We start from the raw sequence: 44,829 nt of genomic DNA on the forward strand, positions 1-44,829 counted from the left end.
ATATGTTATATTTGTTGTATCCCTTTGCCTTGCGTGCCAGTGCTTTGAGTTGACGTATTCGCTCGTAGTGCTTGGCATGGTATTGTGCTTTGTTCTTCACCATGTTGTCAAGCGTGAGCAGCAACTTTTGTGTAGGCTCATTCAGCACCAGAGGCTTGCTTTGCGCTGAGGTGGATATTGATATTGAGGCGAAAAGGCTCACAAGTAGGGTAATCAGCAAGAATTGCTTCATGATAATGCGTCTGTAAAAGTGCATAAATGGGATTGGTTGTCGCTTCAAAGTTAATTTCTTTTTCGAAAACAGGGGTTATGCGGTGTAAGAAAAATAAATAACTATTTATATTTTTATCGTAGCTTGTGTTCGTTAAGTGATTGACTTTCAACGAATAACGCTTTTCTGACGTTTATATTTTAATTATAAGCTCTTGCAAACAGAGCAATGTGATTGTAATTTTGCCCAAGTGATAACACGGCAAACACACAAAAACATTTTTACATACGCTTGGAGGCTGAAGGTGATAAGGGCAATAATGTGAATGGTGCCCTTACATCTTCAAAGTCCGAGGCCTTAATACCATCAAATTGCCAAAGGCTGGCAATATGCCAAAGGCAGAGCCTATTCATGCAACTCCTTAAATGTAACACCATTAACCCCATTATAAAGAATGAGCAAGCTATATACTCTCTTATTTGTATTGTTCACCCTGCTGCCTTTAAGTGCAAAGGGGCGTACACAGTCGTCGGTGCAAGTGCAGCCCGCCTTTTGGTGGAGCGGTATGGTTAATCCCACCCTGCAATTAGTGTTGCACGGACACAATATAGGACATAGCCAGGTAACGCTCAGCACTACTGACGTTAGCATTGACAGCATTGTGCGCCCGGTTAACAGCAACTATTTGTTAGTATATCTCAACATAGGCAGGGCACGTGCTCAGCGCTTCAACTTGCAGTTGCAATCGGGACACACACGTCAGCGCATAGCTTATGAACTCAAGGTACGCGATGCAGCCCCTAAAGCACAAGGCTTTGATGCCGCAGATGTGCTTTACTTGCTCATGCCCGACAGGTTTGCCAATGGAGATGTGCGCAACGATGTGGTGAAAGGATTGCGCGAGAGCACAGCAAGTCAGGCTCCTGATGCACGTCATGGGGGCGACCTGGCAGGTATGACCCGTCATCTTGACTACTTGGATAGCTTGGGCGTGATCACTATATGGCCCACACCACTACTGCTAAACGATATGCCTGCTGGTTCGTATCATGGTTATGCCATTACTAATTACTATGAGGTAGACCCCCGTTTTGGCTCAAATGCCGATTATCGTGATTTTGTGTCACAAGCCCATAAGCGCGGCATGAAGGTGGTGCAGGACATGGTGTTCAACCATTGTGGCAGCATGAACCCTTTGTTTGTTGACAGGCCCGACAGCACTTGGTTTAACAATAATAGCCATTATGTGCAGACCAGCTACAAAATAGCAGCCGTGACCGACCCACATGCCAGCAGCGCAGATGCACAGAATGCGCAAGATGGGTGGTTCGTAGCCTCCATGCCCGACTTTAATCAGCGTAATCCGCACGTGATGCGCTACCTGATACAAAACTCAGTGTGGTGGATAGAGTATGCCGGTATAGACGGCATACGTCAGGACACTTACCCCTATGCCGACCGCCAAGCTATGGCGCGTTGGTGTGAAGAACTGAAAGCACAATATCCACACCTTAACATAGTAGGCGAAACCTGGTTGAACAACAATGTGGGGGTGAGTGCTTGGCAAAAGGACAGTCCGGTGGCCCAAGGCTTGTGTAACAGTCAGTTGCCCACGGTAATGGATTTTCCGCTAATGGGATTGCTTAATTCGGCACTTGATGAGCGCACCAATGAGTGGGATAAAGGTTTGGCACGCATTTATGACTATTTGAGTCAAGACAATGTGTATGCTGACCCTGCTCATTTGCTGACTTTTATGAGCAATCACGACACCGATCGTTTTGCGCGTGTACAAGCTCAGGCCATGCAGTCGTGGCGTTATCGGCAGGCACTCACCTTGTTGCTTACCCTGCGAGGCATTCCTCAGCTATATTATGGCGATGAGCTGGCCATGGCTGCTAACAAAGGTAAGGGCGATGGCGCATTGCGTCAGAACTTTCCAGGTGGTTTTGCGGGCGATAGCATAAATGCCTTTACGGGCAGCCACATGACCCCACTTATGCAGCAAACGCATGACTTTACCCGTCGATTGCTGCAATGGCGCAAGCAGTGCGATGCTGTAAAGTATGGTAGCTTACGTCAGTTTACGGTGGCAGATGGCGTGTATGTTTACTCCCGCGAGTATAAAGGCCACACCGTAACGATAATGCTCAATGGCACAGATGCTCCAGCATGTGTAAGTTTGGCACGTTATGCTGAGGCTTTGCCAGCAAGCACAGCACGCGATGTGGTAAGTGGACGTACCCTCCGTCTTGACCAAGGAACCCTGCAATTAGACGTGCGTGGGGTAGTGGTGCTTGACTTTGCTAAATAGGTCTGCTCGTTGGTGAAAATGGTTGACGGGTTGACAAGTTGACAGGTTAACGGGTAAGTTTGCCAAGTTTTTAAGGGTGGCACTCCCCTCACAGCACTTTTGGGGCAAATTGCTTGCATCTTGCACTTTTGCCTGCACTCGTGCTGATTTTCAATGAGTTACGGAGTGTAGGTAAGATTGCTTTTTGTATGCACTACAGCCTACACACTGCACTTTTTATCTACACTGCCTGCACTGTCTGCACAAACTCACATGCACAGGCGTAACACGTGCCGTGCCAGCAGGGTTTTGCGGCATAGGGAGGGCGTTAAACTTGTCGGAGCAATCGGATATCCGCCCTCCCTATGCCCGACTGACGCTCTGCCGATGCCGTAAATGCACACTGCCGTCTGCTATGAGTGTAGGTGACAGTGTAGGTAAAATCTCACCTTGCCTACACACTGTATTGTAGTGATTATCAGTAAGTTGTGAGGTGAAGTGCAAGATGTAGGCAAAATACGGAAAAAGATTTTCCTTGTAGTAATATTTTGATTTATAGGTTAGGTTTAGGTAATAAGATAGCATTACAATTAGGTGCGCCTGGTTTCTTTCATGTTATGGTTTGGGCGCCCCTGTTTTGTAATGTGTTTAGGATTTAATGTTTTACCATGTAAAATGGTATAGGAAACCCCTCCTTCGTGATGAAGGGGGGGCTTTTTGTGTGGGTAAGCGTGTTGGAGCAGTTGCGCCCTACCAGTATAAGGTGGGGAGTTCAAAATTGGCATCAAAAATGAGATCGTTTTGGGAATTTCTATTCATTGTTATGGTTGTCCGGTAAAACATAAGCATGCGAACGGACTCAAGCACCAAATGCAAGCACTAATGGGGGCGACGCGTCTCGCGTCGGGAAAAGATTCAGCTATTAAGTAGGTGTTCAAAATTATTTTATACAATCAGTAAGTGCCATTTTCACATTGAAAGCACATTCTCGAGGCGCATCTGTTCCCTTCGGCCTCGGTCACATAGCCCGCTATGCTCTCTCACCCGAAGGAACCATCTACGCCCCGATAATGCACTTTCAATGTAAAAATAATTTTGAACACCTACTTATTTAGTATGGTTTGTATCTTTCCTTTTAATTAATCCGACGCGGGACGCGTCGCCCCCATTAGTGCTTGCGTTTTTTTTGCAGCGCGTTTCGGGCAACTTAAAATGCAACAAAAACGGTCGCGCTTTTGATGCCGATTTTGAACACCCTGCCTGAAAGGGCAAAAGCATTAAATGCGCGTTTTGGCGTTTTACCATACATCAACATTCTGAATTCAAGTTTCGGATTTAGCAAGTGCGGGCTGAAAGCCCAATGGAGCCCATAGCCCAGGGCAAGCGAAGCGACACCCTGGGTCATCCGCAAGTAGAGTCTCCGCGCCCTGTAAGGGCAAAAGCTTTAACCCTTTATGTTGTTATTTTTACTTGATAGCAGATTTAGCGGTCTTAAAGAGGGGCATCGTATGTATATTTTGTTCAACATCTGCGCCATGTCCTAAAGCTTTTGCCCTTACAGGGCGCGACTACTCCAACACGCGATACCCAGGGTGCCGCTTCGCTTGCCCTGGGCTAAGTGCTCCATTGGGCTTTCAGCCCGCCCTTGCTAAATCCGAAACTTGAGTTCTGAATCGATTACGGGCCAACTTGTTGTGATAAGAACTGTGTATATTGTTAACGGAAGTCATAAAACGTGCTTTATAACATATAATCATGTATTGTAGATGTGGCAAAACAGCAAGTTATGGGAGCGGCTCCCTTATATTGGGTTTATAAATTATAGGTGTGAGAAACATTGTAAGTTGTTGAATATCAGCGACAATGCTTTTTGAAACGTTTATATTTTAGTTGTATCTCCTTTTATTCACAAATTCTTAATAGTAGTTTTGCAATGCGAAATGAGCAAAAGCTTTCGCAAACAAAATCATACGAAGTAATAACACATAGCAACCACAACATAGGCAAAACATTATGAAGAATTTATGGTTTACCCTATCGCTTGCTTGCATATCAATGACAGCAGCGGCGCAAGACTTACAGTCGCCTAATGGAAATTTCAAAATGAATTTTTCACTCGACGCACAAGGTCGTCCTACATATTACCTAAAATATAAGGGGCGGGATATTATTAAGCCCTCGCACCTTGGGCTGGAACTCAAACAGGAAGACCCCAACAAGGCACAAGACTTTGAATTTAAGACACGTGCCGATGCTTCGAAATTGGCCCAAAAGGCTGATCTCATGACAGGCTTTGTTGAAACTGACCATACCACGGCTACTTTTGATGAAACGTGGCAACCAGTGTGGGGCGAGGAAAGTAGCATTCGCAACCATTATAATGAATTGTGTGTTACGCTGTCGCAGCCAAAGAATGAACGTGAAATGAAGATACGTTTCCGCATGTTTGACGACGGACTTGGCTTCAGGTACGAATTCCCAGCACAGAAGAATCTTACCTACTTTACCATAAAAGAGGAACACACACAGTTTGCTATGGCAGGCGACCACACCGCATGGTGGATACCTGGCGACTATGACACGCAAGAGTATGAAACCGTTACCAGCAAGCTTAGTGAAATTCGTGGACTGATGAAGGGCGCGGTGACGCAGAACTCATCACAAACCCCTATATGGCAGGGTGGGGTGCAAACAGCCCTTATGATGAAGAGTCAGGACGGACTCTACATAAACTTGCATGAAGCTGCTTGTATTGACTATTCAACCATGCACCTTAACTATGATGACAAGACAATGACCTTTGAAAGCTGGCTCACCCCAGATGCACGCGGCGACAAAGGTTACTTGCAAGCCCCGTGCACCTCGCCCTGGCGTACAGTCATAGCAGGTGAACATGGTGCTGACATATTGGCATCGCGCATGACGCTCAACTTGAACGAGCCTTGCAAAATAAAAGATACCTCATGGATAAAGCCTACCAAGTATATTGGCGTTTGGTGGGACATGATTACCAACAAGGGAACTTGGGCTTACACCAATGACTTCTCTACCGTAAAATTGGGCGAAACCGACTATGCACATGCCAAGCCTAACGGTACACACTCTGCTAATACCGAAAATGTGAAGCGCTACATTGACTTTGCTGCAGAAAATGGTTTTGACGCGGTACTTGTTGAGGGTTGGAACATTGGTTGGGAAGATTGGTTCGGACATGAAAAGGACTATGTGTTTGACTTTGTCACGCCTTACCCTGATTTTGATGTCAAGGCAATTCATGAATATGCTGCCTCGAAGGGGGTGAAAATGATTATGCACCACGAAACATCGGGCTCGGCCCGTAACTATGAGCGCCATCTTGACAAGGCTTACCAGTTTATGGTTGACAATGGTTACCCCGCAGTTAAGAGTGGCTATGTGGGCAACATCGTTCCACGCGGTGAACATCACTATGGCCAGTGGATGAATAATCACTACCTGTATTGCGTAATCAAGGCCGCCGACTATAAAATAATGGTTAATGCGCATGAGGCTACTCGCCCTACAGGTATATGCCGCACCTATCCTAACTTGATTGGTAACGAGAGTGCACGTGGCACAGAGTATGAGAGCTTTGGTGGTAACTCGGTGGACCACACCACGATATTGCCTTTTACACGTTTGATTGGTGGCCCGATGGACTACACTCCGGGCATATTCGAAACAGATTGTTCAAAAATGAATCCTTCAAACACCAGTCGTGTGCGTACAACCATTGCTCGCCAATTAGCTTTGTATGTAACCATGTACAGCCCCTTGCAAATGGCAGCCGATGTGCCAGAGCATTATAAGGAGCACATGGACGCATTCCAATTTATCAAAGATGTGCCTGTTGATTGGCAAAAGAGTGTTTACTTGGAGGCTGAACCTGGTGACTATGTAACGATAGCCCGTAAGGATAAGCACTCTGAAAATTGGTTTGTAGGTTGTTCTGCTGACGAGAATGGCCATACTTCACAACTCAAACTCGACTTCCTTACTCCTGGTAAAAAATATTTGGCCACCATTTATGCTGATGCCAAAGATGCTTCGTGGGATAAAAACCCTAAAGCTTATACCATTACCCGCAAGGTGGTGACTAACAAAACGAACTTGAAACTGCATGCTGCAAGTGGTGGCGGTTTTGCTATTAGCATTGTAGCGCAGTAGGAGGCGTTATAAGTTTTAAGTTTTAAGGTTATGAGGTTATAAGGTTAGTTTTAAGTTTTAAGGTTATGAGGTTATAAAGTAACCTTTGAGAGTCCTACACGCAGAGGTGACTTTATAACCTTAAAACTTATAACCTTAGAACTCAAAGCTCAAAGATTCTTTCACGCAATTCACTAATACTTCTTAATATCATGAACAAGAAGATGCTCAACTCCAAGCTTTTGTCGCTGATGCTGGCAGGAGCAAGCCTTCCGCTCGGTGCTTTGGCACAGGGCCTCACGGTGAGCGGACATGTGCAAGACACTACGGGCGAGTCGGTAGCCTATGCTACTGTAACTGTGCCTGGGTCGAAAACGATGACGCTGACCGATGCGAATGGTAATTTCAAACTTAACGTAAAGCCTGGCGCAACCCTTCGTGTGACCTATATTGGTTACAAAACGGCTACCGTAAAAGCTGATGGCACAGTGGTAATTACGCTTGAGGATAACTCAATGCTGAATGAAGCTGTGGTTATTGGTTATGGCACAGCTAAGAAAAATGACCTGACGGGTTCGGTAACAGCTATCAAACCTGATGATAAGAACCATGGCCTGCAAACTTCAGCCCAGGATATGATTCAGGGCAAGGTGGCAGGTGTCAATGTGGTAAGCAGTAGTGGCGCTCCTGGTGGTGCCGCAACGATTCGTATTCGTGGTGGCTCTTCGCTGAACGCTAAGAATGACCCATTGATTGTAATTGATGGTCTTGCCCTGGATAACGATGGCCTTGAAGGTTCACCCAATGCACTCACACTGGTTAATCCTAACGATATTGAATCCTTCACGGTGTTGAAGGACGCATCGGCTACCGCCATCTATGGTTCACGTGCCTCGAATGGCGTTATCATCATCACGACTAAGAAGGGACGCAAAAATACCCGTCCGCATGTGTCGTACAATGGTAATGTGTCAGTAAGCACCAATACCAAGTATCTGGATGTGCTCAATGCACAAGAGTTTATAGACTTGGTGCGTCGTCGCACGGGGCTGACCGATGATGCTGCTTGGCAAGCTTCAGAGTATTATAACTCATTGGGCTATTGGAATGCAGCAGGCCAACACCACTTTGCCGACACCGATTGGCAAAAGGAGATATACCGTACCGCTGTATCAACTGACCATAACATCACTTTGAGCGGTGGCATCAAGAATATGCCCTACCGCGTAAGCTTTGGTTATACCAACCAAAAGGGTACGCTCAAGACGTCAGACTATAGCCGTTACACGGGTAGCTTCAATCTTTCGCCTACCTTCTTGCATGATCACTTGTCGGTTAACCTCAATGGTAAGTTCATGTATTCACGCTCATCATATGCTAACACTGATGCCATAGCCCAGGCATTGAGCATGGATCCTACCAAGCCCATTTATGATGATCGCGCTGAGGCAAAGGAGTATGGTGGCTTCTGGCAATGGCCTGCTACGGCAGACTTTGGTGACAGCGAATGGACACACACCAGCAATAGCCAGGCTATCGGCAACCCTGTAGCAACTTTGTTGCAGCAAGAGAACATTGGCAAGAGCCGCTCATTGCAGGGCAACCTTGAGTTAGACTACAAGGTGCATGGCTTTGAAGACTTGCGCTTGCACGTGAATGGTGGCATGGAAGTGGCCCATGGCCATAGCGATAAAACTTGTTTGCCCACCGACTATGGCCATATGTACTATGGCAGCAAGGGGTGGAATGAGGCCGACAAGTATAACCTCTCGCTCAATATGTATGCACAGTACGCTAAGAACTTTACTGAGGCACATCATTTTGATGCCATGTTAGGTTATGAGTGGCAACACTTCCACCGCGAATCGGACTTTAGCTATCCTGTTTACTACCCGTCAACTCACTTGACACACCCTGGTGAACTGACCAATCCTAACTACTTTGCGGAGAAGAATAGCTTGTTCAAGACCGAATACTATTTGGTTAGCTTCTTTGGCCGTTTCAACTATAGCTTGCTGAATCGTTACCTCATTACCTTTACGCTGCGTGACGATGGTTCATCACGCTTCTCAAAGGATCAGCGTTGGGGCCTCTTCCCTGCAGCCGCCTTTGCTTGGAAGGTAAAGGAGGAGAACTTCTTGAAGGACGTAAAAGCTGTGACCGACTTGAAGCTTCGTTTGGGTTGGGGTGTCACCGGACAGCAAGAGCATGGCTATGGCGACTATGTTTATATGCCTAACTACTCACAGAATGTGGCCGGAGCTTTCTATCCTATAGTAGGTGATGGCACAACTTATCGTCCGGAAGCTTATAATAAGGACTTGACTTGGGAAAAGACGACTACTTACAACGTGGGTCTTGACCTCGGTTTCTGGAATAACCGTGTAATAGCCAACCTCGATTGGTATTATCGCAAAACAACCAATTTGCTGAACACGGGTTTTGTGGCAGTAGGTTCAAACTTTAGCAGTAGCGTGCTCAGCAACATTGGTTCGCTGCATAACACAGGTGTTGAAGCCATGTTGACCGTACGTCCTGTTCAAACCCGCGATTGGGGTTGGGAGGTATCGTACAACATAGGTTGGAACAAGAATGAGATTGACGAACTCGTAGCCTCACAGGGTCCTGACTATTACATACCTAACGCTTATTGCTCGGGTGGTAAAGCCACAGCCGACAACATGATTAAGGCTTGGAAGGCAGGCGAGGCCGCCAGTGCTTTCTATGTGTACCAGCAGGTATATGACGAGAACGGACAACCCCGCTTTGGTGAGTTTGTTGACCGCAATGCTGATGGCGTGATTGACTATAAAGACCGCTACTTCTACAAAAAGTCGGATCCTGACGTAACCATGGGGCTTAGCACCAAACTTACTTATAAGCATTGGGATTTGGGCTTAGGTTTCCGTGCCAGCTTGAACAATTACGTGTACAATAGTGTAGAGGCTGGTGATAACGTGAACACTGGTATGAGTCGCCTTTATGCTGGTAACACTTGGCACAACGCCTTTAAGTATGAATTGGCCAAGGACTGGACCAGCTCAAGTGCCAACGCTTCATGTTCAGACTACTTTATTCAGAATGCTTCATTCTTGAAACTTGACAACATCACCTTGGGATACTCATTCGACCGCATTGGCAAGAGCAGCATCAGTGGCCGCGTTTATGCTACGGCACAAAATGTGTTTACCATTACCAAGTACAAGGGACTTGACCCCGAAATTGATGGTGGCTATGACAGCAACGTTTATCCGCGTCCCTTCACTTGCATTGTGGGCGTAAGCCTTAACTTCTAAAACCGCTACTACAATGAAACTCAATATAAGAAAATATGCCGCGCTGATGGCTTGCGCCTGTGGCCTGACCATCACTTCATGTACGGGCGACCTTGATGTAACGCCTATCAACCCGCAGCAAACACAGGTGGCTAACGATGATGCCTTGTTCAACAAGCTTTATGCCACCTTCTGCCTGACAGGGCAGCAGGGTAATGCCGGAAAGCCTGATATACCCTCAAGTGTGATGAGTGATGAGGGTGGTACGCAGTATTATCGTATGCAATGGTACTTAAATGAGTTTACCAGCGACGAGGCCGCATGGGTTTATGCGGCCAACGATGGTGGTGTGCAGGAGTTGATGTATAACAACTACACTGCCAGCAATGCGTTTGCCTTGGGCCTTTACTATCGCCTTTACTTTAACATTACGCTTTGCAACTCTTACATCAACGACATAGGCAAAGATCCTATGCGATTGGCTGAAGCGCGATTTATCAGGGCTTATAACTATGCCTCTGTGCTCGATATTTTTGGCGCAGGTCCCTTCTGTACTAAGGTATCATCAGACAATGCCGTCTACTACAATCGTCAGCAACTCTTTGACTTTGTAGAGTCGGAACTGCTCGACATTGAGGACAAAATGGCCGACCCCGGGCGCAACACTTACGGCCGTGCCGACAAGGTGGCTGTGTGGTTGTTGCTCTCACGCCTTTATTTGAATGCCGAGGTGTACACGGGGCATGAACGCAACGATGATGCCATGACTTATGCTAATAAGGTGCTGGAGAATGGTTACTACCACTTGAACCTCAATGGTGCTACCAATCCGACAACGGGCGAAAAGTATAGTGCTTACCAAATGCTCTTCTTGGCCGACAATAATAGCAATGGTGCACAGTATGAGGACATTCTGCCCGTGTTGCAAGATGGCATTATTACCAAAACTGATGGCGGTACGCAAATGTTGATTCAAGCCTCATATGACGATAAAAACGACATGGACATTGATGTGCCGTCAGGCACGAACCATAGCTGGGGCAAGTGTTTACAAATTAAGAGTAAACTCGTAGATCAGTTCTTTAATGATGCTGCAGCTCCCGAAACGGGCAGCATAGCCACCATGACAGGAGCTGCCAATGACGATCGTGCATTGTTCTACTCAAAGGGCTACAAACAGCATATAACTAAGGTGGGTGATATAGCTTATGGCTTCACGAGCGTAAAGTTCCGCAATGTGCGTTCAGATGGTGCACGAACATCGGCCATTGACTATGTTGACACAGACCTGCCTTTGATGCGTATGGCGGAGGCTTACCTCACTTATGCAGAGGCCTCGGTTCGTAAGTTTGGCCCGAACTCTGATGCTGATAGCAAACTCAAGGAATTGCGCGATAGAGCACATGCTGCCCCATTGAACAATGCTACACTTGACGATATTTGTGCTGAGTGGGCACGCGAGTTCTGGTTTGAGGGACGCAGACGTATGGATCTTATCCGCTTTAATAAGTTTGCCGGACAGTCTGACTACAAGTGGGAGTTTATGGGAGGCGAGGAAAATGGCACATCGTTCCCGTCATTCCGCAAGGTGTTTGCTATTCCACAAACTGACTTGAGCAATAACCCCAACTTGAAGCAGAATGAAGGATATAATTAAGTTCTGAGTTTAGAGGTTATAACGTAGGTTCTGATAACTGTGAGTGGGAAACTACAATGAACAGATAAACAAGGAACGCTAAAGCCTATGGAGGCTTGGAGGTTGCCTTTATGACTAACCTCCAAGCTTCACCTTAAACAACTGAAAGCATTTTCACTTCAAACAAAAATCAGCATATCATGAAACTATATAAGATATTGTCAACAGCAGCATTGGGCTTGAGCTTGGGACTTACCTTTGCCTCGTGTGCCGACGATAACGGTTCTAACCCTGTGTTGCATATGCCCGATAGCTTTACACTCAACACACCAGCTTTGGCGGGTAATGCTTATGACTTAAAAAATACAACCGACTCGATAGCCTTTACATGGAGTCAGCCTGACTATGGCGGCATGCCGCTTGTAACTAACTACAAACTGCAGTACGTGGTGAGCAAGGATGGCTCTGAGGTGGTGACTGATGCCGACGGCAAGTTAAAGTTTGCCGACAATGCAGAAGTAAAGGAGTACGATGAAGGCAAGACAAAATGCGAATACAAACTGGCTCCTGCCGATGTTGACTTGCTCTTGTTGCGTGAGTTGGGCGTGAAACGAGCTGATGCCGTGCCATCGTCTGTAAACGTTTACTATCGATTGAGCGCACAAACAACTTCAACCCCCAAAGTATACTCTAACATAGTAAAAGTGACCTACTTGCCTTACTACCAGCGCATGGAGGTGGCTGAACCCGTTACATGGTATCTCTTGGGTAGTTGCTTTGGCGATGGCTCTTGGGGCGATGCGCTTATCACAGCCACTATGCCGCTTTACCTCACGGGCGATAGCTATGACGAGGATAATGGTTACGGCACAGTGTCGTGGACAGGTTACTTGCCAGCAGGTAGCATATTTAAGCTACGTGGCTCGCTCACTGATAATTGGCTTACGCAAATAGGCCAGGGCGCTTCGTTTGGTAGCTTTACGATTAATGATGGCGGTTCGGCCAACATTTCACCTACCAAGAATGGTATTTACAACCTTACGATCGACACCAAGGCAGTGGCTAATGGCGATGCCAATGGCATTAGCATTACTAAAATAGACGATGTGCCTGCTTATGGCCACCTTTACTTGAATGGCAGCTTCAATAACTGGGGCGACGGTATAGCATTGACTCCCGTTCACACCGTGGTAGGCGCCAATAACCACGACTGGTATGCCCACGTTCATTTGCCCGCAGCGAGTGAAGTGAAGTTCCAAGCCGACGGTTGGGCGATGGAAATAGGTAGTAAATATGACGAAACGCCCAGTTGCAAGTCTGGCTACTATGGCGTAGGAGTCAAGAGCGGTGGTGCAAATATCAGCATCAAGAGCGAGGCCGATTATTTGGTTGTCGTAAATGATATAACAGGAGCCTTCCGCTTTATTAAGGAGTAAACAACGGTTTGAGGGGTGGGGTAGCTCTCCTTATAGTTCATTCCACTCCTTAGCCTTAAAACAGAAAGATTATGTTCAAGAAAATCATATTTGGCTTGATGGCACTCATGTGCTTGACAGCCTGCGACGAAGATTATACTGACTGGAAAGCTCCGCAAGGCAATCAGCAGGAAGAGGCACAGAACATTCTGCTCAACATTACCCCTTGTGCCGACATAGATATGAGCGTAGTAACAGCCGACAGCATAGAACTGGCACAGTATACAATTGAGCAGCCCGAGGGTTTCGTAACCGATTCGTTTGCCCTTGACGTGGTAGGCAAAGATGGCAGTTTGACACCGCTTGCCGTAAACGATGAAGGCAAGGTCGCTACAGCTGATGTAGCCAACATTGTAACCCAAGAGTTTGGTCGTCGTCCTGAGCTGCGCACACTCACCCTTAAAGCCACTGTGTATGCCTGGACGTCGGCTGATAAAACAGACCGCGTGAGCAAAAGCAAGAACATTGAGGTAAAGGTAAAGCCTGTAGCCCCAGTGATTGAATCAGCCTATTATTACATAGGCGTGTTGGGCACAGACAAGAGTCGCCCCATGACCAAGGAGGCTGATGGCGTGTATAGCGTAACGGTTCCAGCTAAAGGTGAATGGCATTGGTTCAAAATAGCTCCCGAATCAGGTTTTGGTGCTGATGGCAACTTTGATTGGGCCAATGAAAGTAATTGCCTTTGCGCTCCTACCAAAGACTGTGAAGCCACTGAAGGCAAGTTCGTAATTGGCGGTGGCAAATACTCTTGGCACCTTGTTGAACCCGAAGGCGCTACCTCGTTCACCATAAAGGTTGACCTTTATGAAATGAACTATAGCATCACGGCAAATTATAAATGACTCATTAGTAAGAACAAGCAAGAACTCCATCCCTTGCAAGGGTGGAGTTCTTTGCATTAAGTGCGTATGTCAATGAAAAAGTGTATACTCTTAATAGCATCGTGGCTGCCTCTGTCCTTATTTGCTCAGGTTCCAGCCGAAAGTGAGGATGTGATGTTACAAGGCTTTTACTGGAACTCGCAAAAGCAAACGGGGTGGACACAGTTGACCCAACGGGTTGACGAAATAAGTCAGAACTTCAATCTCGTATGGTTGCCCCCTTCAGCCAGTGCTGAGGGTGGCGACGCAGTGGGTGGTAGTAATGTAGGTTACCACCCGCGTCAGTGGAATAATCAAAACTCATGTTGGGGTACAGCGTCCGATTTAAGAACCCTCATCAGTGCCATGCACGCCAAGGGCGTAAAGGTAATAGCCGACATCGTTATTAATCATAGGGCAGGTGACACTGGCTGGGGAAACTTTGCGAAGGACGATTTCGGAACTTATGGCACCTACCAGCTTACCACCGAGCATATATGTGCCAACGATGAAATCAATACAGATAAAAGTGCAGGAGCATGGTATGGTAAGGCTAAGGGAGCTAATGATACGGGCGAGAATTGGAATGGCGCACGCGACTTAGACCACACATCACCCTACGTGCAACAAGATGTTGAGGCTTACCTTAATTGGTTGCATGGCGAATTTGGCTATGATGGTTGGCGCTACGACTATTGCAAGGGCTATGACGGCAAATATGTAGGCATATACAATGCCACCACGCATCCTTATTTGTCAGTAGGCGAGTATTGGGACGGAGGTTATGACCCCGTGGCAGCTTGGATTGAAGCCACAGGGCGTCAAAGCATGGCTTTTGATTTCCCGTCAAAGTATGCTGCACTCAACAATGGCCTGGCCAAAAACAACTATGCCAACATGTCGTGGATAGAGAACAAAACCACCTGGCGCCCGGCGGGAATGATACATCACCACAATTACAATCGTTATGCAATAACTTTTGTCGATAATCATGACACTTATCGTGACGGCAATAAGTACACGGGTAACATTCAGGCAGCTTATGCTTTTCTCCTTTCATCGCCGGGCATACCATGTGTGTTTTGGCCCCATTGGGTGGGAGCAGACCACGATGCTATTAATCGCATGATAGCCGTGCGTCGTGCCGTAGGTTTGCACTCCGAAAGCGATGTGACGGTAACGCAGCGCGGCACCTACTATGAAAGTCATGCCATTGGCCATAATGGTCAACTTATAACACGCATTGGCACAGCAGCCCCTACCTCCGCGCCCGATGGTTACCAGTTGGTAGCAAGTGGCACGACCTGGCAAATGTTTGCTGATGCTGCCGTTGCAGCATCAATAGTGCCTGTTCAGCAATCGTCGTTGAAGGTATGGGCTGAGAATGGGAAACTCTGTGTGCAAAGTCCGCAGCCGCAATTAGTAAGTGTGTTCACCACTGATGGGCGTATTGTTTATAACAATCAAGTAACAACGTTATCGCTCATGTTGCCCGCCCATTGTTATGTAGTACAAGCAGGAGGTAAAAGCATGAAAGTGGTGGTGAAGTAAAATGACACACGAGTTGTTCGGGATAAGAAATGCAGAGAAATAGGTGGAGAATATATCATCATCTATACCTCAGCGTATGAAGTTGCTTGTTGACTCTTTAGTCTACTTATTCAACGTGCGATTCTCAAGTTCCCTTTTGATTTTCTCCATAATAGGGTATTTGCGCTTCCACGTTTTACCGGACGGCAATAGTTTAGGATATATAAAGTTACACAAAAAGGTGCACTGCTAATCATTATGTGAATAGCAATGCACCCTTTTTATGTATCTACTCCTTATTGAATGAGGAATACTGCGTATCGTTACTTAACCTCCTCAAAGTCAGCGTCCTGAATGTCTTCGTTGCCCTTGTTGTCAGAGCCAGCGTTCTGCTGAGGACCTGCCTGCTGACCGCCTTGGAAACCAGCGCCTGCACCCTGCTGAGCACCACCTGCCTGGCTGTACATGTCGGCACTGGCAGCCTGCCATGCTGTGTTGAGCTCGGCCTTGGCAGCATCGATGGCGGCAATGTCCTGAGCCTTGTGAGCCTCCTTCAACTTGCCAAGAGCAGCCTCAATGGGAGCCTTCTTGTCGGCAGGGAGCTTGTCGCCAAGCTCCTTGAGCTGGTTCTCGGTCTGGAATATCATAGAGTCGGCTTCGTTGATCTTGTCAACGCGCTCACGTTCCTTCTTGTCTGCCTCGGCGTTGGCTTGTGCTTCAGCCTTCATGCGGTTGATTTCGTCTTCTGACAAGCCGCTTGAAGCTTCGATACGAATGGCCTGTTCCTTGCCAGTGGCCTTATCCTTGGCAGATACCTTCAAGATACCGTTGGCATCGATGTCGAATGTAACCTCAATCTGGGGCACGCCACGACGGGCGGGAGCAATGCCGGCCAGGTTGAAGCGGCCGATGCTCTTGTTGTCGCGGGCAAACTGGCGCTCACCCTGCAACACGTGGATGGTAACCTCGGGCTGGTTGTCCTCAGCGGTTGAGAACACCTGGCTCTTCTTGCAAGGAATGGTTGAGTTGGCATCAATCAACTTGGTCATTACGCCACCGAGTGTTTCGATACCCAATGAAAGCGGTGTAACGTCGAGCAATACGATATCGCCCACACCCTTCTCCTTGTTCAAGATGGCACCCTGAATGGCAGCACCTACGGCTACCACCTCGTCAGGATTTACACCCTTTGAGGGAGCTTTGCCGAAGAAGTCCTGTACCAACTGCTGTACGGCGGGAATACGGGTAGAACCACCTACAAGGATTACCTCGTCAATGTCGGCAGTAGTAAGGTTGGCACCCTTCAAGGCTGCTTCGCACGGAGCCTTGCAAGCCTCAATCAGGCTGTGAGCCAACTGTTCAAATTTGGCACGGGTAAGCGTCTTTACCAAGTGCTTAGGCATACCGTTAACCGATGTGATGTAGGGCAGGTTGATTTCGGTAGTTGTAGAGCTTGAAAGTTCGATCTTAGCCTTTTCGGCAGCCTCCTTCAGGCGCTGCATGGCCATCGGGTCGGTTGAGAGGTCGGCACCTTCGTCGTTCTTAAATTCGTTAATCAGCCAGTCGATGATTACGTGGTCAAAGTCATCACCACCCAGGTGTGTATCGCCATTGGTTGAGAGCACCTCGAACACGCCACCGCCAAACTCAAGGATAGAGATATCGAATGTACCACCACCAAGGTCGAACACGGCAATCTTCATGTCCTTGTTAGCCTTGTCAATACCATAGGCAAGGGCGGCTGCGGTAGGTTCGTTAACGATACGTTTAACATCAAGACCTGCAATTTGTCCGGCCTCCTTAGTGGCCTGACGCTGAGAGTCTGAGAAGTAGGCCGGCACGGTGATAACGGCTTCCGTCACCTCCTGTCCGAGGTAGTCCTCGGCGGTCTTCTTCATCTTTTGCAGAACCATTGCCGAAATTTCCTGCGGAGTGTACTGGCGGCCGTCCACCTCAACACGTGCGGTGTTGTTCTCGCCGCGTACCACCTTGTAAGGCATACGTGCAATTTCCTTCTGCACCTGGTCGTAGTTTTCACCCATGAAACGCTTGATTGAGTAAATCGTGCGCAAGGGGTTGGTTACTGCCTGACGCTTGGCGGGGTCGCCCACCTTGCGTTCGCCACCTTCAACAAAGGCTACCACCGAAGGAGTGGTGCGCTTGCCTTCGCTGTTGGCAATTACAGTAGGTTCGTTACCTTCGAACACTGACACACAGCTGTTCGTTGTACCTAAGTCAATACCAATAATCTTTCCCATGATTGTATCTTTTTTTTATTATTATTCGTGTTATATAATTATATGTGTGTACCTCTGTACTGTTTTGAGCGGTACGCCCATACTTATGCAAGCAGCGTGCCAAAGATGGTGGTGACAGAAAAAATATTTTGCTGTCATGTGTTGTTGTGTCAGTGCAGATGGTGTAGACAGTCCTTATATAATGGTTTTTTGCAAAACTGTCTACACTCTGCACTAATGTCTTGTAATGCTTTGATTATCAAAGTAAAAAGTGGTGTAGACGGAGGCAAAATTTATCTGCACTGCCATCTGCACTTGTGCTTGTGCCGGGGGCGTCATATCATTTGTGCCAGTCAGAAAAAAATGTGTAGGGAGGTAGAAAAATCTGTTGCTCTGACAGAAAATTCGCTCCCCCTATGCCGTAATGTGCGGGTGGCACGCCTGTTTTGTCGTGAGGCGTGTGCGGTATGGTGTCAGTGCAGATGGGTGCAGATGGGTGTAGGCGTAGTGCAGAAGCTTTTCGGGCTTGTCTGCACTGCACAATCTGCTGATAATCAATTGTGTCGCGTGCAAAAGTGCAGAGTGCAGACAAAATGGCTGTAAACAGAATAAGGGGCAAATATTCCCTTTCTGCCATTATAGTGTGGCGTGTAGATAAAAAGGAGAAATACAGAATGCCATTAGCAAGATTTTTTGTAAACCTTTCAGCTTGTCAGGCTGCTGGTCAAGAATGCTGCCAATGGTCATAAAATATGTTATACAGCATAAAAAATAATATTTCTTTGCAATATGTTAGGTGGTACGGCTTATGCTGCCTATATTTTCAAACAGAAACAAAAATAACTCATTTACCAACAAAACGTTCGTTATAGCCTATGAAAACATTTACGTTTGTAATACTATCTGCACTTACATGTGGCAGTGTGGCGTCAGCTCAACCCTTACAGTCAGTTCCAGGCCGAAGCCGTGCATTGCCATTTGCCTCGGTGTTGCACAATGGCGTCGACGCCAAGGCCCAAGTGGGTCGTAGTGGCAAAAATTTTGGCAAATTGCTGTTTGGCGGCCGCCAGGCACAAGCTCCCGTGTCGTGTCTGTCGCAGAGCAAGGCTGCCGAGGTGCTCCCCATTTGGGTGCCCCAAACCGAGGAGGTGTGGACACGCAGTTATAAAACTCCCGATGCCGACATGCAACGTGCCGAGCGTTACACCTTGTTCTATGACAAAAACGGCTCAGAGTGTGGTTGGCGTCTGCATTCGTTTGCCGAGGGCGACACTTTGCCCTATTCGCGGCAGATGGTGTCGTATGACGAGCAAGGCCGTCAGTCGGTTGTGACATTTGAGGTGTCGAAGGACGGCAAGACCTATTCTCCCTTCTGGATAACCACCTACAAGTACGACCCTGTGGTTCAGAGTTTCGTGACCGAACAAAAGACCCTTATGTGGAATGCCGACAGCGCAGCCTATGTGTTTGGCGACGGCGGCGGTTGCAAGCGTTGGGACATTGTGCGTGATGCCAAGGGCAGGGTGTTGACAAGCGAATATTGGTATCAGGACTACAGCACCACCACACCGCAGTTGAAGCAGCGCCTTACCGCAACTTATGCCGACTCGGTGGGGCATGCGGTGGCCATCAAGTACGAAGGTTTGGAGTATGATTACAACACAAATGAAGATGTGTGGCAAGAGACAGAGTCGTACCGCAGCATAAAGTGGGCTGCCACAGACGATCAGTATGTTGACATCGATGCCTCATTCTTGCAGGGCGAACAACGCATGCTTGCTGCAGATACCTATTATGCAGGCCGGGCTAATGGTACATTGTCGGTAACTTACGATACCAAAAATGTGGAGGATTATGCTTACGTGATAGACCAGCCCGGGGTGGGCAAGCAGGAGTTCAAGATATGGACCACCGATGCCAATGGCAGTTACGAGTATCATAACAAAACAACCTATATAGCCAACGATTATCAAGGTTCAGGTTGGGACCTCGACAGTGTGGTGGTGAAGAATGACGACCATGGTTACACGGTGAGCCGGGAGAAATATTTGCTCTCCGACGTCAAGGTGGCCAATGGCGAGGGCTATGAGTTGCAGGACGGCAGCAAGTATCATATCACCTACCATCCGGAGTACGACACACCGCAGTCGGTGGCATACGAGGGTTACTACTACATATCAACCGACCCCGACAATCCTTGGGGCAGCTTCGAACAGCGCTATGTCGAGACCAAGCGCACTGATTATTCAGATTATATAAATGCTGCCGAGGGGGCGGGTGAGTTTACCGCCATCAAGCCGGTTGGCAAGTCGGCTGTGGATATTGATGTGCGTATGGGCGCCAACCAAGTGTCGTTCACAGCTCCAGGCCTCAAGTCGTATCGTTTGTTCGACGCCAAAGGTCGCGTATGCCTCTTGGCCACAGGTCGCGATGGAGGCACAGTCAACACCTCGTCGCTGCCCAAGGGTCAGTATCTCTTGCAGATTGTAACGGCAAACGGCGTGAAGTGCGTCAAGATTGCAAAGTAATAATGGGTAAGACCCCGTTAGCTGACTCTGTCAGCGGATAGTGGTTGCCTGTCAGCACAGAAGGGCTCTTTGAGTCGGAAACTTCGGTGCTGGCAGGCAATTTCTTTTGCAGCAGGTGTTTGATGCAGCCATTGTGTAGCGGTACATAGTAGTGGCAGAATGATAAAATGTGAGCTTTTTGATAGTGTACTTGTCAAAATGCCGAGTTTATTCACAAACAATGCAAAAGCGTGCAATTTTTTTGTTCATATACTTGCATTGTCGTGGTTGTGGCCGTAACTTTGCACTCGAAAACAAGACATAAGCTAAGCTATTGAATAATTTGATATAGTATTAGTTCTGCGAAAGTTCCTTCTGCGAAGAAGTGACTGGGTAGAAAGATTAAGTATTAGGTTAACAAGATTAGGTAAAAGATTAGATTAGGTAAAAAAGATTTGTAGAAAGGTAACTGTTAGATGATTGGCTCAGATGTGAGCCGGTGGGCGTGGCAATAATGTGCCTCGCGCCACTAAAAAGATGAGAAAGGGCGGAAGCCCTTTTTTTTGTGCCCGTATGTTTTGTCCACCCGTTTGCGCTTTCTTATAATAGAAAGTTCAAGCAAGCTTGACTTTATGCGCTCGGTTTGCACTATCTTTTGATAAGATAGGCTGCACCTCGGCAGAAAGTTCAAGCAAGCTTGACTTTATGCGCTCGGTTTGCACTATCTTTTGATAAGATAGGCTGCACCTCGGCAGAAAGTTCAAGCAAGCTTGACTTTATGCGCTCGGTTTGCACTATCTTTGAATAAGATAGGCTGCACCTCGGCAGAAAGTTCAAGCAAGCTTGACTTTCTTCACTCGGTTTGCACTATCTTTGCCAATGGATAATTAAAACAAGACTTATGACAACAATTCCTACTATACAGAGCTATGTGCTACAGAACGAGGCGCGTTTCCTTGACGAGCTGTTCAGCCTGATACGCATTCCGAGTATCAGCGCCGAACCTGCACACCACGATGACATGCTGCGCTGTGCCAAACGTTGGCAAGAATTGCTGGTGGCTGCCGGTGCCGACCATGCCGAGGTGATGCCGTCGGAGGGTAATCCGCTGGTGTATGCCGAAAAGCATGTGAGCGATGCGGCACCCACCGTGTTGGTGTATGGCCACTATGATGTGATGCCGGTTGACCCTTTGGATTTGTGGCACTCTAATCCGTTTGAGCCTGAGGTGCGCGACGGACGCATTTGGGCACGTGGCGCCGATGATGACAAGGGACAGAGCTTTATACAGGTAAAGGCGCTTGAATACCTCGTGCGCCATGGATTGCTAAAGCACAACGTGAAGTTTATACTTGAGGGAGAGGAGGAGATAGGGTCGCCTTCGCTCGGCAGTTTTTTGAAACAGCATCACGACCTGTTGCAATGCGATGTGATATTGGTGAGTGATACCTCGATGCTTGCGGCCGATTTGCCATCGCTCACCACCGGACTGCGTGGGCTGGCCTATTGGCAGATAGAGGTGACAGGGCCTAATCGCGACTTGCACAGCGGGCACTTTGGTGGTGCGGTGGCCAATCCCATCAATGTGTTGTGTGAGATGCTTGCCAAGGTGACCGATGCCGACGGACGCATAACCATACCCCACTTTTATGACGATGTGGAGGAGCTGTCGGCCGATGAGCGCAGCATGATAGCCCACATACCATTTGACGAACAGCGCTACATGCAGGCCATTGGGGTGGATGCGCTGCGGGGCGAAAAAGGCTATTCAACCATTGAGCGCAATGCCTGCCGGCCCTCGTTTGACATTTGCGGCATTTGGGGTGGCCACACGGGCGAGGGTGCCAAAACGGTGCTGCCCTCGAAGGCATACGCCAAAGTGTCGTGCCGTCTGGTGCCACACCAGCAGCACGAAACGGTGTCGCAACTGTTTGTTGACTACATTGAGCGCATGGCCCCCAAGTGTGTGAAGGTGAAGGTTACGCCGATGCATGGCGGCGAGGGCTATGTGTGCCCAATCACCCTGCCGGCCTATCGTGCGGCGGAGGCTGGGTTTGAGGCTGCCTTTGGCAAACGGCCGCTGGCGGTGCGACGCGGTGGCAGCATACCCATTATCAGCGATTTTGAACGCGAACTGGGCGTAAAGACCGTGCTGATGGGTTTTGGACTTGAAAGCAATGCCATACATTCGCCTAACGAAAATATGCCACTCAGCATGATGCGCAAGGGCATTGAGGCTGTGACTGTATTCCACCAAAAATATGATGAACTATGAATCTTAAACAAACGATAATTATTCCGCTGTGCGCTGTAGCCCTTTCGCTGCAGGCTCAAACAACGGGCGGAAAGGGGCTGCAAGTGTCGTGGGCCTCGAAAGATGTGCACTATGCGCAAACTGAGCGCCCTGTGATGAGGGCCAAATCAGACACGCTGATAAAGGCTTGGCGCGGTGAGCGTGTGGGCGTGGAGGCTGTGGTGTATGCCGCTCAAAAGCAAGGCGCGCTGCAGGTGAGGCTCACCCCTTGGCGCAAGGGGGGCGCCACCATTGCGGCCTCACAGGGCGAGGCACGCTTTATTAACTATGTGACAACCGACAACTTTCAGTATTGCGGTTATCACCCCAACAACCTCACGCCCTACCAGGTGGCCGATATCATAGACCTTGATGTGCCGCAAACGGCAGAGGAGGGGACCACACACCCTGTATGGTGCACGCTGGAGGTGCCGGCTGATGCTGATGCCGGTGTGTACAGCACGCAGCTGGAGGTGGCCGATGCGCAAACGCACAAGGTGCTGAAGCGCTTGAACTTGAAGATTGAGGTAAATGCACGCACCTTGCCTTCGCCAGCCGAACAAAAGTTTCATGTGGACTTTTGGCAGCAGCCTTATGCTGTGTCGCGTTACAACGATGTGCCGCGTTGGAGCCAGGCTCACCTTGAAGCTTTACGCCCCTACCTCAAACTGTTGGCGCGCAGCGGACAAAAGGTGGTGTCGGCCATATTGTTTTATGAGCCTTGGGGCGACCAGAGCCATGACAAATTCAGTGCCATGGTGCGCACAACACGCACCAAGAACGGCGAATGGCAGTACGACTACACAGTGTTTGACCAATGGGTGAAGCTGTGTGAGGAGTGTGGTATAAGTGAGCAAATTAACTGTTTCTCGATGGTGCCCTGGGATATGTCGTTCCGCTATTATGATGAGGCACAGGGCAAGGATGTGGATTTGAAAACCACAACCAGCAGTGCAGAGTACAAGGCGCTTTGGACCGCATTTTTGAAGAGTTTTGCTGCTCACCTCAAACAGCAAGGGTGGTATGACAAGACTTGTATAGCCATGGACGAACGCGGGCTCGACAATATGCTCGATGCCTACCGTGTGGCGCAAGAGGCGGTGCCGGGCATCAAGATGGCGCTTGCTGGCACACACCACAAGGAGCTGGTTGACAAGCTTTACGACTATTGTATAGGTTTTGGCGAGCACTTTACTGATGACGAGCTGGCTGCCCGCAAGGCCCGTGGGTGGAAGAGTACGACCTACACTTGTTGCAGCAATACGGAGCCCAATTTGTTTTCAAACAGTCTGCCGGCTGAGGCTGCCTATTTGCCAGTATTTTGTGTGGCCAACAAGTTTGAGGGCTATTTGCACTGGTCGTGGATGAACTGGGCCGACAACCCGCTCACCGATACGCGTTTCCGTTTGTTTGCCCCGGGCGACACCTATCTCATCTATCCGGGGCCGCGCTCGTCGGTGCGCTATGAGCGTTTTATTGAGGGGGTGGCAATGGCCGAGAAGGTGCGCATATTGCGTGAGGAGTATGCAGCAAAGGGCAACAACGCCGCACTCGATGCACTGAACAAGCAAGTTGAGGCGTTTGCCCCGGCCGGCATCCCAACAGGACAGACGGCAGCGGGTATGGTTAATGCCTTGCAGCAGTTGCTCAACCCTTGACATAGGGTGGCGATTTGAATGTAACATACAACAATAAAGGGTGTTTCAGAAAGAGAACTCCACGCCGCATGGCGGTTGAAGCCTTTCTGAAACACCCTTTAGGGTGCAGTATGCGCCTGTGCGCATTGTGGTCCGGTTATCTAAATATCAGTATAAAGGCCAGCACGCTGACCACGACTGCTGCCGTGCCAAGCGCAATGCTTGCTTTGTTGTAGCCACGGCGCCAAAGGTCGAGCGTGACAAAGAAACTGGCCGTTGGTGCGAGCCACAACAGTTGGGTGAGCAGGTAGAGCAGAAAACGCACAATGCCATATTGGCTTGTGCCAAAGGGCTGTGCACCGAACAAGAAGAGCGGGCACGCAAGTAGGGGGATAAGGCTGAGGCCGGCAAGGGCAAGCAGCCATTTGGGAAATTCAGACATGGGGATTGTTATATTGTTTTAGCCATAGTGAGGTGGGGGCTGTCATGCTGTTTCAGCCTTAGTTTGTAAATTGCCACTCCACGGTAAGCACATTGTCGGCCACCTGTTTGCCAGCGGCAAGCATGGTGTAGCGTGCCTCAAAACGTCCGCCCTCGGGCGTTACGTTGAGCTGTGTGCTGTGTGTGTAGAGGCTGAAGTCGAGTGCACCATTGGGGGTGGTGTAGGCACAAGGCACAAGTTTGCCGTCAACAAAAGTCATGCGCGACTTGATGCGCCCGTTGCGCTTGAGGTCGGCCAAGCCGTCGGTGAGCAGCAGTGATGCTGTGCCGTTGTTGTCGCGCTCGGCGTAGCGCAGCATAAGGCCGCTTTCGTCAATCAGGCAGCCGCCATCGGCCTCTGTACGTATGATATCCTCGCCATTGTCGGTGGTCGACACAAGCAACGTCTTAATATGTGATTTCTTTAGCATAATAATTTTAGAGAATTAGTAAACAAGTTGACGGGTTAACAGGTAAGTTAGTCAAACCTCTTACCGTCCTGGCTTTAACTTTATAAGTATAGCATACTTACTTGTCAACCTGTCAACTCGTTAACCCGTTAACCAAATTAGTGTTGTATGATTTTGGTAATCTTGCCCTGGCGGTATTGCAGCAAGGCTCCTTTGTAGTTGTGTGGCATGGTGGGTGAGGTGCGTCCGTCGGTTGAAATGTACAGTGTGCGGCTGTTGGGGGCACATGTTGGTGTGGCAACGGCATCGGCGCCGGGCATGACAAACTCAAGTCGCTGCATGTCGCCCTGTTGCTCACCTTGCAGTTTGAGGCGGTATTTGTGACCTGGCACAAGGTTGTAAAACCTCACGCACAATGTGGTGTCGGTTGTGGGAGGCAGATAAATGCGCCGTGTGAGTTGTGCATCGGTGTGGCTGGTGTTGTCCTTCAGATTAAAGAGTAGTGTTTGTGCGGCTCTTTCGTCATAAAGTTTGTTGCCCACAGTTTGCTGCACCTCGATGGTCGATCCGTCAACAAACGTAAGGCGCGGTGCCTCGCTGTGCAGCTGGGTGGTGCCGTGGCTGGTGATGTTGAGCGTGCGCTCGTAAATGATTTGTTCGCCGTCGGGGCTGATGGCAAGTTGCATGTCATGTCCGTTGCGGGGCAGCAGCGTGTGTATGGTCAGTGTGTCGCGCTGTCCGGCGGCGAGCGTGACGCCCGTAAAAGCCAGCCAGTCGGCTTGTTCAAGCCGTGCCGTGTCGGTTGGGGCATTCAGCATCAGGGCAAATGGCGTGGTGAGCGTTTGCTGTGTGGTGTTGTGCACCGCCATGTTGATGCGTGTCATGCAGGCGGTTGACGGTTCGTCTGCAAACCACACGCTGTCCACCACCACCTCATGGCCCGTGCGGTGCAGTGTGTCGGGAGGCATTACCCCCGTCACCTCGTCGGGGCACATCACCACAGCCTCTTGATTGCAAAAGTAGCCGTCGTCGGCAAATGCGTCATGGTCGTGTGTGGGGGCCTTGACAGACAGCACGTCGAGGCGGAAGTAGCCGTCGTAGCTGCCATAGTAGCCCCAGTTGACGTGGAAAAGCCCGTTGGCGTCAAGTCCGTCGAGTACAAAAGCGTGGCCTTCGAGGTTCATGGCACTGCCCGAGTAGTAAATTGGGCGACGCGCAATGAGCTCTTGAGCCAGAAAGTTCCAATATGCAACCGGATTGTACTTGTAACTGTCAAGGTAGTGCACATATTTCAAGCCAAAAGCCTGTTTCAGCGGGTCGGCCACCTTGGTAGAGTTTGTGCCGCTGGCGTCGATGCCCCAATTCATGTGTGTGGCCACGCCCAAATAATACATCAGACGTGCCACGGCATCGCGTTCGTCGGTGGTGCCGTTGTTGTTGGCATACTCGTCGCGTATGAGACTGGCGTCGACCACCTCGCCAGGCAATATGTCGGGAATGGTGTAATTGGGCGTTTGCCAGCCGTGCAAGGTGTCTTGCAGCGTGTAGGTGCGTTTGTAATAGGTCAGAATTTGTTCTAAAGTAATGGCCACACAACCTGGTACGCAGCGTGCATCGGAGCGCACACCATCGTTGTCGGTATAGTAGGGGCAAGCGTCGTTGTAGGGCGTGTGGTAGCCGTGTTGTGTGCTGAGCAGTGGCGCCACGGGTTGCCATTGGCAACCATCGAGCGGGTAGGGGCGGTAGGTGTACGTGTCAGTGGGCATTGGAGCACTGTTGAGTAAACGTTTCAGCCCCTGTGGCATAACTCCCTGCGCGGTATTGCCATAGCCGAGTATGGCAGGTTGCGATGCGTGCTTGCCAATTAGTACAAATTGGTGCTGGCGCTTGTAACACCATGCCATGTTGAGCGTGTCGCATGTCATCATGGTAGCCTCTTGTGTGCGGGAGTGGCCGGTGTTCAAACTTGCAACATTGTGTTGTGCAAACCAGCTTTGAGCTATGCGGCGCGCCTCAGTTTCGTTGCGTGTAGTGGCTGTGGCGCATACGCTAAAGATGCCTATGAGGGCAGCAAGCAAGTGTTTCATGCCAATGTGGAGAATTAGATGGTGTAACCATATGTTTTGAGTATGTTGTTCACGTCGTTCAGGTGTGCTTGCTCTATCAGCACCACATAGCCTTCGGCACGCAATATGTATTGTTTGATATTGGGGTCGTGCATGATTATGTCTTGCAACTCTTTGTCTTTGGCATCGATCGAACGCGTAATGTAGTTTGTCTTCACTTTTTTAAGTGCATTGGTCCGTTCCAGCATGGTATTGAAGAAATCTGCCCATATTTGGGGTGGTTCGTTAGCAATGTATTTCTTGAACAAATCGATGTTCTTTTCGATATCGTCCTGAGTATTGCACTCTTTAAGGAAAACGGAAAAGTCTGTGCGATAGAGCTGGGGCGTGATGGGGGTAGCTATTTTACCGAGTGCGAAATTTCCCTTACTGTTGGGGTTGAGCACTTTGATGAGTAACCGGTCGGTGTTCAGCTCAAAGTCCTTACATGTGTTGACTATTGTGGCGGGCAACTGATAGGACTTCGCTTCTCCCAAAACATATTTGCCTAAGTTGGTAAGGCGCACATAGCGTAAGGCGTCTGTAAGGTAGGACGGGCCATTGCCTGTAGTAGTGGGGTCGTATGCTATTTCGATGATACCCCAGCTTGCCATGGCTAACAGTACAGATTTTATGCTTTGATAGGTTACACGCGTAATGATTTCGTCATACTTTATCGGCTCGTCGGCATTTTTGTCGCGCAATTCGAAACCAATATTATAATATGACGTTGGCTCTTGTATTAGTATAGAGACGTAGGTTTTGTGATCGAAAAAGCATCTTGTTTGGTACAACACCTGTTCAATGCTGACCCACATACTCGATTTCAAAGTCAGAAGGCTGTGCTCGAACGAACGCATGAGCCTGTTTGTATTGCGGTGTGAATAGTCGTAATCCCGATCAATACAAGTGATGTGAGGCAAAAACAGCTTGCAAAATTTAGATGTATGGTCGAATACATACTTTACGCATAGCTGTATTAACTGCAGCGGTGAGGCAGAGTTGATTACATGGTCGTATGTCCTTTCGCAAGTAAGCAGGTATGTAATAATCAAGTAGTAGCTGCGAAGTGTCTCTTCGTAGTACTTCGTGCTTTTTTCGTTCAGATTAAAGTTGTTAATGCGGGCTTTGTCTAAAGCCTTGCGCAGTTTCGCTGTAAAAAAATGTGTTCTGCCCAAAGTTAGCATTCCACTCTCGCGTAAATTGTTGAGAATGGGGATTTCTTGAAATAGGTCAGCCTCGGCGTTGAACACAGTTAGTTTGTCTGGAAGGACGGCTGTCTGGCAATCCTTCAGCGTGTGGTGTGAGCACCTGTAGGTTAGTTCCCTTAGCCAATAAGATTTGAATGTCAAATAATAGGTATTGTTATCGCTATAATCAAAACGCTCGCTGCTTGTAATTTTGAAGATACCTTCGCCTAAAGTGTTGCATACGCCCACCTGGTGCCATCTGTGTGTGTCTATGACGCATTCTTCTCCCAACAATTCGTTTGCTTCCTTTTCGCTTAAAAAGATTTTGTCTGCTGCCGCAATCCATATCGCGCGCACATTATCGGGTAAAGTCTCGAGGAAGAGATGAAAGTTGTCTTCGTTGAAAAATAGTGATGCGAAGTTCAACAATTCGGCCTTAAGGCATTGCTTCTTGGTAGCGCATAGTTTGATGACATCAGGCACGTATTTGTGATTATTCTCGTTAATGGCCACATAGCGTATGTAGTTAAGGCTGTTGAGCAAATATTTAACAAGATACTTTATTTCCGAAATAGTATGACTGCTGAGAATATCGCGGGACACGATAATGGCCTCTTGATTGCTAAGGTTTATAATCTTTTCTGTTTTAACCAGTGTCTCGTCTGCCATGATTGAATGGGAGTTTAGCCTAAAATGAACTTGATGTCTTCTTCGCTGAGTTGTTTTGACGATGAGCTGTCGCTGTTGATGAGTGCGCTGAACAACTCAGACTTTTGTTGCTGCAATTGCTGTATCTTTTCTTCGATCGTATCTTGCGTAATGAGTGAGAAACAAAGCACTTTGGCTTTTTGTCCGAAACGGTGCAGACGATTGATGGCTTGCTCTTCGGCAGCCTTGTTCCACCAAGGTTCGAAAATGAACACTGTGTCGGCGGCCGTCAGGTTAAGTCCTACACCCCCTGTCTTGAGTGTCATAAGCATTACCTTGCATTGCTCATTGTTTTGGAAGCGTTCCACCACCATTTTACGGTCGCGTGTGGAGCCCGTCATGCAGACGTAGTCAATGCCTTTTGCCTCAAGCGTGTCGCCCAACATGTCGAGACCTGCTATGAAGTTGAAGAAAACAACAGCCTTGTGTCCGTTGGCCACCGTGTTGAGCAGTGTTTCGGTGAGCATGTCAAGCTTGGGCGATGTAATTTTATCGTTTGATAGCTTTTCGGGAATAGAGGCTATTTGTCGCAGTTCGTTCAATGCTTGAAATATCACGAACTGAGACTTTTGTATGCCATCTGCTGCAATAGATTGCTCTACTTGGTTTTTATAGTATACGCGTCGTTGCTCGTAAAGATTGGCTTGTGCATTGTTCATTTCAATGTAAATGGTTTTGTCCGTACGATCGGGCAAGTCTTTCAGCACATTACGCTTCAAACGTCGTAGCATGAAAGGGAAAATCTTGCGTTGCAGGCATTGCATGGCTTCCTTGTCACCATTCTTTTGTATGGGGTTGGCATAGTCATGATTGAAGTTGTCAAGGGTGCCAAACATAGCTGGATTAAGAAACCGGAACAGGGCATATAACTCACCGAGGTTGTTCTCAATTGGTGTGCCGCTCAAAGCCAGACGATGGGGGGCTTTAAGCATGAATACAGCCTGCGTGCTTTGTGCCGTAAGGTTCTTGATGTTCTGACTCTCGTCCAGAATGACGTAGTGGAAGTCTTGAGCACTAAACGTCTTGATGTCGTTGCGCACGATGGCATAGGTTGTGAGAATGAGCTGGTGCTGCATGGCCTCCTTTATGTCCCGGGTGTTGCCATAATAGGTGTAGGCGCTCAGTTGGGGGGCAAAGCGTGCCAGTTCATTCTGCCAGTTAAAGAGCAGGCTGCGTGGCATCACAAGCAAGGTGGGTTTGCTCTCTTGTGGATAGATGAGGCTTAGCACAGAGATGGCTTGCAGAGTCTTACCCAACCCCATGTCATCGGCCAGGCAGCCACCCATATTGTTGTCGTAAAGGTATTTTATCCACTTCACGCCCTCTATTTGGTAGGGGCGCAAGGTGGCGTTGACGTTGGGCAGCGTCAGCCTTTTGCGCGTAAGCTTGTTAAATCCTTCGTAGAATTTGCGATGATGTTCAAATACTTTACCCTCGAGCGGTCCGTTGACCAGCTCTTCAAGGTCTTTAAGGTCAAAGAACGACACCTTGATACGGTCTTTGTCGCTCTTCTTCACTTTCCTGAAGATGCGTTGCAGACGGCGCATATAGCCATCGTCCACAATGGCGCGGTTGCCATCTGAAAGCTGAATGTATTTGCGTTCGGTATATTGCGAAAAGAGTTGTTGTAGTGTAAATTCCTCTTCGTTAAGACGCACCTTTGCGCTACCCTCCAAAAAGTCGATGCCCGACGACAGCTTGATGTTTAGGCTAGGTGTGACAGCACTTATCTTGTATGTTTTCAGTTTGTCAGCCCCCACCAAATCAAATGTTTTGAGCAACGATGGCAGTGCGTTAAGCAGGAAAGGCCCGGCTATGTTTTCGGGTATGATAAAAGTGTCGTCGGCAAGGTATACGTTCTTTTTGGCTTGTCGGTCGGGGGCAAAGCGCAGAATTTCAGTACGTAGGTATTCGATGGTGTCCTGCATAGGGACGCGTTTGAGCTTTTTCACGTCGATGACGCCGGGCACGGATATTTGTGCCACCATGTTAATGCCGAACTTGTCAACAAAACTGTCGGGAAGCACTTTTACAACATCAGCCACGCGCAGGTAAAGTGTTTTGTCGGCATCAATTTCTTCAATGAACAGGGTGGGGACAGAGAGCATTTCGTGGGCCGATAAGTGTACATCGTAGCCGTCACATGACACTTGTATATTGCTAAAGTACGAATAGAGCACCGACAGATATTGCTCAAGCATACTTTCGTCAATATTACACTTCAGAATGTCCAAATGCGCATAGTTGTTGCCTACTGAGTGTATGGCATATATTTTATTGCCAATCCAAGCAAAGACGTCCGACAACATTTGCAGCTTGTCCACCTTGCTGTCGCCGATATAAAATTCGGGCAGAAATTCTTTGTCTTTCTTGTGCTTGAGTCGTAGTTGCAAATGCTGCTCACCCTCATCGGCCACGTTCAATTTATGACCCTCGCTGTCAATGATGTTGGAACAGCGCACAAGTTGATTGCACAAATAGGGGTAATCGTTCAGATTTAGCCCACTTTCAGCTTCACCCCACACCACATCGTATTCCTTTTGTTGCATCACATTATCAATGCTTTGCAGCAGTTGGGCCGTGATGCTATCGTAGTTTCTAAAGTTTACGTCAACCTTGTTGTGGTCTTCGTCTACCACCGAAAGAAACACACCCTCTTTCTTGCACTCAAGCATAAAGTTTATGTGTTTGTTTGGGTCTCTGCTCTTCTTTTGCATGAACAGGTCCTCGTTTCCAGATTGGAGTACAGAAAGCTTTGATAAGAAGTCGGCCATATTGCGTGGAGCTATTTAGTTAGTCTGATGAAATAGATTAGTTGAGTGAAATAGGTCGGTCTGTGCTCTTTTTTGTGTGGGCAGTGCGTTACCCCATGCAACTCTTGCACACGTCGCGCAATCCGCATTTGTCACATTTGGGCTTGCGAGCCAAACAAGTGTAACGCCCGTGCAGCAAGAGCCAGTAGTGTGACGAGGCCACCAACTGTTCGGGTATGTGTTTTTTAAGTTCCACCTCCACGCTGTATGGGGTTGTGCAGCGCTGTGGCACAAGTCCGAGGCGGTGGCTCACTCTGAACACATGCGTGTCAACTGCCAGGGCTGCTTTGCCAAAAGCCACAGCCTGTATGACATTGGCTGTTTTGCGTCCCACGCCGGGCAACTGTGTCAGTTCTTCAAGCGTAGATGGCACCTCACCGTCAAACCGCTCCACCAGCATTTTGGCCAACCCCACCAGATGTTTGGACTTGTTGTTAGGATAGCTCACCGACTTGATGTAATCGTAAATAACCTCGGGAGTGGTGGCCGCCATAGCTTCGGGCACAGGAAAGTCGGCAAACAGCCGCGGCGTCACTTGGTTGATACGCTTGTCGGTGCATTGTGCCGACAGAACGACGGCCACCAACAATTCAAAGGGGTTGCTAAAGTGCAACTCCGTTTCGGTAGCGTCCATGGTGTGTTCAAAGTACGCCAGCACGTGTTCGTATAGTTCTTTCTTGCGCATAATAGAGTAGAAGGTGAAAGTGTATCAGATATTCTTTGCGGCCCAAAACCCCGATGCGGTGCACATCAAACCTGTACACATAGACAGGGCCATGTAGCCTAAAGCTAATGAATAGAAACCCTGCCGCATCAATTGCACGCTCTCGTTTGAGAATGTCGAGAAGGTGGTAAATCCGCCACAAAATCCTGTAACCAGCAGCATGTACACCAGTCCGGCTTGCCGCCTTTCAAAGTAGCCCGCAAGCAATCCGATGCACAGGCAGCCTATGGCATTGGCCGCAAAAGTGGCCCACGGAAAGTGTCCGTCAATATTTTTGAGCAGCGCTGCGCCAATGCTGTAACGGCACAAACTGCCCAAACCACCACCGGCAAATATCATAAGTAGCTTAATCATTGCGCAGTGTTGTTCTGCAGACTGGCCAAGCGGCTGATGTACTTGCCCAAGATGTCGAATTCGATGTTAACCTTCGTGCCCACCTTGATGTGGTGAAAGTTGGTGTGTTCGTAGGTAAACGGAATGATGCACACTTTGAAGGTGTTGCGGGTTGGCTCACACACAGTGAGGCTTACGCCGTTCACCGTAACCGAGCCCTTGTCCACCGTAAAATAGCCGTGGGCAATCATCTCGTCGCTTGCCTCGTATTCAAAGGTAAATTCGTAGCTGCCGTCGGCATCGGTTATGTTTACACAGGTGGCAGTTGTGTCAACGTGTCCCTGCACGATGTGTCCGTCAAGTCGCCCGTTCATAATCATGGAGCGCTCCACGTTCACCTCGTCGCCCGGCTGCAGCTGTCCCAGGTTAGAGCGTTTCAGTGTTTCGTCCATAGCGGTTACCACATAGCGGTCGCCGTCTATTTTCACTACAGTCAGGCAAACTCCGTTGTGTGCCACGCTTTGGTCAATTTTCAGTTCGTGCCCAAAGTCGCAAGCCATCGTAAAGTGCTTGTTCTCTTTATCTTGTTCTACAGCCACTACGCGTGCTGTCGTTTCTATTATTCCTGAAAACATATCTGTCTGTTGCTTTGCTTTATTTCAAATAATTCTCCACAGGCACCGTGTCGCCGTTCACCACCAAGTGCCCGTTGCGTATTTCGTAGTTCTTGAGTTTCTTGTCAAGCTCAGTCAAGTTAATCAGCACGCCGAGCGACTCGCCATTGTCGCGTGTAGTCATGGCATAGCGGTTGTCGTATTTAATGCTGCCATATATTTTGGCATCAGTGCCATCGTTGGCTGTGCGGCACACGTTGATTGTGTCGCCGTCGTCGGTTATCATGCCAAAGGTGCTCATGCCAAAGTCCTCGCTGGCCTTGCCATAAATGGTGGAGTCTGTCACTTGTTCGGCTGCTGTAGTGTCGACAAAGCTTGTTGTGTCGGCGGCCAGGGCCGGCGTGTTATTCTTGTTACCCTTGCAGGCCGAAAGCACAAGCAGGGTAGCCAGCATGGCTGGCAAAAGTCTTGCTGTCTTTATCATGAATAGAAAATGTGTATGCAGTTAATAAATCCCGCCGGCTGTATTTGCCGGCATGTAATATTTACAAAGGTACTAACAATAAGTGACATACTATGCTCAAACCGTTTACTTTAAGCTTTTTTGCCAGCGAATGGAGCGTCAGTGCGAGTGGGGGCAAAGCGCATTGCGAGTGCGGTGTGTACATATAAAGAGGAAGCTGCGACACTCACGTGCCACAGCTTCCGGAACCAAATTGTATATACGTTAATAACAATTAACGCCAAAGTAAGGAATTATTCACCCTTCTCCATCTTAGCCTTGAGGGCTGCCAGGGCGTCGTTCTCACCGAGTGAGGTAGTAGCGGCCTGGTTTTGGATAGTGGGGATATCGCTGCTCTTAGCCTTGCTTGCGCGGGGCTTGCGAGGAGCGGCGGGAGTCTCACCACGCTGAGCATCTTCAAAGGTGCGGCTGTGTGAGAGGATGATGCGCTTGCTGTCCTTGTTGAACTCGATAACCTTGAAGGGGAGTTTCTCGCCTTCCTTGGCGTGTGATCCGTCTTCCTTAACGAGGTGCTTGGGAGTAGCAAAGCCTTCAACACCATATTCGAGCTGAACTACGGCACCCTTGTCCATGAGTTCAACGATAGTGCCTTCGTGAACGCTACCTTCAGTGAAGGTGTTCTCGAATACGTCCCAGGGGTTCTCTTCGAGCTGCTTGTGACCGAGAGAGAGGCGGCGGTTGTCCTTGTCGATTTCGAGTACAACAACCTCGATGTCGGCGCCAATCTGAGTGAACTCAGAGGGGTGCTTGATCTTCTTAGTCCAAGAGAGGTCAGAGATATGGATAAGGCCGTCAACGCCTTCTTCGAGTTCAACAAATACACCGAAGTTGGTGAAGTTGCGAACCTTGGCGTGGTGACGTGAGCCTACGGGGTACTTAACTTCGATATCCTTCCAAGGATCGTCCTTGAGCTGCTTGATGCCGAGAGACATCTTGCGTTCCTGACGGTCGAGAGTAAGGATTACAGCTTCAACCTCGTCGCCTACCTTGAGGAAGTCCTGAGCAGAGCGCAAGTGCTGGCTCCAGCTCATTTCGCTAACGTGGATAAGGCCTTCAACGCCCGGTGCGATTTCAACGAATGCACCATAGTCAGCCATAACCACTACCTTGCCCTTAACCTTGTCACCTACCTTGAGGTTAGGATCGAGGGCATCCCAAGGATGAGGAGTGAGCTGCTTGAGACCGAGGGCGATACGCTTCTTCTCTTCGTCGAAATCGAGGATAACAACATTGAGCTTCTGGTCGAGTTCCACAATTTCGTGGGGATCGTTTACGCGGCCCCATGAAAGGTCTGTGATGTGGATCAAACCGTCTACGCCGCCGAGGTCGATAAATACACCATAAGAGGTGATATTCTTAACGGTACCTTCGAGTACCTGACCCTTCTGAAGCTTAGAGATGATTTCCTGCTTCTGAGCTTCGAGTTCAGCCTCGATGAGTGCCTTGTGTGATACAACAACGTTCTTGTATTCCTGGTTGATCTTAACAACCTGGAATTCCATGGTCTTACCAACGAATACGTCGTAGTCGCGGATAGGCTTAACGTCGATCTGTGAACCGGGCAAGAATGCCTCGATGCCGAAGATGTCAACGATCATACCACCCTTAGTGCGGCACTTGATGTAACCCTTGATAATTTCCTTGTTCTCGAGAGCGGCATTAACGCGTTCCCAAGACTTGCTTGCACGAGCCTTCTTGTGCGAGAGCACGAGCTGGCCACGCTTGTCTTCCTGGTTCTCAACGTACACCTCTACAGTGTCGCCTACCTTCAGGTCGGGGTTGTAACGGAATTCATTTACAGAAATGATACCATCGCTCTTGTAGCCAATGTTTACAACAACTTCGCGCTTACCGATTGAAATTACTGTACCGTCAACAATCTCGTTCTCGTTTACGCGGCCGAGTGTTGCATCGTAAGCCTTCTCTTGTTCGTCGTGGCTCTGAGTTGATTCTGTGGCACCATTTTCAAATGCGTTCCAGTCAAAGTCCGCAAGCGGTGCAATGTTTTTAAGATTCTCCATTTAATGAGTTAATAATAAAGTGAGTAATAGTAGCTTTGGCCGCAAGTGGGCAAGTGGCGGCAGGAACGGGTTGGGCAACACGGCCCTCAGTGGAGAAATTGTTCGAGCGGTCCTCATCTCCGGCTTTGACCAAAACGTGCGGCAAATTTACGCAAAACTTTTGGTATGCCAAGCGTCGAGCATCGTTTTTTTGTTATATTTCATTGCGTCACGCTCTGCGCGTATGCCGGAGGGTTACACTCGGGGCATACTGTCGGCATACACAAAAAGGGCTGCCACACCATTGTTGTGTAGTGGCAGTCCTTTAATATATCAGTTAGCAAAACGCTTGGCTGGTGCTTCTGGCCGCAGCGCACATGACGCATGGCAGATGGGCCAGCCAAGGTCTTTGTGCGTGTTATGCCTGTCAGTTGCTAAAAGCCAGTTTGTCGCCGTCGGCCTTGACGTGGATAGGCTTTGTCTTGTCCACGGTGCCGGCCAGCAAGGCTTTGCTCAAGTCATTAAGCAACAAGCGTTGCAGGGCACGCTTTACAGGACGGGCGCCAAATTCGGGGTCGAAACCGGCCTTGGCCACGAGGGCTATGGCATCGTCGGCCACATCGAGTTGTACGTCCTGATCCTTGAGCAGACGGGCAATGCCAGCCACCTGCAAACGAACGATCTGTTCGATTTGAGGTTGCGTGAGCGGTTCAAACATGATGATGTCATCAATACGGTTCAGAAATTCCGGACGTATTGTCTTCTTCAACATCTCGAGCACTTCGCCCTTCGTTTCGTCAATAATGCGTGCGCGTTCGTCGGCACGTTTGTTGGCGATGGCCTCAAACTTTTGCTGAATGAGTTGCGAACCCATGTTCGAGGTCATGATGATGATGGTGTTCTTAAAGTTCACCGTGCGTCCCTTGTTGTCGGTCAAACGGCCGTCGTCAAGCACCTGTAGCAGAATGTTGAACACATCGGGGTGTGCCTTTTCTATTTCGTCAAAGAGCACCACGCTGTAAGGTTTGCGCCGTACGGCTTCGGTGAGCTGGCCACCTTCCTCGTAACCTACGTATCCGGGAGGCGCGCCTACAAGACGGCTCACGCTGAACTTCTCTTGATACTCGCTCATGTCGATACGTGTCATCATGTTCTCATCGTTGAACAGGTAGTCGGCCAGAGCTTTGGCCAGCTCGGTCTTGCCCACACCCGTTGTGCCAAGGAAGATGAACGAACCGATAGGCCGCTTGGGGTCTTGCAGTCCGGCACGTGAGCGGCGCACGGCATCGGCCACAGCTTCGATGGCCTCGTCCTGACCTACCACGCGGCGGTGCAGTTCGGCCTCAAGGTGCAGCAGTTTTTCGCGTTCGCTCTGCAGCATACGCGTAACGGGTATGCCTGTCCACCGGGCCACCACGTCGGCTATGTCGTCGGGGGTAACCTCCTCTTTCACCATGGCTTCGGTGCCTTGGCGATTTTTGAGCTGCTCCTGTTGGGCGCGGATATCGTCGTCAAGTTGTTTGAGTTTGCCGTAGCGTATTTCGGCCACGCGGCCGTAGTCGCCCTCGCGTTCGGCGCGTTCGGCCTCAAATTTGAGCTGCTCTTGCTGCTGCTTGTCTTGCTGTATGCGTGAGAGCACCTCCTTTTCGCCTTCCCATTTGGCACGCAAGTCTTTCTCCTTCTCGCTCAGTTCGGCTATCTCCTTGTTGAGCTGTTCGAGTTTGGCGGTGTCATTCTCGCGCTTGATGGCCTCGCGTTCAATTTCAAGCTGGCGCAGGCGGCGTGTAATCTCGTCCAACTCCTCAGGTTGCGAGTCGCGTTCCATACGGAGCTTGGCTGCTGCCTCGTCCATCAGGTCGATGGCCTTGTCGGGCAAGAAGCGGTCGGTGATGTAGCGGTGCGACAACTGCACGGCGGCAATCAAGGCGTCATCTTGAATACGCACCTTGTGGTGATTTTCGTAGCGCTCCTTCAATCCACGCAGAATGCTGATGGCATCTTCGGGGGTAGGCTCGTCTACCATCACCGTTTGGAAACGGCGTTCCAACGCCTTGTCCTTTTCAAAGTACTTTTGGTACTCCTCAAGTGTGGTGGCACCTATGCTGCGCAGTTCGCCACGGGCCAAGGCAGGTTTCAGAATGTTGGCGGCGTCCATGGCCCCCTCGCCCTTGCCGGCGCCAACCAGGGTGTGTATTTCGTCTATAAACAAGATGATGTCGCCATTGGCTTGTGTTACCTCGTTAATTACACTCTTCAGTCGCTCTTCAAACTCGCCTTTGTATTTTGCGCCAGCCACCAGTGCACCCATGTCGAGTGAGTAGAGTTTTTTGTTCTTCAAGTTCTCGGGCACGTCGCCGCGCACAATGCGCTCGGCCAAACCCTCCACAATGGCTGTCTTACCGGTACCAGGTTCGCCTATCAGTATAGGGTTGTTTTTGGTACGGCGCGACAAAATTTGCAGCACGCGGCGTATTTCCTCGTCGCGGCCAATCACAGGGTCGAGTTTGCCGTTGCGAGCTTCCTCCACCAGGTTGCGGGCATATTTGGCCAATGCCTGGTAGGTGTCCTCAGCGCTTTGCGAGGTGGCTTTTTGTCCACCGCGCAATTCCTCAATGGCGCGTTGCAGTCCGTCGGTGGTCACCCCGGCGTCCTTCATCATTTGCGATGCTGTGCTCTTTACCTCGAGCAGAGCTTGCAGCATGGGCTCAAGTCCCACGTAGCTGTCGCCGCCCTTGCTGGCTATGCTTTGTGCACGCGTCACCACATCGTTGGCCTCTTGGTCAAGGTAGGGACTGCCGCCACCGCTCACCCGGGGCTGCCGCTGCAACTCGTTGTTAACGGCAGCTTGCAGTGCATGCTCGTTGACGCCCATTTTGCCAAACACAAACTGCGTCACGTTTTCGCCCACTGCCAGCACACCGGCCAACAAGTGTACAGGGGTAATGGCCTGTTGCCCGTTTTGCTGGGCACGGTCAATAGCCTGTTGCAGGGCCTGCTGTGCTTTGATTGTAAAGTTGTCGAAATTCATAGTTGTATGTTTTATTTGTTTTGTTCGTTGTTGTTTACGCCCTGCATATAGGCAAAGATATTGCCATGGGTGGGGTGGGGAAAAATCTATAACAAATATTTCAAATTACTGCCAAAATGCGCCTTTCGCAGAGGAACATGGTGGCGGTGGACTGACAAAATAGTCAGATGCTTGGCACACATCGTGGCATGGACTGTTGTGTGTCCGTCTGACGCGTGGGGCATTTGCGAGGGGCTGTAGTGCTGATGTGTGACGCCGCTCACCATTCTTATGCCCAAACTGCTCCTATATGCGTATTTCTTAAAGCTGTCGTCATTCTGCACTTTTTGTATGCACTTCCTTGAAAATCAATCGTTTGAGCAGTGTAGAAAAGTCTGCACGTTGTGTACATCCCGCCTGCACCGTCAGCACGTCCAGCGGGGAGTCTGCACTTGTTGCTGTACCCCGTGCGGCATGCTTGTGTGCCCACCCGCTTTTTAGGGTTGTGCCACTCCGAATTTTCTGTATAGGGGGAGCGTCGAAACGTTTGCTCCGTCAGAAATTTCTACCTCCCGTTAGCGTTTTCTCTCATTTTCTTTAGGGTGCTTACTGCTTGATGTGGGTGTTCGAACCTCGCCCAAACAATTTTTGTGAGTGCACGTAGTGCAGACGGCGTGTAGATAGTGTATACACGCTTAAACGATTGATAATCAGAGTGTTGTGGTCGAAAAGTGCAGAGCGTAGACAAATTTTGAGTTTTCTCTGTCGCGCGCGCACGCGCGCGTACATATATATATATGTAGGTGTTATGTACACGGTAGGTTCTGTTGGGGCAGGGGGCGAACCAAAGCAGTGGCATATATTGCAGCCATTTCCTTGTTTGCGTGCAAATGGTTAACTTTGCACACGTTCTAAACAAAATATGCTTGTATGCTAATTCAAGATAATGCCTTTACGATATCCATGCCGCGCATGCGCTTTCATGCCCGGCACGGTGTGATGCCGCAAGAGCAGCAGGTGGGGGGCGAATTTATGCTTTCACTCGTGTTGCATATTGACGGCCGCAATGCCCATCATGCGTTGTGTCACGACGAACTGGAGGGGACTATCAACTATGCCGAGGTGTATGACATTGTTGGCCGGGAGATGAAGCAACCCTCGCAGCTCATTGAGCGCGTGGCAGCACGCGTGGCGCGTTGCTTGTTGCGTCATTTTTTTACGTTGCGCCAGGTTGATGTGGAGGTGACAAAGTGTGTGCCGCCTATACCCGGCTTTGACGGTGAGGGGGTGACGGCGCGCTACTCGTTGCGTCGCCAGTTGGTGGCATGGGATTTTGACGGTACCATAGCCGATACCTCGCACGGTATAGTGCAAACCATGACGGAGACTTTCAGACGCATGGGGTGGGCTGTGCCATCAGACGAGGCCATCTGCAGCACCATCGGTTTGCCGCTCCAGGCAAGTGTGGCGCAGTTGGCTGCGCTCCCTTGTGGAAATGACGAGGTGCAGCGGGCCACGGCGCTTTACCGTGTGCTGTTTGAACAGGTAGGCACGGTGGGGGTTACGCTCTTTCCAGGGGTGGACGAAGAAATGTGCCGCCAACACGAAAGCGGAATGTTTGTGGCCATAGCAACCAGTCGTGGGCACGATTCGGTGCGCTGCCTGCTCGAGCAGTTGGGGGTGCTGCGCTATGTTGATTACATTGTGGCTTGTGAGGACGTGATTGCGCACAAACCTGATCCGGCCCCGGTTGAACGCCTTTGCGAACTGACTAATGTGCTGCCCGCCGATACCACGGTGATTGGTGACACCACCTTCGACATAGAGATGGGGCGCAATGCACGGGTAGGGCGCTGCATAGGAGTGGAGTGGGGCAATCATTCGCGAAAGATGTTGATTGATGCCGGAGCTGATTTTGTGTTGAGGAATTTCTGATATCTTGTGTATGGAAAAGATGTCAAGACGTGAGAGTGTTTGGAATACGCGATATGCCGAACTCAAAGCCTATATTGAGGAGTTCGGCCAGTTGCCCGACAAGCGTCGTGTTGACAATCGGGCTTTGCTTAATTGGTGGAAGTATAACAGGCGCTTGCTGAAAAATGGTAAACTTGACGAGAATCGTACCCTGTTGATTACCAATCTTGGCAATATGCGCAAGGTGCATTGCTGATGATGGGCAGCTTTTGTGAGGCAAGGCCATGCCACAATGGGTGGCGGTTGGCAAGTCGGGCTATGTGGTTGAGAAGGAGCGGGCAGATGTGACCGAGAACGTGTCTTCAATGTGAAAATGGCATTTGGTGATTGTCAAAAATATTTTTGAGCGTCTGCTTGTGCCTGCACTTAATAATACGATTCAAGCACCAACATGTGGCATGACGCCTCATGTTGGTGCTTGAACATTTACTTGACAATGGTGTGGCTTGTTAAAGGGCTGTTCTAATAATTCCTATTTCAGAATAGAAGAACTCTAAAATCAGAATTTTTTAGAATCGTCCTTAAGCCTTTCCTACTTTTATTACACACTCCTTGCGGGGCTTTGGTTCGCGTGGTTCACCATCGGGATATCCCAATGCCAGATGGGCTATGCCTTCGTAGTCGCCTTCTACACCGATTTCCTTGAGCCAGGCTTTCCATTCGGGCTGCTCAAACTCTTCGCGGGCGCGATTTATCCAGCACGAACCAAGGCCTACGGCATGGGCCGCAAGCATCATGTTGCCCATCATTAGTGTGCCGTCATACACGTGGTTGGGGTTGGCACGCTCCGACAGTACTATTAAATAAACTGGTGCGCCATAGAAAGGGTCTGCGTCTTCACTCTTTCCCATTATCAGTGCATTGGCGCGTCTGATGCGCTGCTTCGTGTCTTCGTCTGTCACTTGTATCACGAGCCATGGCTGCATGCTCTTGCCAGATGCGGCATAGGTGCCGGCTTCTATCACTTGGTCTATCAACTCTTGTGGCACAGGGGTGCTTTTGTATTTGCGAAAGCTGCGGCGTGTCTTGATGGCTTCGAGCACAATGCGTGTTTCTTCTTTTGTCATTTTATATAATGTTTTTATGTTATGTGAATGTCAGTTGGCGTAGTTGTCAGGCGTCTGCATAGTATGATTGCCGGGCCGTTTCATTTGTCTTGGTTCGGGCCTTGTCTGTCTGTTTCTGCTTGCTAAATTTCTACTCCTAAGTTTTGTCTGTAGTATTTGGGGGCGACTCCAAGGTGTTTCTTTACGTATTTGCCAAAAAATGATATTGAGGGAAAGTCAAGTTCGCATACGATTTCCTTTATGCTCTTTTCCGGACGTTTCAAATTGTGCTTTACGTCTTCAAGCACGTAGCGGTTGATGATGGTTGATGCGGTTTCGCCACAGCATTGCTTTGTTACACAGCTCAAGTATTTTGGCGTGACGTTAAGCTGGTCGGCGTACCATACAACTGAACGCGGCTTGGGGTGCGACTGCAATATCAGTTCTAAAAATTGCTTGAACAGATTGTCGCCTGAGGTAAAGTGCACGGGCCTGGCGTTGGTGGTTATCTCGAGCGCATCGTGAAATTCGTACATAAAGGCTTCTAACAACAGGTCGGTAACAAGCTGGTGGTGCTTGGTAGGAGCGGGGGCTGAGAGTTTTGAACGTATTAGTTCGTAGTATTGTATGAATAGGTGTGCCGCGTGTTCGCTAATGGTCATCACTGGGTGTTCCGATATATATACGCGCGTGTTGAGCAAACCTAATGGAATGTGGGTGAGATCGTCATAAAATTGTTTTGATAGTGCAAAGCCGCATGATTCAAAGTCGTCGCTGATGCCTTTGCTCTCTACTATATCGCCTGGCGCGCACACGAGCATGTCATTTTTGTTGATGGAAAGGGCGAGGCCGTTGAGCGTGAGCTCACCATGTCCTTTGGTGCACAGAATGGAGATGTATGTTGGCACGGTGGCGTTTTCTGGGTTGCCAGCCGGTGCTATAAGGTCGGTTATAAAATTTATGCGGCTGTGTTCAAGTGATAGCTCGTACTTGTTTTTGTTTATTATGTTGTTGTTGGTCTTTTTCATGTGCTTGAAACGTAGAATTTCGGCGCGCCCAGCGCGATTCTGTGGCAAAATAAGCCAAAAAAACTAATATACGGAAATATGAAACACTTTTTATGCCGTCACGTATTTATATATGTATGTGTGATGTTTTTTGTGTGCTATATGTATTCTTTGTGTTGTGCCTTATTACGAAGGTCTTGTGTAGGTCGATTATGGCGCTTTTGTGGAATCGTGGAGGGGTGACTATATTTCTCGCACGGCAAATCTTTGAAAAAAAACTGTTATTGCCCCGTTGGACATAAAAAAATCCCCGCCCGTCTGCGCACCAGCAAACCAGCACTTTTGCCCGCCAGCGGGCGCAACCGGGCATGTCCGCCGCCCGAGAGCGCAAAATTGCGCGATTTTTTTTGCACGCCGCAACGCGCTGGCATTCAGCGAGTTACGTCCGTTTCAAGAGAAATTCCCGAAAATTTCTCCAAAATTTCTTCGCCAAAAATTTGGTGTGTGTGCCAAAAGTCCGTATCTTTGCACTCGCAAATCAGAAATGAGGCGTACAACACCTCACAAATCTGAAGCAATTCGATCTTTGAAAACATTACATAAAACTATTTTGTAGAGAAGTACAAGAGACAGAATGAGCACTCTTTATATAAAGAGCTGTTCGGGTTAAAAAGTCACTTGTCAATTCCTGAAAGAAATTTCAAGGACAGGTAATGACGGAGTCTTGAGCAAAAAAACAGAGAAAACAAAACATTAAGATATTACAATGAAGAGTTTGATCCTGGCTCAGGATGAACGCTAGCTACAGGCTTAACACATGCAAGTCGAGGGGCAGCGGTATCGAAAGCTTGCTTTCGGTAGCCGGCGACCGGCGCACGGGTGAGTAACGCGTATCGAACCTGCCTCATACTCGGGAATAGCCTTGCGAAAGTAAGATTAATGCCCGGTGTTTTCAGAGTCCCGCATGAGGCTTTGAACAAAGATTTATCGGTATGAGATGGCGATGCGTCCCATTAGCTTGTTGGCGGGGTAACGGCCCACCAAGGCATCGATGGGTAGGGGTTCTGAGAGGAAGGTCCCCCACATTGGAACTGAGACACGGTCCAAACTCCTACGGGAGGCAGCAGTGAGGAATATTGGTCAATGGGCGGAAGCCTGAACCAGCCAAGTAGCGTGCAGGAAGACGGCCCTCCGGGTTGTAAACTGCTTTTAGTTGGGAATAAAACGGGGCTCGTGAGCCCCCTTGCATGTACCATCAGAAAAAGGACCGGCTAATTCCGTGCCAGCAGCCGCGGTAATACGGAAGGTCCGGGCGTTATCCGGATTTATTGGGTTTAAAGGGAGCGCAGGCGGACCTTTAAGTCAGCTGTGAAATACGGCGGCTCAACCGTCGAACTGCAGTTGATACTGGAGGTCTTGAGTGCACACAGGGATGCTGGAATTCATGGTGTAGCGGTGAAATGCTCAGATATCATGAAGAACTCCGATCGCGAAGGCAGGCATCCGGGGTGCAACTGACGCTGAGGCTCGAAAGTGCGGGTATCAAACAGGATTAGATACCCTGGTAGTCCGCACAGTAAACGATGAATACTCGCGGTTTGCGATACAATGTAAGCCGCCAAGCGAAAGCGTTAAGTATTCCACCTGGGGAGTACGCCGGCAACGGTGAAACTCAAAGGAATTGACGGGGGCCCGCACAAGCGGAGGAACATGTGGTTTAATTCGATGATACGCGAGGAACCTTACCCGGGCTTGAACTGCCAGCGACGGATGC

27 protein-coding genes and 1 rRNA gene (2 of these 28 running past the window's edge) are annotated in these 44,829 nt (G+C 49.2%); 13 read left to right on the plus strand and 15 right to left on the minus strand.

The annotated features are described in order from the left end of the window. On the minus strand, positions 1-232 hold the 5' portion of the coding sequence (locus BQ5453_RS06520) for a DUF6377 domain-containing protein (protein WP_143033322.1). 1,481 nt of this gene lie to the left of the window's left edge; only the first 232 of its 1,713 coding nucleotides appear in the window; its start codon is at positions 230-232; the stop codon falls past the left edge of the window. 433 nt (positions 233-665) lie between these two features. Here BQ5453_RS06520 and BQ5453_RS06525 point away from each other — a divergent pair, with 433 nt between their 5' ends. The 7 genes from BQ5453_RS06525 (at position 666) to BQ5453_RS06565 (ending at position 15,468) form a co-directional block, all read left to right on the plus strand. Then, the gene (locus BQ5453_RS06525; RefSeq protein ID WP_071122588.1) at positions 666-2,525 is read left to right on the plus strand and encodes a glycoside hydrolase family 13 protein; all 1,860 of its coding nucleotides are present in this window, start codon (positions 666-668) and stop codon (positions 2,523-2,525) included. Positions 2,526-4,517: 1,992 nt separating this feature from the next. After that, on the plus strand, positions 4,518-6,689 hold the full coding sequence (locus BQ5453_RS06540) for a glycoside hydrolase family 97 protein (RefSeq protein WP_071122591.1): 2,172 nt from the start codon (positions 4,518-4,520) through the stop codon (positions 6,687-6,689). A 191-nt stretch (positions 6,690-6,880) separates the two neighbouring features. Beyond that, a complete protein-coding gene (locus BQ5453_RS06545; protein WP_071122592.1) occupies positions 6,881-9,964 on the plus strand; it encodes a SusC/RagA family TonB-linked outer membrane protein in 3,084 nt (1,027 codons plus the stop codon). Positions 9,965-9,977: 13 nt separating this feature from the next. Then, positions 9,978-11,600, plus strand: a complete 1,623-nt coding sequence (locus tag BQ5453_RS06550) for a RagB/SusD family nutrient uptake outer membrane protein (RefSeq protein WP_071122593.1) — start codon at positions 9,978-9,980, stop codon at positions 11,598-11,600. A 179-nt stretch (positions 11,601-11,779) separates the two neighbouring features. Beyond that, the gene (locus BQ5453_RS06555) at positions 11,780-13,015 is read left to right on the plus strand and encodes a SusE domain-containing protein (RefSeq protein ID WP_071122594.1); all 1,236 of its coding nucleotides are present in this window, start codon (positions 11,780-11,782) and stop codon (positions 13,013-13,015) included. Positions 13,016-13,086: 71 nt separating this feature from the next. Beyond that, entirely contained in the window at positions 13,087-13,899 is an 813-nt protein-coding gene (locus BQ5453_RS06560; RefSeq protein ID WP_071122595.1) for an Outer membrane protein SusF domain-containing protein, read from the plus strand. A gap of 72 nt (positions 13,900-13,971) precedes the next feature. Continuing rightward, positions 13,972-15,468 (plus strand): alpha-amylase family glycosyl hydrolase, encoded by a 1,497-nt coding sequence (locus BQ5453_RS06565; RefSeq protein WP_071122596.1) that lies wholly within the window; start codon positions 13,972-13,974, stop codon positions 15,466-15,468. Positions 15,469-15,770: 302 nt separating this feature from the next. On the opposite strand, the gene dnaK is transcribed toward BQ5453_RS06565, so the two are convergent. Further along, a complete protein-coding gene (gene dnaK, locus BQ5453_RS06570; protein ID WP_071122597.1) occupies positions 15,771-17,705 on the minus strand; it encodes a molecular chaperone DnaK in 1,935 nt (644 codons plus the stop codon). Positions 17,706-18,559: 854 nt separating this feature from the next. On the opposite strand from dnaK, the gene BQ5453_RS06575 reads away from it, so the two are divergent. The 3 genes from BQ5453_RS06575 (at position 18,560) to BQ5453_RS06585 (ending at position 24,142) form a co-directional block, all read left to right on the plus strand. Continuing rightward, on the plus strand, positions 18,560-20,212 hold the full coding sequence (locus tag BQ5453_RS06575) for a T9SS type A sorting domain-containing protein (RefSeq protein ID WP_083361140.1): 1,653 nt from the start codon (positions 18,560-18,562) through the stop codon (positions 20,210-20,212). Between the two features lie 880 nt (positions 20,213-21,092). Continuing rightward, positions 21,093-22,466, plus strand: a complete 1,374-nt coding sequence (locus BQ5453_RS06580) for a dipeptidase (RefSeq protein ID WP_071122599.1) — start codon at positions 21,093-21,095, stop codon at positions 22,464-22,466. Further along, positions 22,463-24,142, plus strand: coding sequence for a DUF4091 domain-containing protein (locus tag BQ5453_RS06585; RefSeq protein ID WP_071122600.1), 1,680 nt, complete (start codon positions 22,463-22,465; stop codon positions 24,140-24,142). The genes BQ5453_RS06580 and BQ5453_RS06585 overlap by 4 nt, the downstream gene beginning before the upstream one ends. A gap of 136 nt (positions 24,143-24,278) precedes the next feature. Here BQ5453_RS06585 and BQ5453_RS06590 read toward each other — a convergent pair whose 3' ends face one another. From BQ5453_RS06590 to clpB, 11 genes are all read right to left on the minus strand, one after another. Next, the gene (locus BQ5453_RS06590) at positions 24,279-24,563 is read right to left on the minus strand and encodes a hypothetical protein (protein ID WP_071122601.1); all 285 of its coding nucleotides are present in this window, start codon (positions 24,561-24,563) and stop codon (positions 24,279-24,281) included. Between the two features lie 58 nt (positions 24,564-24,621). Beyond that, a complete protein-coding gene (locus BQ5453_RS06595; protein WP_071122602.1) occupies positions 24,622-25,032 on the minus strand; it encodes a YwiB family protein in 411 nt (136 codons plus the stop codon). A gap of 137 nt (positions 25,033-25,169) precedes the next feature. Beyond that, positions 25,170-27,098 (minus strand): C10 family peptidase, encoded by a 1,929-nt coding sequence (locus BQ5453_RS06600; protein WP_071122603.1) that lies wholly within the window; start codon positions 27,096-27,098, stop codon positions 25,170-25,172. A 14-nt stretch (positions 27,099-27,112) separates the two neighbouring features. Continuing rightward, on the minus strand, positions 27,113-28,975 hold the full coding sequence (locus BQ5453_RS06605) for a hypothetical protein (protein ID WP_071122604.1): 1,863 nt from the start codon (positions 28,973-28,975) through the stop codon (positions 27,113-27,115). A gap of 14 nt (positions 28,976-28,989) precedes the next feature. Next, positions 28,990-31,788 carry a DEAD/DEAH box helicase gene (locus BQ5453_RS06610; RefSeq protein ID WP_083361141.1) on the minus strand — a complete coding sequence of 933 codons (2,799 nt, stop codon included), beginning with the start codon at positions 31,786-31,788 and terminating at the stop codon, positions 28,990-28,992. An 88-nt stretch (positions 31,789-31,876) separates the two neighbouring features. After that, entirely contained in the window at positions 31,877-32,512 is a 636-nt protein-coding gene (nth, locus tag BQ5453_RS06615) for an endonuclease III (protein ID WP_071122605.1), read from the minus strand. 24 nt (positions 32,513-32,536) lie between these two features. Further along, positions 32,537-32,905 (minus strand): fluoride efflux transporter CrcB, encoded by a 369-nt coding sequence (gene crcB / locus BQ5453_RS06620; RefSeq protein ID WP_071122606.1) that lies wholly within the window; start codon positions 32,903-32,905, stop codon positions 32,537-32,539. Then, complete coding sequence (locus BQ5453_RS06625; protein ID WP_071122607.1) at positions 32,902-33,519, minus strand: riboflavin synthase; 618 nt, start codon at positions 33,517-33,519, stop codon at positions 32,902-32,904. The genes crcB and BQ5453_RS06625 overlap by 4 nt, the downstream gene beginning before the upstream one ends. Before the next feature lie 19 nt (positions 33,520-33,538). Further along, positions 33,539-33,982: a hypothetical protein gene (locus tag BQ5453_RS06630; RefSeq protein WP_071122608.1), complete on the minus strand. Its 444-nt coding sequence runs from the start codon at positions 33,980-33,982 to the stop codon at positions 33,539-33,541. A 272-nt stretch (positions 33,983-34,254) separates the two neighbouring features. Beyond that, positions 34,255-36,042, minus strand: coding sequence for a 30S ribosomal protein S1 (gene rpsA / locus BQ5453_RS06635; protein WP_071122609.1), 1,788 nt, complete (start codon positions 36,040-36,042; stop codon positions 34,255-34,257). Positions 36,043-36,448: 406 nt separating this feature from the next. After that, entirely contained in the window at positions 36,449-39,049 is a 2,601-nt protein-coding gene (gene clpB, locus BQ5453_RS06640; protein ID WP_071122610.1) for an ATP-dependent chaperone ClpB, read from the minus strand. 909 nt (positions 39,050-39,958) lie between these two features. On the opposite strand from clpB, the gene folB reads away from it, so the two are divergent. Both folB and BQ5453_RS06650 read left to right on the plus strand, forming a co-directional pair. Further along, positions 39,959-40,963 (plus strand): dihydroneopterin aldolase, encoded by a 1,005-nt coding sequence (gene folB / locus BQ5453_RS13940; protein ID WP_083361142.1) that lies wholly within the window; start codon positions 39,959-39,961, stop codon positions 40,961-40,963. 10 nt (positions 40,964-40,973) lie between these two features. Next, on the plus strand, positions 40,974-41,198 hold the full coding sequence (locus BQ5453_RS06650) for a helicase associated domain-containing protein (protein ID WP_071122611.1): 225 nt from the start codon (positions 40,974-40,976) through the stop codon (positions 41,196-41,198). A 325-nt stretch (positions 41,199-41,523) separates the two neighbouring features. Here the strand turns inward: BQ5453_RS06650 and BQ5453_RS06655 are convergent, their stop codons facing one another. Both BQ5453_RS06655 and BQ5453_RS06660 read right to left on the minus strand, forming a co-directional pair. Continuing rightward, positions 41,524-42,069, minus strand: coding sequence for a nitroreductase (locus BQ5453_RS06655; RefSeq protein ID WP_022101922.1), 546 nt, complete (start codon positions 42,067-42,069; stop codon positions 41,524-41,526). Positions 42,070-42,191: 122 nt separating this feature from the next. Next, entirely contained in the window at positions 42,192-43,076 is an 885-nt protein-coding gene (locus BQ5453_RS06660; RefSeq protein WP_071122612.1) for a helix-turn-helix domain-containing protein, read from the minus strand. 742 nt (positions 43,077-43,818) lie between these two features. Between BQ5453_RS06660 and BQ5453_RS06665 the strand changes: the two genes are divergently transcribed. Further along, positions 43,819-44,829, plus strand: a 16S ribosomal RNA gene (locus tag BQ5453_RS06665) (it continues 519 nt past the right edge of the window).

Source organism: Prevotellamassilia timonensis (assembly GCF_900106785.1).
Lineage (GTDB): Bacteria > Bacteroidota > Bacteroidia > Bacteroidales > Bacteroidaceae > Alloprevotella > Alloprevotella timonensis.

Excerpts from the sequence above, each read along its gene's own strand:
- BQ5453_RS06525 (WP_071122588.1), top strand. The coding sequence starts at position 666 with ATGAGCAAGCTATATACTCTCTTATTTGTATTGTTCACCCTGCTGCCT.
- BQ5453_RS06540 (WP_071122591.1), top strand. The coding sequence starts at position 4,518 with ATGAAGAATTTATGGTTTACCCTATCGCTTGCTTGCATATCAATGACA.
- BQ5453_RS06545 (WP_071122592.1), top strand. The coding sequence starts at position 6,881 with ATGAACAAGAAGATGCTCAACTCCAAGCTTTTGTCGCTGATGCTGGCA.
- BQ5453_RS06550 (WP_071122593.1), top strand. The coding sequence starts at position 9,978 with ATGAAACTCAATATAAGAAAATATGCCGCGCTGATGGCTTGCGCCTGT.
- BQ5453_RS06555 (WP_071122594.1), top strand. The coding sequence starts at position 11,780 with ATGAAACTATATAAGATATTGTCAACAGCAGCATTGGGCTTGAGCTTG.
- BQ5453_RS06560 (WP_071122595.1), top strand. The coding sequence starts at position 13,087 with ATGTTCAAGAAAATCATATTTGGCTTGATGGCACTCATGTGCTTGACA.
- BQ5453_RS06565 (WP_071122596.1), top strand. The coding sequence starts at position 13,972 with ATGAAAAAGTGTATACTCTTAATAGCATCGTGGCTGCCTCTGTCCTTA.
- dnaK (WP_071122597.1), bottom strand. The coding sequence starts at position 17,705 with ATGGGAAAGATTATTGGTATTGACTTAGGTACAACGAACAGCTGTGTG.
- BQ5453_RS06575 (WP_083361140.1), top strand. The coding sequence starts at position 18,560 with ATGAAAACATTTACGTTTGTAATACTATCTGCACTTACATGTGGCAGT.
- BQ5453_RS06580 (WP_071122599.1), top strand. The coding sequence starts at position 21,093 with ATGACAACAATTCCTACTATACAGAGCTATGTGCTACAGAACGAGGCG.
- BQ5453_RS06585 (WP_071122600.1), top strand. The coding sequence starts at position 22,463 with ATGAATCTTAAACAAACGATAATTATTCCGCTGTGCGCTGTAGCCCTT.
- BQ5453_RS06590 (WP_071122601.1), bottom strand. The coding sequence starts at position 24,563 with ATGTCTGAATTTCCCAAATGGCTGCTTGCCCTTGCCGGCCTCAGCCTT.
- BQ5453_RS06595 (WP_071122602.1), bottom strand. The coding sequence starts at position 25,032 with ATGCTAAAGAAATCACATATTAAGACGTTGCTTGTGTCGACCACCGAC.
- BQ5453_RS06600 (WP_071122603.1), bottom strand. The coding sequence starts at position 27,098 with ATGAAACACTTGCTTGCTGCCCTCATAGGCATCTTTAGCGTATGCGCC.
- BQ5453_RS06605 (WP_071122604.1), bottom strand. The coding sequence starts at position 28,975 with ATGGCAGACGAGACACTGGTTAAAACAGAAAAGATTATAAACCTTAGC.
- BQ5453_RS06610 (WP_083361141.1), bottom strand. The coding sequence starts at position 31,788 with ATGGCCGACTTCTTATCAAAGCTTTCTGTACTCCAATCTGGAAACGAG.
- nth (WP_071122605.1), bottom strand. The coding sequence starts at position 32,512 with ATGCGCAAGAAAGAACTATACGAACACGTGCTGGCGTACTTTGAACAC.
- crcB (WP_071122606.1), bottom strand. The coding sequence starts at position 32,905 with ATGATTAAGCTACTTATGATATTTGCCGGTGGTGGTTTGGGCAGTTTG.
- BQ5453_RS06625 (WP_071122607.1), bottom strand. The coding sequence starts at position 33,519 with ATGTTTTCAGGAATAATAGAAACGACAGCACGCGTAGTGGCTGTAGAA.
- BQ5453_RS06630 (WP_071122608.1), bottom strand. The coding sequence starts at position 33,982 with ATGATAAAGACAGCAAGACTTTTGCCAGCCATGCTGGCTACCCTGCTT.
- rpsA (WP_071122609.1), bottom strand. The coding sequence starts at position 36,042 with ATGGAGAATCTTAAAAACATTGCACCGCTTGCGGACTTTGACTGGAAC.
- clpB (WP_071122610.1), bottom strand. The coding sequence starts at position 39,049 with ATGAATTTCGACAACTTTACAATCAAAGCACAGCAGGCCCTGCAACAG.
- folB (WP_083361142.1), top strand. The coding sequence starts at position 39,959 with ATGCTAATTCAAGATAATGCCTTTACGATATCCATGCCGCGCATGCGC.
- BQ5453_RS06650 (WP_071122611.1), top strand. The coding sequence starts at position 40,974 with ATGGAAAAGATGTCAAGACGTGAGAGTGTTTGGAATACGCGATATGCC.
- BQ5453_RS06655 (WP_022101922.1), bottom strand. The coding sequence starts at position 42,069 with ATGACAAAAGAAGAAACACGCATTGTGCTCGAAGCCATCAAGACACGC.
- BQ5453_RS06660 (WP_071122612.1), bottom strand. The coding sequence starts at position 43,076 with ATGAAAAAGACCAACAACAACATAATAAACAAAAACAAGTACGAGCTA.